Source organism: Mycobacterium sp. IS-2888, assembly GCF_001954215.1.
Lineage (GTDB): Bacteria > Actinomycetota > Actinomycetes > Mycobacteriales > Mycobacteriaceae > Mycobacterium.
This window is the reverse complement of the sequence record NZ_MBET01000011.1, coordinates 1-50340: the sequence shown is the minus strand read 5'-3', so window position 1 is coordinate 50340 and position 50340 is coordinate 1. Positions and strand designations below refer to the sequence as shown.

The window sequence follows — 50340 nt, the reverse complement described above, 5'->3', positions numbered from 1 at the left end:
GGGCCCCCAACGCACACCCCAACCTGGGGGCCGGGGGTGTGTTCGGCCTACCCGGGGGGGGCGCGGGGGGGGGAACCCCGCCCCCCCCGCTCCGGGTTTGCGCCGCCAAGACTTATGATGCAGCCGTGTCGATTCCGGCCGAGTTGGAGCGCGCACGCCAGCTGGCGTTCGCCGCCGACGAGGGCGCGGCGCGGGATCTGCTGCTGTCGTTGATGCCCCGCATCGCGCAAGAGGATCGCGACGATCTGGCGCTCGAGGCGTTCGCGCAGCTCGGCGAGATCTACCTGGCGCGCGGAGCGAATGATGGCGTCCGCGAGTCGATTCGGCGCATCCGCGACTGTCTGGCCGCCTATGCCGCCCAAGCGGGCGCACCCGCCGCCGAGGTGGCCCACATGATCCGTCAGTACTCGCGGCGAGCCCAATTCCTGCAGACGGGCCTGACCGCGGCGCTCGGCGATCACGAAGGCGCCGCGAAGGAGTTGGCGGCGTTGGACGACTCGAACACCGATTTCACCGACCTCGCCGACGAACACGCCTACCTGCTCACCTATGCGCAACTGCTGTGCGCGACCGCGCTCTGCGACGACGACCTGCACGTCGAATCGCTTCCGCTGTGGCAGCACGTGCTCGGCGCCATCGCCGATCCGGATCACCTGGGCGGCGACAGCGAGGCCGGGGACCATCTCCGGATCGATGCGGCTACCGGATACGGCAGGTTCTGCGTGGAAACCGGGCGGTTGTCCGAGGCGCAGCCGTGGCTGCGTCGAGCGGGAGCCCGCGCGCAGGCGCGTGGATGGGAATTGGCCACGGCCAGAACGCAATTGGAGCGTGCCGCGGCATGCTGGTCGGCGGCCGACCACGCCACGACCGAACAGCTGGTCTCGGAGGCCCAGCCCGTCCTCGCGCGATATGCCCGAGCGCACGACGAGGCGCGGTGCTGGCTGTACCTGGGACTCACCCGGCTGGCCTCCGGCGCATTGGAAGCGGCCGACCAGTGCTGGGAACACGCCGAGAGCCGGTGGCGTGAACTGGGCAAGCCACTGTATCTGCACCGTATTCTGTTGCAGCGCAGCTGGATAGCGATCTTCTGGGGCCGCTTCCCGGACGCGGTCGAGCTGATCGCCCAGGCTCGCGAGCTGCTCGACTCGTCGCCGCGCAGCAGTTGGCTGCAGTACGCCCAGCTCGACAACCACCTCGGAACCGTTTGGCGCGCTGACGCATTGACGGACCTGGGCTTCGACAGCTCGGGGGACCCCGACGAGACGCTGCAGGAAACCGAGGCGCGGCAGGCCGAAGGACTCGGCATCCTCCACGGCGAAGTGGGCACGCCAGAGTACTGGCGTGGTATGACCAAGCTCGAACAGGCCGCGGAGCTCAAGGTGCCGGCCGCGTTGGCGGTCGACTCGGTGCGGTACTCGATCGCCGACGCCGACGCGAGATCACGCTGGGCCGCCAACGTCTCGGCGCCGATCTTGGCCAGTGCGTTCGCCGTTGCCTGGGAATGGGAGAACACCGAGTTGATCAGCGAGCTGGTCGAATACCACAGCGCGCGAGGGACTTTCAATGCCGAACCGCAGGCGGCCAAAGTCGGCGAATGGGCGTCCGCGGCCGCCCCTTCCCTGCTGATCGACGCCGATGAAGCGCTGGCAGCCGCCGGCCCGCCGGCGCGCGGCGGCGCTTCGCTGACGCGGCTGGGCCCGCTGCCGCCGCTACAGATGCAGCCGGACGCCGCCCCGATCCTGAGTCACTACCGTGCGCTGGCGCTGCAGCGATACGGCCGTGCGGTCACCGCCGACGAACCCGCCTGGTCCACCTGGCCATGAGTGAGACAGACCGGCCGACTCTGGTCCTGCGCTTCGCGGATCTCGGGATCGTCACGTACGCCAGTTTGCGTATCGTCGGGCAGCCGTCCCGAACCGTCAATTGGGTGGTGGAGGAACCGATCCTGCTGGCGGCGCTGCAGGAGCTGGCCGACGCGTTGCCGGAGCCGCGCGACGGTCAAAGCCGTCGAGACGCCATCGAGCGGGCGCTGACCAGCGGCCCGTTCGCGACCCCGCCGGCCGAGCTGACGCTCGCCTACATCCTGGGCGTGCTGCTCATTGCCGAACCCGGGTGGCGGCTGTTGACGGAATGCGTGGCAAGCCCGCGGCCCGTGCTGTTCGTCTCGCCCACCGCGCGCCTGGCTCGCGTCCCGTGGGGCCTGCTGGCGTTGCCGAAGTCGGGGCCGAGCAAGGAAGAACTCGTCCGCGCCCGCCAGGACGCCATCACCGCCAGCGGCAGGGTTGCCGCCCGAATCCCTTGGCAGCTGGCCGATATCGGCGAGCACACCGATGGGTACCGGCTGATGGAGATGGTCGACGTGCTGATGGCGGTGCCGCAGAACATCGTGCACTCGCCGCGGTCACCGGCCGCGTGGGACGCCCGCCGAGATGGGCCGCCGATGCTGGTTCTCGACCCCCGGGTGCCCGGTCAGCGCCCGGACTCCGCGCTCGGGTCGGTGCTTGGCAGGCCGTCCGCCGACATGGCGTTGGCGCGGCACTACACCGGGCTGATGGAACGCCGCGCGGTGCTGCCGACGGTCGACGCGGCGGTGGAACTGTTCCGCCGCCAGGACGCCGACCGCCGCTGGCTCGCCGAACTGTTGGCGCAGACCCCGAGCAGGCTGATGTACGTCGGCCACGCGAGTTCACCGGATGGCCATGCCGCCCAGGCCGATCGGGCCGCCCTGCACCTGGCCTGCACCGCGGGCATTCCCGGGGACGCCGACGCCGTCGGCGACCACCGCCCGCTGACCGCGTCGGATCTGATGGCGTTGCGGCTGCCGATGCCACCCCGGGTGGCGCTCCTGGCCTGCGCATCCGGCGGTGACTATCAGTTCGACGAGGCGACGGGCCTGGTGGCCGCCGTAATCCTGGGTGGCGCACAGTTGGTGACCGCCACGCTGTGGTCGCTGCCGACCACACCGGCCTACCGGCGGTTCGCGGGCGATGATCGGGCCGATCCGATGTCCGACGCGGTGATCGCCGTCGACGACGCGCACGAGGCTGTCGACGCGGGGTGCGCGGTGAATCGGTGGCAGCGTGAGCAGATGCGGCGCTGGCGCGACGGCGACGCCACGGCCAGCCCGCTCTACTGGGCCGCGCTCGTCAGTTTCGCCGTCGACGGCGCTCGCTGACAGTGGACGGCCAAGACGTCGTCGGGCAGCGAAAGGTCTTCGCGGGCAGCGGGATCGAACGCCACCAGCACGACGAGGCCCGGGCGCAGTATCGAGGCGTCCGAGCCGTCACTGCATGCCAATTTGCCGACGAACGTCTCCCCGGACACCGCCACCACCTCGACGAAAACCTGGGGCCCGACCGCGCGCACGGTGCCGACCCCGACGGTGCGTTCATGGGACTTTCGCTGCCGGGCGACGACGAGCCCGCGAAAAGCGGTGTACAGCAGCATTGTCAGCGTCTTCATGTGACCAGGTTGGCGGTACGGACCGGCTACCGAACCCAACTTTTTCGCTGCCGCTATCTTCGGAAAGCCCCTATCCTGTCCTGATGAGTGCGGATTCGCAGGTGGCGACTGCCACCGCGGTCGGCCACCCGCGCAGGTCGGTGATCGACCGGGCGTGGCGCGCGATCGGTCCCGGCGTGGAGGTGCTCAGCAGCGACGACGGCGGCCCGTTGAGCCGCACCGTCAAACGCATCGTGGACCCGTTGGTGCTGCGGCTCCGGTCCAACCCCCAGTATTCGAATCCCGTCGTCGATCCCGAGACGGCCGCCGCCATGCACCAGCTGATCGTCGGAAGCGCTGCCCAATTGCGTTCCGCCGCGGCATGGTTCGACGCTCTCAAACTCGAGCGCCGCCGGCAGCGGATCCGCACGGGAAACGCCCAGGAGCTGTACTTCCCGGTATGCTTCGAGCTCGCGGTGACGAAAGGCCCACCCGCACCGGAGGATCAGGAGACGGTGGCCGCGATACTCAGCGAAATCCACCTCGGCCGGGACCGCACCGCGATCGAGGTGTTGCGCCAATACGTGGCAAGCCCGGACGTCGTCGCCACGCTCACCGGACAGCTCGATCGCAGCTGGGGCGACGTGCGGGCCTCGGCCGCGGTCCCGTCGACCGCCGGTCGGTTCCGGGACGAGCTCGGCACCGCGCTCGGCCGTGCGGCCGGCCACAGCGCCGCGGCCGCGCGTCAACGCGCGTGGTCGACCGTGATCGCCGACCCGACGCCGTACAACCTGGGCGCCCTGGCCCGAGCCGAAACGGCCGAGCTACCGTGGTCGATCGTCAAGCTTGGCTTGAGTTCGGTTGCACCGCAACGGAAGCCGCAGATATCCGCCGGCTCCGACAGCGATCGCCCGCTGGACCGCAGCGTGGTGGACCGGGTGCGCGCCACGTTGCGGCGCGCCCTGGACCGCGACGCGTTGCCCGACATCCCGCTGCTCTGCGAAGAGGAGGTCGACCGCGCCAGCGCGCCATGGGGGTTGCTGTCGGAGGACAAACAGGCCACGTTGTTGGCCGGCATCGAGGTCGCGGTCGAGCTGGCGCCGCTGGATCCCACCGTCATGAGCCACTACGGGCTGGCCGCGCAGATCCAGGCGCGGCTGCGCAAGGAGGCATACGTCTTGCACGCCAGGCGCTATCTCGCCGAGGGCGGCGCGATCCATCCGCGGCAACGGCAGGTCGTCGACGATCTCGCCGACTACGCGCAGCCGTACCTGAGCCGGCTCTGGGCCCGCCTGCACGGGCGCGATGTCTGGCAGGAACCCTGCGACGACATCGACGAGGTGCGGTCCCTGCTGGAGGGGGTCGCGCGGTCGGTGAGCCTGGATCACCGGCAACGAATCAAGGCGATGCTGGAATTGCAGGTGGCCGGATGAGATTGGTTGCCGATTCCGGTCTTTGGGGAACCGGCCCCGCCACCGCACAGACGCCGCTGACCGCGGTGCTGGAAGTCAGTGGCGCCGTGCTGTCCTGGACGGTCGACGATCCCACCGGCGCCGCCCAGATCACCTTCACCGATCTGGCGCGCGCCGACTGGCTTTGGCGCGTCCTCGGCGAATCCGGACACGTCGCGCTGGCATCCGCCTTAGGCGCCGAAGGCGCCACCGACCAAGCACACAGCGTCGAGCTGACCGGTGTCGACATCGTGCCCGGATCGGTCGACCCCCTGCGGCGGCTGGCCCTCGGCCACTGGCTGCGGCGCTGGTGGCCCGCCAGCCGCCGGGACGGCATCGCCGGGCTGGACCGCGCCCTCCTCGACGTCGAGGTCGCCCTGCTCACCGTCGGGGCGCAGGGCTTCTTCACCGATGACACCCTGGACTCGGACGTCACGCAGCTGCTGGCGCCGCACGCCGCGGCCCTGCTCATGCACGCCCGAAGTGACGATCCGCGGGTGCTCGACCTGGTTCGGGCCGGTGCCGGGGTAGCCGACGAAGCCGGCGTCGACGGCATCGGGTGGCCGGAATTGCATGCCGCCCTTGATGATTCGAGCGCCCTACCCTCGATGCCCGGCAGACATCAGGACGACTATGCGCTGGCCGCCGCTGGGGACGCGGGCACGCGGGGCGCCACGGCGGTCGCCGGCGGCGTCGCGTCGATCAACTGGAGCGCGGTTCCGCCCGCGATATTCGACGCGGCCGAGGACACCGTCGAGTGGAGCGTCGAGGCGGCCGGCGCAGCGCCGATCGCCGTCGTGCGCGCGGCCGTCATCGGGCCGGACCCGGCCATCGGCATAGAGGTGCGACTGCGGTCGGGGGCCATCGGTGGCGCCGGTGTCCTGGACGCCGCCGGCCGGGCCACCCTTCCGTTGGTCAACGACCGGCAGCCCATGACGGAATCGGCGGCCTGGGATCACGACTGGACGGCGACCTCGGTGACCGTCGGCGCCGACGCCTCGGCGGAGACGCGCGAAACGCGGGAGCGGGTGCGTCGCTGGGCGCGCACGCGGCTGGACCGCCCCGGCGACGACGCCTTCCTGGCCGAGATCCTCGCCGCCGAATCCGCCTACTAAGGCCTACTAAGATTCGGGTCGATTCCCTATGCTGAGCGAGTGCCAAACACCTATCGCGTCGTTCAGTGGAACACCGGAAACGTCGGCAAGAGCTCGCTGAAATCCATCGCCGATAACCCCACCCTTGAACTGGTGGGGTGTTATGCCTGGTCAAAGGACAAGGTCGGCCGCGACGCCGGCGAATTGGTCGGCATTCCGCCACTCGGGATCGCGGCGACCAACGATGTCGACGCGCTGCTCGCCCTGAAACCGGACTGCGTGGTCTACAACCCGATGTGGTTCGACGTCGCCGAGCTGGTCCGCATCCTGTCGGTCGGCGTGAACGTCGTCACGACGGCGTCCTTCATCACCGGGCGCAACCTCGGCGACGGCCGCGACCGGCTGGTGGAGGCCTGCGAGAAGGGCGGTTCGACGCTCTTCGGGTCGGGCGTCAGTCCGGGCTTCGCCGAACTGTTGGCCATCGTGTCGGCGATGGTGTGCAACCGGATCGACAAGGTCACCGTCAACGAGGCCGCCGACACGACGTTCTACGACTCGCCCGACACCGAGAAGCCGGTGGGCTTCGGCCAGCCGATCGACCATCCCGAGCTGCAGCAGATGGCCGCCAAGGGGACGGCGATTTTCGGCGAGGCGGTCCAGCTGGTAGGCGACGCGCTCGGCGTCGAGCTCGACGAGGTCCGCTGCGTGGCCGAATTCGCCCAGACCACAGCGGATCTCGAAATGGCGTCCTGGACCATCGAAGCGGGATGCGTGGCGGGCGTCTACATCAGCTGGCAGGGAATCGTCGACGGCAAGACGGTGATCGACCTCAATGTCCGGTGGCGCAAGGGCCAGACGCTCGAACCCGACTGGAAGATCGAACAGGACGGCTGGGTCGTACAGATCGACGGTCAGCCCACCGTCACCACCAAGGTCGGTTTCCTGCCGCCGCCGTATTTCCAGGCGGAGACGATCGCCGACTTCATGGACCTCGGGCACATCATGACGGCGGTGCCCGCGATCAACGCGATCCCCGCCGTCGTCGCCGCGGCACCGGGCATCGTCACCTACGCCGATCTTCCGCTGACGCTCCCGCGCGGCTTCGTCAAGACCTAGCGCCGAAAAGCTACGCGCTCCCCGACGCGGCCGCATCCGCTCGTCGCCGGGTGGGTTTGGTGTAGGTCGCGCCCAGCTGCGGCACCTCGAGCGGACCCTGATGGCGGGCTGCCTCGATCGCGCTGCGCAGCGGACGCGCCAGCCCCGCGAACGATCCCATGTCGAACAGCCGTTGCGTCAGCAGCCGGTTGTGGACGTATGCGAACGCGCTGCCGGTCTCCGGATCGGCCCATCCCAGCGTTCCGCCCAGCCCGACGTGACCAAAACCCTTGAGCAGTCCGGGAACCGGTGATTCGTGGTAGCCGAGGTGAAAAGGCATGGGCACCACCATGTTCGCGTCCGGCCACTTGAACCGCGACTGACCCGCCAGGCCGCGCGCCAACTCCTTGGACAGGTACCGTTTGCCGTCGATGCGGCCGTCGTTGGCGAGCACCGCGAACATCTTGGCCAGGCCGCGCCCGGTCACCACGCCGTTGGCCGCGGGCACCTCGCCGTCCAGGAACGCGGTGTCGCCTTTGACCAGCGATATGACCCCGGGGAAATACATCGCGCCGAGGGCCCCGGAGAGCGGCAGACCGGCCACCCGCGGTGCGACGAACTTGAGCACCGGCATGCGCCACTTGCCCTGCGGCATCAAAATCTGCGCCGCCCTGGTGGGCGAAGCGGCAGGCGGACGGCCGAGGTGCACGCCGTCGGTGTTGAGCGGGCGCGCGATCTCCTGGCGGATCAACTCCCGCATGCCTTTGCCGGTGACCGCGCGGGCCAGACCGGACAACAGCCAGCCATAGGTCAGCGCGTGATACGCCTGCACGCCCCGCAGGTGATCGAGGGGCGCCTCGGCCAGGCGCTGCTCCATGAGGAGGTGGTCCATCAACTCCGTCTTGGTGACGCCCCTCAGATGCGACAACCCGGATCGATGCCGCAAGACATCGCGAACCGTGATCTCGGCTTTCCCGTTCGCCGCGAACTCGGGCCAATATTCGGCGACGGGCTCGTCATACGACAACAGGCCACGATCGGCTAACCGGTGAATCACCGTCGAGGCAACACCCTTGGTCGCCGAGAACACCATCGCGCCGGTGTCCGCGGTCCACGGCTCGGTGCCCGCCCGGTCCGACCACCCCGTCCAGACGTCGACGACGGGCCGGCCGTCGATGTAGACACAGAGGGCTCCCCCACCCAACCGCCGCCCGGGAAAGCGCTGAGCGAACGACTTGACGACGTTCGCGAAATGCGGATCGGCGGCGCCGCACACATGGGGCGGCAGGCCGTCGTCGGTGACCAGCAGAGTCGACATTGAGAATGAAGCTAGCAGTGGGGTTCGTCAGGGGGTTCGCGCACGTCGGCGCCCGGGGCCACATCGGGCGGCGCTTCCCTCAAAAACTTCCTCAGCCGAAGAAGCTGATTGACGACCATGCTGATACCCAGCAGCATCAGCGTCGCCACTATTGCCACCACGATTGCGGTGCTCACAAACTCCATGGTGACAGCGGTTGGCATGTCTGGCCGGGGCATCGCCGTACGGGTTTCAACTTCGCGTGCTGCGGGGTAGCCGAAACAAATGAGCACCACAGACAAAATCAAGAACAAGATCGATGACGTGGGCGGCCGGGCCAAGGAAGCCATCGGCCGGGCCACGGGCGATGACGAGACCCGGGCCGAAGGCCGGGCGGATCAGGCCAAGTCCAGCCTGAAGGATGCCGGCGAGAAGGTGAAGGACGCTTTCCGAAAATAGCCACCCCATAGACCAGCAGGTTTACTCGAGAAAGTGGGTAAGCCTGCTGGTCGCCTTGTCACGGGGGCATTGGGTGCGCGGCGCGGTTGAAAATTGAGCCTTCTGGCAATCCCTACCGCAATTAGCGTCGAATACCAAGGGGCTCGGATGATGCGAGGCGGTAGGGCGAAGATGGACGTCTTGGTGTTGATCAACAAACGCGTGCGCCCGATCATGACGGTCGCCGGTGCGGGTGTAGTGCTGGTCGCGTCCGCACTGCTGTGCCCGCCCGCCCCCTCGGCGTCGGCCGACCCGTGTCCCGACGTCGAGGTCGTGTTCGCGCGCGGCACCGGCGAGCCACCCGGCGTCGGCAACATCGGGCAGCAATTCGTCGACGCTCTGCGCGGGCGCGTCGGCGCGAGGTCATTCGGGGTGTATCCGGTCAACTACGAGGCCAGCACCGATTTCAGCAATCCTAATTTCCCGTTGACCGTGATCGACGGGATTCGCGACGCCGGCTCTCACATCCAATCCATGGCGGCGAACTGCCCCAAGACCCGCGAGGTCCTCGGCGGATACTCGCAGGGCGCGGCCGTGGCCGGCTACACCACCTCGGCCGCCGTACCGCCGGGGGTGCCCGCTGATTTGGTGCCGAAGCCGATGTCGCCGGACATCGCGAACCACGTGGCCGCGGTGACACTGTTCGGGAAGCCTTCCGACCAATGGCTGGCGCAGTATGGCGCGCCGCCGATCGCCATCGGCCCGCTGTACAAGCCCAAGACCGTCGAATTGTGCGCGCAGGGCGACCCCATTTGCGGTACCGGCAACGACAACGCCGCGCACGTCATGTACGGGGTGAACGGCATGACGGACCAAGCCGCGGACTTCGCCGCCGGTCATCTGTAACACCCCTGGCGCCTGGGGGCGGGCGGTCGTTGCGAGAATCGCACGATGCACGTTCTGATCACGGGCGGGACCGGATTCGTGGGCGGCTGGACCGCCAAGCTGATCTCTGACGCCGGACATTCCATCCGGTTCCTGGTGCGAAATCCCGATCGGCTGCAGACCTCGGTCGCCAAGCTGGGCGTCGACGTGTCGGACTTCGCCGTCGGGGACATCACGGATCGCGTCTCGGTGCGCGACGCGTTGCGCGGCTGCGACGCCGTCGTGCACAGCGCCGCCCTGGTGGCAACCGACCCGCGTCAGACCAACGAGATGCTGACCACGAACATGCAGGGAGCCCAGAACGTCCTGGGTCAGTCCGTCGAGCTCGGCCTGGATCCGATCGTCCACGTGTCGAGCTTCACCGCGCTGTTTCATCCCGGCCTCGAGACGTTGACGGCAGACCTGCCGGTGGTCGGCGGGGCGGACGGATACGGGACGTCCAAGGCGCAAGTCGAGATCTATGCGCGCGGCCTGCAGGACGCGGGTGCCCCGGTGAACATCACCTATCCCGGCATGGTTCTCGGTCCGCCGGTGGGTGACCAATTCGGCGAGGCGGGCGAGGGCGTCAAGGCGGCGTTGCAGATGCATGCGATCCCGGGGCGAAGCGCGGCATGGCTGGTCGTCGACGTTCGCGATCTCGCGGCGTTGCACGCGGCGCTTTTGGAGCCGGGCCGCGGGCCTCGCCGTTACACCGCGGGCGGTCATCGGGTTCCGGCGGCCGAGTTGGCGACCATGCTCGGCCAAATCGCCGGCACGCCAATGGTTGCCGTCCCGATTCCCGACACCGCGCTGCGGGTAGCGGGTGCGGTGCTGGATCGGGCGGGCCGGTATCTGCCCTTCGACACCCCGTTCACCTCGGCAGGGATGCAGTACTACACGCAGATGCCGGCCTCCGACGATTCGCCGAGCGAGCGCGAACTCGGCATCACCTACCGCGATCCAACCGAAACCGTCGCCGACACCTTCGAAGCGCTGCGCAGCGCCGCCGGCTAGGCACGTCAGGTGTTGCGACCACCGTTGACGCCGAGGATCTGCCCGGTGATGTAACCGGCTTCCTCGGAGACGAAGAACGCGCACGCCGCGGCGATGTCCTCGGGCTTGCCCACCCGGCGCACCGGCGTGCGATTGATGTGATCCTCCACGGTGCCGCCGAGCAGGTGCCGGCTCTCGGCGCTGCGCAGCATCGGTGTGTCGATGAATCCCGGCGGCACGGCGTTGACGGTGATTCCGCTCGGTCCGTATTCCAGCGCCAGCGATTTGGTAAGCCCGTTCACCGCGGACTTCGCCGCCACATAGTGGGCCATGAACGGCTGTCCGGAGTGCGTGCTGGACGACGAGATGTTGACGATGCGTCCCCAGCCGGCCTCGACCATGTCGGGCAGCACGGCCTGGATGGTGTGGAAGACACCGTTGAGGTTGACGTCGATCACCCTCGACCATTCCTGAAAAGACATGGTCAAGAATTTCTTGAAGCCCTCCACCCCGGCGGCGTTGACCAGCACCAGGATTGGGCCGAGCTCGTCGCGGATCGCCGATACCGCCGCATCGACCTGCGTGCGGTCGGTGACGTCGGCGACGTGTCCGGTCCCGTCGTCGGTGGGCGACAGATCGATGACGGCCACCCGAAATCCGTCGCGGCGCAACCGTTCCGCGACGGCACGGCCAATCCCCGACGCACCGCCGGTCACGACCGCTGTCTTCTGGCTCAAGTCCCCACCTTCCACGAAAGCTGAGCGATCGCTCAGGCCAGTTGGCCTCATCTGCCTATCACCCACGCGCACCACGGTCAAGTACGATTTGGGCAATCGCTCAACGAAGGTAGGTGAATGACCGCATCACGACGCCCCAAGACGCGGGACTCCACCACTCGCGACATGCTGATCGACGCGACGAGTCGGATCATGGTCGACGAGGGCTACGCCGCGGCCACCTCGCGGCGGGTCGCGGCGGAAGCCGGCGTGAAACCGGCGTTGGTGCACTACTACTTCCCAACGATGGACGAGCTATACCTGGACGTGTTCCGCCGCGGCGCCGCCGCGTACCTCGAGCGGCAAAAGAAGGCGCTGGCCTCTGACCGTCCCCTACACGCATTGTGGGACACCCTGATCGGGCCCAAGGACACCCGGCTGCTGCTGGAATTCATGGGCCTGGCCAACCACCGCAAGGAGATCCGGGCCGAGATCGCGGCGTGGCAGGAGCGGTGGCGTGAAATGCAGATCACCGCACTGAACTTCGTTGTCCGCGAACATGGGCTTGACACAAGGGAATTCCCGCCGGCGGGCATCGCCGTCGTCATTGCGTCGATCGGCCGCATGCTCATCTTGGAGCAGGCGCTCGGCACCTCGGGGGGCCACGACGAGGCCGTCGCGCTTGTCAACCGCCTGCTGGACCGGTACGAGATGCCGACACCGAAGCCGCGTCGCGGCTGACCTCAGGGCAGCACCACCCGCAGCCGCTCCCAGCCGCGAACCGTGGACGTCGGCGCCAATTTCGCTGTGTCGTAGTCGATGTCCCATTCGGGCCAGCGGTTGAGCATCTCGTCGAGCGCGACTCGCCCCTCCAGCCGGGCCAGGTTGGCGCCCAGGCAGTAGTGCACTCCCTTGCCGAAGGTAATGTGCGAGATGTTGTCGCGGTGGATGTTGAACGTGTCCGGATCGGTGTAGCGGCGGGGATCGCGATTGGCGGCACCGAAGAGCAGCAGCATGGCGCTCCCGGCCGGAACGGTGGTGCCGTATATTTCGAAATCCCTTGCCATCCAACGCGCTACGTGGGGGCCGGTGGGTTCGAACCGCAGCGTCTCGTCGACGGTGCGGTTCAGCAGCGACCGATCCTCGTAGATCTCCCGACGTTGGTCGGGATGCTCGGCGAGCACCTTGGCCAGCCAGCCGATCAGCCGGCCCGTCGTCTCGTTACCCGCGCCCGCGACCACCTGCGTGTAGTGCAGGACCTCCTTGCGGGTGAGCTTGCGGTGCACGCCCTGGTCGTCGTCGAACTCGACGTTGAGCAGCTGCGTCATCAGGTCGTCGGACGGGTTCTTCGATCGCCACTCGACGTAGTCGGCGTAGATCCGGCCGTCGGCGATCGAGTCGGCGTCGGCGACCTTGAGCGGGGCGCCCGGCTTGGTCCGCAGGTTGGCATCGTTGGCGTCCCGGACCGAGATCTGCTCGGACTCGGGAATTCCCAACAGCATGCCAATCACCCGCATCGGCATCATCGACGCGAGCTCGGCGATGATGTCGAATCCGTCCGATCCGACGAGCGGATCCAGGCACCGGACGCAGTAGGCGCGGATCTGGTCTTCGATTTCGGCCATCCGGCGCGGGGTGAATACCCGTGACATCAGCCCGCGCAGCGCCGTGTGCTCGGGCGGATCCTGGAACATCATGACGCCGCCGGGCATGTCGAACTTCGACTTGATCAGCTCGAGAATGTCGCCGCGTCGGTTGGAGAAGGTCTCCCAGTTGGCCAGTGCCCGTTCGACGTCGGAATGTCTTGATATCGCCCAGAAGTCGTAGCGCTCGTTGTAGTAGATCGGTGCCTCGTCGCGCAGCCGCGCGTAGGTCGGATACGGGTCGGCGTTGATGCCGGTGTCGTAGGGGTCGTAATAGACGTCCGTGTCGTTGGTGACGGTCACGATGCGTTCCTTACTTCAGGCTGCTGCCGGCATCCACGTTGAGCGCGACGCCGGTGATATAGCGCGCTTCGTCGGAGGCCAGGAACAGCACGGCGTTGCTGATGTCTTCGGGGGTCACCCAAGGGATCGGCAGGACGTGAAAGCTCTGGCACACCGGCGCGAGATCGTCGGGACCGGGGTTTTCCAGTTCGGGCCGAAATGCGCGGTAGGTCTGCTCGTTCATCAACAACGGCGAATTCACATGCGTCGGGAGCACGGCGTTGACCCTGATCATGCGCTGGCCCAATTCGACGGCGAACGATCGCATCAGGCCGATCACCCCGTGCTTGGCCGCCACGTAATGCCCGACGTGCGGGTAGGCCTTGAAACCGGCCACAGAGGACGTCAAGACGATCGAGCCGCCGCGATCGCCCCGCAGGATGTGCGGAACGCCGGCCTTCACCGTCTTCCAGACCCCGCTCAGATTGACGTCGATCATCTCCTGCCACAGCGCCTCGTCGGCCTTGTGCAGCTTTCCCGCCGTCGTACCGATACCGGCGTTGGCCACGATGACATCCAGACGACCCAGCTGCTCGACGCCGTCATCGACGACGGCGCTCAGGGCGTCGAAATCGCGCACGTCGACTTCGGCGGTGACGACACGGCCCCCGGCGTTCTTCACCATCCCCGCGGTCTCGTCGAGATCTTCCGGCGTCGCGCCGTCGGCGGGCGAAGCCTCGAATTTGCGGCAGATGTCCACGGCGATGATGTCGGCCCCCTCCCGCGCGAGCCGCACCGCGTGGCTTCTGCCCTGCCCGCGGGCCGCTCCCGTCACGAACGCGACCTTGCCGTCCATCCGGCCCATTGCACCCTCCGCTCCGGGCTGTTTTTGGGCGATCGCCCAATTTGTTGCGCAGGGCCATGTCTAGCAGCATCACGATTGCCTCGTCAAGAGCCCGCGACAATCTGTGAAGATTCATCACACGGGTGTGAAAGCTTCGTTAAGAACGTGGCCGATCGCGCCGCCAACCAGCATCGTTGACGTATGAAGGCGACGGTTGCGCGATTGCGCGTCACGGCCGGATACGCACTGTTGCTGATCGGGGTCTCTCTTACGCTGACCATGCTCGGTCCGCATGCGCGCGAGGCCGCCGTGAGCCGCATGAGCACCAACTTGCACAATTTGCGGCACGGCCACATGGGCACCCTGGTCGGCAGCGCCTTCGTCGACGGCAGTGATGCGGTCTATGTCTGGTTGCCGGGCTTGGTGTGCCTGCTGGCGCTTGGCGAACTAATTTGGCGCAGTAGGGGTTTGGTCCTCACGTTCACGGTCGGTCACATCGGCGCAACGCTGTTGGTCGCGATAGGTTTGGCCGCCGCGCTTAAGGCGGGATGGCTGCCTATGTCGGTGGCGCGGGCCAGCGACGTGGGGGTCAGCTACGGCGCGGTGTGTGTCCTGGGCGCGCTGACGGCGTCGATACCGTCGCGCTGGCGGGCGGCCTGGGTCGGTTGGTGGCTCGGCGTGGCGGTGATCGCGGCCCTGGGCGCCGACTTCACCGCCTTCGGTCACATCCTCGCGCTGCTGCTGGGCATTCGGCTGTCGTTCCGGCTGCCTTCAACCGCGCACTGGACGCCCCTGCGGGTGGCTTTACTCTCCGTTGGCGTCGCGTTCGGCTACTTCGTGCTCTCCGGGCCGTCGATGGTCACGCCGGTCGCGGGTGTGGCGGGCGCGCTCATCGCGGTTCTGGCCAGCCGCGCCCCGCTGTTCGAGGGGCAAGGTGAGCTGGAAGCGCGCACCCTGATCGTTGGGTAGGCAGACGAGATCGCCATCGTGAGCGCGCGCCAACGCTCTGGCGATCGGCAGTCCCAGCCCGGCGCCACCGTGGTCACGGTCGCGGGCAACGTCGAGGCGGACTAGTCGATCGAAGATCCGCTCACGGTCGGAGTCGCCGATCCCGGGGCCCGAATCGGTGACGGTCAACTCGGCATGCGGCCCGGCCCTGCGCACGTCGATCACGATGCGCCCGCCGGGCGGGGTGTATCGGCGGGCGTTGTCGACGAGATTCGACACAATCTGGGCGACCCGGGTCCGGTCGGCGCGCACCGGCACGCCCGGCTCGCCGGTGCGGGTGATGGTGATGTCCGGGGAGAGGACGGCCGCTCGCTCGCATTCGGCTTCGGCGATCTCGACGAGGTCGGCATCGGAGAGGTCCAGGGCGACCCCGGCATCGATGCGGCTCAGGTCCAGCATGTCGGCGACCAGTCGACCGGCCCGGCGGGATTCGGCCAAAAGCATTGCCGCGCGGCGGTATTGGCCCTTCGCAACCGCGTCGTCACCGCGTTGGGCCGCAGCCGTCATCAGTTGTTCCGCGGCGGCGCCAATACCGGCGATGGGTGTGCGCAGTTCGTGGGCGGCATCGGCGAGGAATTGCCGAGTGCGCCGTTCGGAGGCTTCCAGCGCGTCGAGCATGCCGTCGAAAGCCGCTGCCGCGCGGCCGAGTTCGGTTCCGACGCGGTCGGGTCGGAGCCGCCTGCCGCGGTCGCCGCCGGTAATCGATCGCGCCAGGGACGTCAGCCGATCCAGAGGTCGCAGGGCGGCGCGCGTCACGGCGGTGACCAGCAGACCAGCCACGAGCAGGGTGATCAGGCCGCCGGCCACCAGAACTTCGCGCAGCCGCCGGATCAACGCGGTGGTTTGGGTCGTGTCAGCGACCAGGATCACCCGCCCGCCCGACTTCAGCGGGTGCACCACGACGGTGGCGGTGGCATCCGGTGGCCCGCCGGGCGGCGGTGGGGGCGGTGGCCAGCCCGGCGGCAGCGGCGGAGGCGGAGGCCAACCCGGCGGCGGTGGTGGCCAGCCCGGTGGTAGCGGCGGGGGCGGAGGCGGCGCAGGCGGGGGTTCTGTGGGCCCGCTGGTCGTGTCGGGCCGGATGGAGTGGTCGCCGTACGTGGTTCCGTCCGCGGCGACGAGCAACGCGCGGATTCCTCCGCCCTCGAGCTGTGCCACCAGGCGATCGGGCGCGACGTTGGCGGCGGCCAGCGCGTCGGCGCGGGCGGCGGTGGCCATCAGCCGATCGTGGAGGTCGCGGCGGGTCTGCGCGCCGAGCAGCAGGTCGATGGTGAGGCCCAGCACCACCAACAGCACGCCGAGCACACCGAGCACCATCAGGGCGACCCGGCGGTGCAACGAGGGCGTGCGGGTAGGCGCCGCCGCGCGTTGCTCGCTCATTCGCGGATCGGTTGCAGGCGGTAGCCGATGCCGCGCACCGTCTGCAGGATGCGGGGTCCGTGGGCCTCGAGTTTGCGGCGCAGGCCGCTGACGTGGACATGCACCAGGTTGGCGTCGTAGGCGTCATAGCCCCAGACCGCGCTCAGGATCTGCCCGGTGCTCACAATGCGGCCGCGCTGCTCGATCAGGAACCCGAGCAGCCGCAGTTCGGTGGCGGTCAGGTCCAGCGGTGATCCAGCCCGCGCGGCCACCGAGGCGTCGAGATCCAACGTCAGGTCGCCGCATTGCACGACGGCGGGTAGCCGGCCGCGGCGGCGCAGCACCGCGCCGACGCGCGAGATCAGCTCGGCGAGCTCGAAGGGTTTGACGACGTAATCGTCGGCGCCGCCGTCGAGCCCGCGCAGCCGGTCGGGCAGGCCGTCACGGGCGGTGAGCAACACGATCCCGGCCTGGCCCCAGTCGCGGACGACATCGATCAACTCGAACCCGTCGCGGCCGGGCATCATCACATCCAGGACCACCAGGTCGGGACGAAATCCTTCCAGAACGTCTTCCAGGCCCGCGCCGTCTGGTCGGGCCGCGGTGAGATACCCGACGTCGGTCAGCGCCTCGCACACCATTTCGCGGATCGTCTCTGAGTCCTCGACGACCAGAACGCGCGCCCCGGCGCGCCGCGGCGGACGGTGGGAGCCGAAACGATCGCTCATGCCCTCATTCTCGGCCGCTTCCTGAAATCAACCTGAAGAAACCAGGCCCTTGCGCGATGTCTTCAGGTTGGCTTCAGATTCGCTTCCTAGCTTCGCCGGCATCGCAACGTACACACAACCTGGAGGGGCCATGACCGACGAGCAACCATCACAGCGCACGAGCGAGGCACCATCTGTCGTGCAACGGCACCCGGTCGGCGTCGCGGTCGGCGCCGGCGCCGCCGGCCTGATCGTGGGCGCGATCCTGACCGCGCTGTTGCTTCCGTTGGCGTGGGGACCGCCACCCGGACCCTTCGGCATGCCACCACCACCGCCGCCGCCACCGGCCTGGGCGATCCCACCGGGCTGGGGCCCGCCGCCACCCGGGCCCGGCTTCGCACCGCCGCCGCAACCGGGGCACGCGTCGCTCCCCGAACCCGGCGGTCCGCCTTCGGCCCCAGCGCCCGGCACGCCCGCGCCCGGCACGGGGAGGTAGGCCAAGCATGAAGATCAAACGGTTCATCGCTGGTTCCCTGCTCGCGGGTGTTCTCGGGATCTCGGGCTTCGGTGCCGCTGTCGCGAGCGCCGATCCCCCGCCGCCGCCCCCGTGGCCCGGGCAACCCGGGCCGCCGCCGCCCGGGCCGGGTGGTCCGGATCGGCCGTTCGGGCCGCCATCGCCGCCTGGCCCGCCGGGACCGCCTGGCCCGGTTGGACCGCGGCCCGGCGCGCCGTATCCGCCGGGCTAGGGGCCGCGCCCGGTGCGGGCGGCGTCTTCGAGCAGATCGGCAGCGGCGGTGACGCTTTCGGCGGGTGTGGTCATCTGGGCGGCGATCTCGCGGGTCCGACTGATGCACTGCGTGGTGAGGATGGACCGCAGATCTGCGACCAACGACTTCTGGGTGGTCTCGAAGAAGGGGCGCGCGGTCCCGGCTTCCAGTCGGCTGACCGCGGCCCCCCACATCGGCTGATCGACCGAAACCCAGAGGATCAGGGTCGGGACTCCGGCCCGGATGCCCGCGAACGTGGTGCCGGGGCCCCCGTGGTGAACGACCGCGCGGCAAGCGGGAAAGACGGCCGAGTGGTTCACCGCGTCCACAATCTTGACGTGCTCGGGTTGCGAGATGTCGGTGAAATCGCTTGCGCCACTGCAAATCAACGCCCGCTCACCTAGCTCCGCGCAGGCCGCGCTGATCATCGCGACCGCGTCATCGGGAGACGCGACTCGGACGCTGCCGAAGCCGAAGTAGATCGGCGGTGTGCCCGCGGCAATCCACGACGCGACCTCGTCGTCGACATCCATCGGCAACTCCAGCGTCAGCCCGCCAACGAAGGGCCGCCGAAGGCCGCGCTTCGCCCATTCGGCGGCCAGCCCGGGAAAGAACAGCTCGTCGTAGGCCTGGATCTCCAGCCATTGCGAGGGTCCCGTTTCCTCCGGCAGGCCCAGTTCCCGCCGGTGGGCGTCCTCCGCGTCTTTGGTTATGCCCGGACCACCGGCCTCGATCGGGTAAAAGTGCAGCGTCGCCAGCGGAATGTCGTAGTACTCCCCAACATTGGCGGCCAGCCCCTGTTGGCTCGGGTCGGCCAGTAGCAGATCGGCCCCGTCCGCCAGCGACGTCAGGGCCGTACCCACCTCCGGCCAGTATTGGGTGACATCCCGCAAGATTTCCCACATCATGCTGATCGGATTCGGCATCGGCGCGAATTTGCGGACCAAGTTCGCGCCGTGGGGAACCGCGGCAAGCCCGGCCGATTCGACAAACCCGAGATAGGCGGGCGGGACCGCCATGCGTACTTCGTGACCTCGACGCTGCAGCTCCCGACCGACGGCTGCGTACGGCTCGGCATCGCCTCGACTTCCCAAGGTTGCCAGCGCAAACTTCATCGCGGCAAATGTAACGCAACGATGCCCTTCGCCCCAAAAGATCGCTGCGAGAACCTGTTTCAGTGCGCAGCGCCGAGTTGTACGCTTGCATCAATGCTGAAGCTCGAGACCGCCGCACGATATGCGCGCGCGTCCGCACAAATTCCCGGCTTCTTCTACCCCGCCGACTTCATGCTGTTCGACTTCATCCTGGGCCACCAGCTGGACGGCGGGGTCGAGGGACACATGCTCGAGATCGGGGTTTACCAGGGTAAATCAGCCATTTTGATGGGTTGCGGCCTGCGCCCCGACGAGCGCCTCATCGCGTGCGATCTGTTCGAAGAGGTGATGTCGCAGGAAGACATTCCCATCGAGGACCGGGAACCCTATGGCGGTCTGGACGTCGAGACGTTCTGCCGCAACTGGGATCAGTTTCACAGTCGACGACAACTCGACGTCAGAATCTGTGACTCAGCGAAATTGACCGACCTCCCGTCGTTGCGTTTCATGCACATCGACGGGGGCCACAGCTATGAGCGCGCCCGGGGGGACATCAAGCTCGTCGCCAAGCACGCCGGCCCGCGTGGCGTGATCAGCCTGGACGACTACCGGATAACAGAAAAACCGGGCGTCGCGACGGCAATCGCCGAAGCCGTCGCGGCCGGCGAGCTTTTTCCGTTCTGCGCGTCGGACATGAAGCTCTATGCCGCCACCAACAACGACGATCAGGCACATTGGGCTGACGTCTTGAAAACGATGCCTGGTGCAGGCGTGTCCACGTTTCCGGACTACGAGGTGGTGACTGTGGCCATGCAGGTGAGCCAGCCCGTCGTGTTCGCAAATCTGTTGTTTTGCATGTCCGGCCGTCACGGCGGCGAGGTATGACGGCGCACGCCTGCGATTAGACTTCGCATCGGTGGCAATGCGCGCACGAACCATCGCTCGCGTCCTGTGTGCGGCGGTGGTAATCACATGGACGCCGTTGAGCGCGTTCATCGATACCCGTTACGCTTTGGCCGCCCCGTGTCCCGACGTCGAGGTGGTATTCGCTCGCGGCACCAACGAACCTCCCGGCGTCGGAGGGGTCGGCCAGGCATTCGTGGACTCCCTTAGGTCGCGTGTTGGGGGCCGGTCCGTCGGCGTATATGCGGTCAACTACCCCGCCACCGACGATTTCGTGCGGAGTTCGTTGGCCGGGGCCGGCGATGCGGGCGGTCATGTCCAGGCAACGGTTGCGAACTGTCCCAACACCAGAATCGTGCTCGGCGGGTACTCGCAAGGCGCGGGCGTGATCGATATGACCACCGACAACCTGCCGCCCCAGGCAGCGAGTCATGTCGCCGCGGTCGCCGTCTTCGGCAATCCAGAAAGTAACTTCGCGAGAACGCTTGGGGGCGGCCGGCTTCCGACGATCAGCCCGCTCTACCGCCCCAAGACGATTGACCTGTGCGTTCCCGACGACCCGATCTGCTCCGAAGGCAGAAACCCGACCGCACACGTTTTGTATGTTCAGTCCGGGATGACCAACCAGGCCGCGGCATTTGCAGCCGATCGGCTCTAGTTTCACTTGTCCTTGAGGTCCGTGTCGCGGCTCGGCTGAACGCGTTTCGGTTCGCCGGGCATTTTCGGGTAGTTCGGCGGGTAGGGCATGTCGCCAAGGCCGCGCCGTTCGTCGGCCTCGACCATTTCCAGCAGCGGCGCAATAGACTGAGCAACGGAATCCATTGTGGCCCAAGGGTCGTCGCGGCCGGCCACGAGATCGGGCACGGTCGCCATCGTGTAGTCGTCGGGCTGGGCGCCGGCCAGCTCGTCCCATGTGAGCGGTGTCGACACGGTGGCGATCGGGGTGCGCCGCACCGAATAGGCCGACGCCATGGTGCGGTCGCGGGCGTTCTGGTTGAAGTCGATGAAGATGCGCTCGCCGCGCTCCTCCTTCCACCACGAGGTGGTGACCGAGTCCGGTGCGCGACGCTCGACCTCACGGGCCAGCGCGATGCCCGCCCGGCGCACTTGAATGAAGTCCCAGTCGGTGGCGATCCGTAGGAACACGTGGATCCCGCGGCCCCCGGACGTCTTGGGATAACCGATCAGACCGAGTTCATCGAGCAGGGGCCGCAGCACGTCGACCGCCACCGTGCGGGCCTGCTCGAAGGCGACGCCGGGCTGCGGGTCCAGATCGATGCGCAGCTCGTCGGGGTGTTCGGTGTCGGGGCAGCGCACCTGCCACGGGTGCAGCGTGACGGTACCCATCTGCGCGGCCCACACGATCGCCGCCGGGTGGGTCACCTTCAACGCGTCGGCGGTGCGCCCCGACGGAAACGTCACCCGGCAGGTCTCCAGATAATCGGGATGATGCTGCGGCACCCGCTTCTGATAGATCTCCTCGCCGTCGAGGCCGTCCGGAAAGCGCTGCAGGTGGGTGGGCCGGTTCCGCAGCGTGTGCAGCATCGGCCCGCCCGCCACGGCGCGGTAGTACTCGACGAGCCGCCGCTTGGTGCCGTTCGACCCGAGTTGGGGGAAATACACCTTGTCCGGATTGGTCAGCCGAACCGCGATGCCGTCGACGTCGACCTCTTCTGCTGGTGCGGCCACACCACGATTCCAACATGTCGCACGCCACAATGAACCAATGGACTTGCCCGTGATGCCGCCGATCTCGCCGATGCTGGCCAAGTCGGTGCGGTCGATCCCGCCCGATGCGTCGTATGAGCCGAAGTGGGACGGGTTCAGGTCCATTTGTTTCCGCGACCACGATCAAGTGGAGCTGGGCAGCCGGAACGAGCGGCCGATGACCCGGTACTTCCCCGAGCTGGTCGCGGCGGCGCAGGCCGAGCTGCCGCGGCGCTGTGTGATCGACGGCGAGATCGTCATCGCCACCGACCACGGCCTGGACTTCGAGGCGCTGCAGCAGCGCATCCACCCGGCCGATTCACGGGTGCGAATGCTCGCCGAGAAGACACCGGCGTCCTTCATCGCGTTCGATCTGCTCGCCGTCGGCGATGACGACTACACGCAGCGGCCATTCGAAGAGCGGCGCGCGGCCCTCGTCGAGGCGTTGGCCGATTCCGGGCCCGCGTTCCATGTCACGCCGGCCACCACCGATCTGACGACGGCGCAGCAGTGGTTCGAGGAATTCGAGGGAGCGGGGTTGGACGGCGTCGTCGCCAAGCCGCTGGCGATCACCTATCAGCCGGACAAGCGGGTCATGTTCAAGGTCAAGCACGAGCGGACCGCGGACTGCGTGGTCGCCGGGTACCGAGTCCACAAGTCCGGTGGCGACGCCATCGGCTCGCTACTGCTCGGGTTGTATCAGGACGATGGCCAGCTGGCGTCGGTCGGAGTCATCGGGGCCTTCCCGATGGCCGAGCGGCGGCGGCTGTTTTCCGAGCTGCAGCCGCTGGTCACCGACTTCGACGACCATCCCTGGAATTGGGCGGCCCACGAAGCCGGCGAGCGCACGCCGCGCAAGAACGAGTTCTCCCGCTGGAACGCCGGCAAGGATCTGTCATTCGTCCCGCTGCGGCCCGAGCGGGTCGTCGAGGTGCGCTACGACCACATGGAAGGCCGGCGCTTCCGCCACACCGCCCAATTCAATCGATGGCGCCCCGACCGCGATCCACGGTCATGCACCTACGAACAACTCGAACAGCCGGTCACCTTCAGCCTGGGCGACATCGTTCCGGGCCTGGGGCATTGAGTGCACGCTCGGAGTCGATGCGCCGCCTGAGGCCGCCGCAAGAATCGCACAAGGATTACGCAAGGCGGCTGCCAGACTCTTTCCACGAATGGCCGTCACATGCGGCAACAGCTAACGACCCGCGCCTGGCACTGCACATCCAGGAGCTACCCAGAAGGGACATTCCATGGCGAAAATTACTGCCCGTTCGATCGTGGCGCTCACCGCAGCAGCGGCCGCCCTCATTACGGGTGCCTCGGTCGCCAACGCCGATCCGGCGGTCAACTCGCCGATGCAGACGGCGCGCGGCGACTACGTCGGAGCCTGGCAGAGACACCTGAGCATGATGACGATCGCGCCGGACGGCACCGGGACGATCGTGGTCGGGTCCAGCGCGCGCGACGGCGAGAGGTGGACGATGCGCTGGACGCAGGGCGACGGCCCCGGTCTCGCGATCAGGTTGGAGCAGCGCATCGGTGCCTGGGGCGACGGAATGGGCGGCTACATCAACGAGCAGACCGCGTGGAAGGCCGAGCTCGTCGTGGCCCCAGACGGCCCCACCGTCCTCCACTTGGCCCAGAACGACGCCGAACTCACCGATGCGAACGCAGGTGACATCTGGTGCTCGCAGAAGTATGGCCACAGCCACTTCTGTGGCGCCTAACGAGCGTTGCCGGCCCGAAATCTCTTCAGCAAATGACGCCCACCTGTGGATGAAGCGCCAACTGTGGATAACACAGCAAGCCCGCGTTTAGCCCAGCGGCGCGGCGGGCACGCGACCTACATGTCTGTAACAGCGTTCAAGGATCTGCCGCTGGCCGACCGCGACCGCAAGTGGGACGGCGGCGCCGCCGAAAAGCGGGTCCGGAAATGGGCCGGCGCGGAAGACAAACCGAACCAGAAGTACCGCGACGCCCACATCTGGTACGACAGCGACAACAAAGACAACTTCACCGCGTACAAGCTGCTCTTCGCCGACGTCATCGGCGGCAAGCTGCAAGCGGTACCGCGAGGGGTGATGATCGCCGGCGCGATAATGGACGGCGCGCGGGGCGGCATCGACTTGCCCAAGAGCGACATCGACCGGGTCCGGAGCCACTTGGCCAAGTACTACAAGAAGATGGACGAAACCGCGCCGTGGGAGCGCTGAAACCTGAAAAGCCCTAGCGGCGCAAGAATTCCACGATGTAGTTGGCGAGCTCTTCGCCGGCGTCCTCTTGCACGAAGTGTCCGGCGTCGCGAATCAGCGGATGGTCGATACCCTGCGCGCCGCGCATCGCATGCCGGAAGATCTCGCCCATCGGCCCGGTGATCGGGTCGCTGTCGCTGAAGGCGACCAGCATCGGCGTCGGGCTCACCGACAGCTTCGCCCACGCGGCCTTGTTAGCCGCGGACGCGGGATCGTCCGGTGCGGTCGGCACCAGACCGGGCATGGCGCGCGGTCCCGCGCAATACTCGTCGTCCGGAAACGGCGCGTCGTAGCCCGCGCGCACCTCGTCGCTCATCGGGCGGCGACAGCCGCTCTGGACGAACGCCCCTATGTTCAGCTCCGGCGCCGTCGTGATGGCTTCGCGAAAACGCCACCAGACCTCGGGCAGCGGCTGCTCGCCGTCGGGCAGGCCGGTGTTGGCGACGACCAGGCGGGAAAACCGTTCGGGATGCTCTGCGGCCAGCCGCAATCCGATCAGGCCGCCCCAATCCTGGCCGACCAGGGTCACGTTGCGCAGGTCGAGCACATCGAAGGCCAGCGCGCGCATCCACTCGACGTGGCGGGCGTAGCTGTGGTCAGCGCGTCGGGTCGGCTTGTCCGAACGGCCGAACCCGACCAGGTCGGGACACACGACGCGATGCCCGGCGGCAGCGAGTATCGGAATCATCTTGCGGTACAGGTAGGACCACGACGGCTCGCCGTGCAGCATGAGAACGGGGTCGGCGCTCTCCGGGCCATCTTCAACCCACGCGACCCGCAGCGTAGCGCCGTCGCCGTCGGGGATGTCGCAATACCTTGGGGCATAGGGGAATTCGGGTAGATTGTCGAATCGGTCGCCGGGGGTCCGTACAGTCTGCATTTCAGGTCCCTTCGTCCAAGCCCGCCAACTCGGGCAGGGTCATCAATCGATCCAGGAACGGCCGCTGCCCCTTGAGCAGCTTGGTGCGGGCCTGCGCCACCGAGAACCAGCCGACGCGATCGACCTCGGGAAACTCCCGCAACTTGCCCGAGCCCTTCGGCCATTCGAGTTCGAAGGTGTTGCTGCGCGTATCGGTGACGTCGAGATCGGCCCGCACGCCGAAGGCCGTAACCACCTTGCCGCTGGGCTGTTTGAGCGGACCGAACTCGACGCGCGGCCCCGCCGGTGCCGGTAGCCCGAGCTCCTCGGAGAACTCCCGTAGCGCCACTGCCCAGGGATCCTCGCCGTCGGCGTACTCGCCCTTCGGGATCGACCACGCCGCGTCGTCCTTGCGTGCCCAAAACGGGCCGCCAGGATGCACGATCAGAACTTCGACGACGCCGTCGCTAACCCGGTACAACAGCACACCGGCGCTGAGTTTGGGCATCGAGTTACTCAGACCCCGACGGCGCGTTCCAGGTCTTTAAGCGACGACTCCAGGTGGGCGAGCAGGCGCTGCAGGTGCGGCACGCTGCGCCTGCATCCGGTCAAACCGAAATCGAGATTGGCGCCGTTGCTGACGAGGGTGATGTTCAGCGCCTGGCCGTCCACGATCGCCGATAGCGGATAGCTGCCGTCCAGCCGCGCGCCCCCGTAATACAGCTGTTCGTGCGGCCCCGGCACGTTCGATATGACCAGATTGAACGGCGGCGACGTCGACGACACCCAACCCGGAACCGCTGCCAGCGCCAGCGCACCCATGTTCATCGCGGACAGCGCCAGCGCCTGGAACCGGGGCAGTTCGGAGAACACCTTCTTGTTGTTGCGCATCGACTCGCTGACGATCTCCAGCCGCCTGGCCGGATCCTCGATGTCGGTGGCCAGGTTGCACAGGATGGCGCCGACGAGGTTGCCGCCGGCGTCGGCCTCGTGTTCCTTACGCAGGCTCACCGGAACCATCGCGACCAGCGGGGTGTCCGGCAGCGCGTTCTGCTCGAGCAGGTAGTACCGCAGCGCCCCCGAGCACATCGTCAGGACCACATCGTTGAGAGTCACGCCCGCGGCCTTCTTGACGTTCTTGATCCGGTCCACCGACCACGACTGCGCCGCGCACCGCCGGGCGCCCCCGATCTTGACGTTCAACATGGTGCGCGGGGCTCCGAACGGCAGCGTCACCCGCTGCTCGAACAGCGCCGCGCGAGCCAGCGACAGCGTCGAAGGAGCCAGTGCGGCAACACCTCCCGCGGTCCGTTTTAGTGTGCTCAACGGCGACGACGGGACTGACTTGCGTTTGGGTTTACGCAGGCCCCAGGGCGCCCGGATCTCGCGATCGTCGGGATCGGGCGACAGCGAGCGTTGCATGAGCTTCAGGGCCGAGACGCCATCGATGAGCGCATGATGCATCTTGGTGTAGACCGCGAAGCGGCCGTCCTTGAGACCCTCGATCACGTACGCCTCCCAGAGCGGACGGTGGCGATCGAGCAGGCTGCTGTGCAGCAACGAGGTCAGTTCGAGCAGATCGCGAACCCGCCCCGGGGAAGGTAGCGCCGAGCGACGCACGTGGTAGTCGATGTCGAGGTCGTTGTCGTAGGACCACGCGAGATTCGCGATTCCACCGAAGAAGGTCGCGGGACGCTTGAGAAAGGTGGGCTGGAAATCCTGCTGGGCGACCAGCCGGTCGTAGAACTCGCGGACGAATCCCTGATCGGCGCCGGCCGGCGGCTCGTATAGCGCTAGGCCCCCGACGTGCATGGGGTGCTCACGGGATTCCCCCAGCAGAAACACCGAATCGGTGGGCATCATCAATTCCATCCACCAATTAGACCCCCACAGGGAAGCAACCCGCCAGCGCCTTAGGAGATCACGCCGAAGCGACCGACCACGCAGATGTCGCGACCAGGTCCCCTCGCTCCAAGCCCGCGGCGCGGTGTTCGTGGATCTTGGCGTACTCCTGAGTTGTCACCATGTCGATGAACGCCTGGGGCGACGGGTATTGGACGACGAGAATCGCGTCCCACCAAGGCCGTTCGCCGTCGCCGATGACCACCGTCGGCGCGCCGCCCGCGTAGAGCACCGTGGCGCCGACGCGTTCGAGGTGCGGTGTGACCTCACGGCCGTACTGTGCGTAGCGCTCGAGGCCGCCGTCGGCCTTGAACTTCAGCAGGTTGACCATCACCACCGGTTCGTCCGCCGGCCGCGCGGCCAGCGCGGCGAACTGTTCGGGCGTGGGTTGCAGGCTGCTCACGTGAATCTCCTTGTCCTGGGACGCATGTGACGTCACGCCGACCGCGACGAAGGCGTCCGCTACAACAGATCGGTGATGGTCTTCAGGCCAGCGTCGTAGAGCACGCCGGGCAGCATGCCGCCGTCGTGCTCGATCGTCGTGCCGTTGACGAAGTCGGCGTCGCCGCTCGCGAGAAAGACACACACGCGGCCCACCTCCGCCGGTTCCCCCGCGCGGCGCAGGGGTACGGCGGCGAAGTACTTTTCGCCGGTCGGATCGTCTTTGGGTAGCACAAACGACCGGAAGTTCTCCGTCATCGTCGGGCCCAGCGCGACGCAGTTGACACGCACCTTCGGTCCCCACTCCTCGGCCAGCGACCGCGTGAGGTGGTTGAGCCCGCTCTTGGCCGCGCCATAGGAGACCAGGGTCGGTGATCCCGCCGGATGCCCGGCGCCGCTGGAAATGTTGATGATGCAGCCGGTGCCGTCCTGGGTCGTCATCTGCCGGTACACCCGGATGGCGAACCACAACGGGCTGATGAGGTTCATCTGCACCGCGTACGCGTGAAACAGTGCCGTGCGCGCGAAGTCGTCGTCGTTTGGCGGCGCGCCCTGAATGCGTTGGACGAGTTCGGGAATGCTCTCCACATGCGGCGCCGGGACGGTGCCGCCGGCGTTGTTCACCAGGATGTCGATTCGGCCGTGGGTCGCCACGACGTCGGCGACCAGGGCGTCGATCGAGTGGTAGTCACCTTGGTCGCAAACCTTCTGGAACGCACGGGCTGCCCATTCGGCATCGACGCCGGGAATGGTGTCCAGCGGCGAGCGTGAGCATCCGACGACCGTCGCGCCGGCGCGGAGCAGCTCATGCGCGATCCCGACGCCGACACCGCGGCTGGTCCCGGTGACGATCGCAACCTTGCCGTCAAGCGCTCCCACCGACCGACCTTCCTTATTGACAGTCACTGCCAGGTAGTCATACCGTGCCATCTCGTTGGTGCGATGTAAAGGCGTCGGGAGGTCAGCCATGAGCAAGCTTCGCGTCATCCAATGGGCGACCGGAGGTGTCGGCAAGGCCGCCATCGAATGCGTCATGAATCATCCGCAGCTCGAGCTGGTCGGGTGCTGGGTGCACAGCGCCGAAAAGGACGGCGTCGACGTCGGCCGGATCATCGGAACCGACGAGCTCGGCGTCACCGCCACCTCCAGCGCCGACGAGGTGCTGGCCCTCGACGCCGACTGCGTCGTGTACAGCCCGCTGATCCCCAACGACGACGAGGTCGTCGCGATTCTGCGGTCCGGCAAGAATGTCGTCGCGCCTGTCGGCTGGGTATATCCCGACCTCGACAACCCGGCCGTCAAAGCGATCGCCGACGCCGCGGTCGAGGGCGGGGTGACCCTGCACGGGTCCGGCATCCATCCCGGCGGCATCACGGAGCGATTCCCGCTGATGCTGTCCGGACTGTCCTCAGCGGTCACCCATGTGCGCGCCGAGGAGTTCTCCGACATCCGCACTTACAACGCACCGGACGTGGTGCGCCACATCATGGGCTTCGGCGGCACCCCCGAGGAAGCCATGCAAGGACCCATGGCCACCCTGCTCGAAGCGGGCTTCAAGATGTCCGTGCGAATGGTGGCCGAGCACATGGGTTTTCGCATCGATCCCAACATCAGGACCGTCCAGGAGATCGCCGTCGCGACCGCCGACATCGACTACGACCCCTTCCCGATCACCGCGGGAACCGTGGCCGCACGCCGATTCCGCTGGCAGGCGATCGCCGACGGCGAACCGGTCATCACCGCGGCGGTCAACTGGCTGATGGGTGAAGACAACCTGGAACCGGACTGGAATTTCGGCGGGCTCGGCGAACGCTTCGAAGTCGAGATCACCGGCGACCCCACCGTGTCTCTGACCTTCAAGGGCCTGCAACCGCCATCCATCGCCGAAGGGCTCAAACGAAACCCCGGTGTCGTCGCCACGGCCAACCACTGCGTCAACGCCATTCCCGACGTCTGCGCCGCCGGCCCCGGCATCAAGACCTATCTCGACCTGCCGCTGTTCGCCGGACGCCCCGCCCCCAAACTTGCTGCGCCGCTATGACATACGGTGTCCTACACGATGTGTCGTTCTGCCACCTCGTCATCGGCGTGACCGATATGGACCGCTCGCTGGCGTTCTACCGCGACGTGATCGGCATGGAGGTCATCTTTGAGACCCTGATCTCCGGAGAACCCTTCGACGCGGTCCTGCATGCCAAGCGAAAGCAGGGGGGCCGGGTGGTGGGCGGCTTGCTGGGCGGGTTGATGGTCGAGCTGCTCTCTCTCGGCGCCAAGCCGTCCGCGGACCAGCCGGAGCGCCGACGCGTCACCGGCATCCACAACGTGTCGCTCTCCGTCCCGGACCTCGACGACACCCACCGTCGCATCACCGCGGCGGGCTGCACGCCCGACCAGGACCCATTCGAAATAGGCGGGGTGCGAATGTTTTTCGTCAAGGACCCGGACGGAACGCCGGTGGAGTTCATCGAGCTGCCCGGTGGCGCGCGCAGCACGTACGAGATGCACCGGGGCGTGCCGCTGCGGATGGGGCCCGCGACATGACCTACACCCATCCCGAGTCGATGCGCGGTCACGTCGCGATCGTGACCGGCGCCGCGCAGGGCGTGGGCAAGGGCATCGCCGCCGCGCTGCTCGAACGCGGTGCGGCGGTGCTGCTGGTCGACATCCAAGCCGATGTCCTGAGCACGACAACCGACGAGCTGCGGGCGACGGGCCGGGCCGAGAAGGTGGTCGCCAATCTGCGCGATCCCGACAGCGCCCAGCGGATCGTGGCGGCTGCCGTCGACTCCTTCGGTGCCGTGCATGGCCTGGTCAACAACGCCATCGCGACCAACGAGCCCAAGGCGTTCGTCGACATCACCACCGAGGACCTGGCGCTCGGCTACGACGTCGGGCCCCGGGCAACATTCCTGCTCATGCAGGCGGTGCACCCGGTGATGGTCGAGGCCGGCGGGGGGTCGATCGTGAACCTCGGGTCGGGGACGGGCACCGGGGGCGAACCCAGGTGGGGCGGATACGCCGCCGCCAAGGAGGGCATCCGGGGGCTGTCGAAGGTCGCCGCGTTGGAATGGGGGCGCGACAACATCCGCGTCAACGTCATCTGTCCCTTCGCCGAGTCCGATGGCGTCAAACTGTGGAAGCAATACGCGCCCGACGATTACGCGAAGGCGGTGAGACGCGTTCCGATGAAGCGCATCGGAGACGTGCGCACCGACGTGGGCGCGCTGGTGGCGTTCCTACTCAGCAGCGACGCGACGTTCATCACCGGCCAAACCATTCACGTCGACGGCGGTATCGGCAGCTTCCGATGAAGGAGTCGCTGCGCGACCGACAGCGCGCGCAAATCCGGGCCGACATCAGGCGCGCGGCGTTCCGGCTCTTCGTCGAGCGCGGCTACGACGCCGTAACGACGGAGGAAATCGCCACCGCCGCAGGCGTTTCGCCGCGCACCTTTTTCCGGCACGTGCCTACAAAAGAGGATCTGCTGCTCGCTCCCGTTCGCCATGGTGGCGCCGCGATCGTGAACCTGCTCGAACAGCGCCCGGCCGGAGAGGCGCCGGATGTCGCGCTGATCAACGCCATCATCGCGCGCATCCACTCGTTCGACCAGGCCGACATCGAGGAGTGGCGCGACGCATTGCTGGTTGCTCCAGGACTGCTCAGCAAGGCGACGATCCACACGCCCGTCGACAAGGAACGGGCCGCCAGGCTGATCGGCCAACGCATGGGCGCGGATCCCGACGACGATATCCGTCCCGGCCTACTGGTCCAACTGGCCTTTGCCGCAGCCGATTTCGCCTTTCAGCATTGGGTTCGCCAAGCCAGCACAAGTAGACCACTGGACCGCCGCGTTGCCGAAGCGTTGGAAGCGGTCAAGTCTGCCCGCTGGAAGCGCCGCTAGATATCGTGAAAGTCACCTATGCGTCAGCGGAGGTGCCACCGTCAATCGTCAGGACTGTGCCCGTCGTTCCGTCACGACTTCTCGTCTTCGATGCCAAAAGTGTTGACCGCGATGGCCAGCAGGTAGTACCCACCGATCGTGAACACCAGGTCCATGCATTGGGGGTCGGTGAAGTGGCGTCGCAAGTCGTCCCACACAGCGGTCGAGACGGTGCCATGATCGAGGAGGTCATCGACGGCGTCCAGCACCGTTCGGTCGGCGTCATCGGTGACTTTGCCGTAACGAATCGCGTCGATCTCTTGATCGGTCAATCCCGCTCGGCGCGCGATCGGGAGGTGATGAGACCACAGGTAGTCGCAGTCGCGGCGGTACACGACTCGAAGTAGCGCCACCTCGCGTATCCGCGGCGGCAGCGTGGAGCGGTTGAGCAGATAGGCGTTGAACGGCAGATAAGCCCGAGTGAGATCGGGGTGGCGCACGAGGGTCGACAAAACATTGCCAGCGCCATCGGGATTGGCCCGCTCAGCGGGTATCAGTGAAGCCAGAGCCGCACGGCTGCGATCGTCGCACTCATCGGCGGGCAACGGGGTTAGCCGGAGAGGGTGGCGGTCGGTCACGACAGCGGTTGCGATCAGCGAGCCAGCTCGTTGACCAGGCTCAAATAGCGCATCACCGGCGGCGGGTCTGTTTGGACCGCCACGGGTTTGGACATGCGCCCCTCCGCCATTGCCGCTCGCAGACTCGTGCGGGCGGTGTCGACATCGGTGTCGATCTCGTAGAGGGTGACGAAGGATTCGCCGTCGGTCTGCCAACGGCGAGCCGACACGAAGCCGTCGATCGCCAGCATCTCGGGCACGTGCACCTGATCGTGCCAACGGTGGTATTCCTCAACGAGTTCCGGCGAGGCGGGCTTGCTCTCGACGAACAGCAGTGACTTGCCCATTTGCGGTCTCCCTACTGGATCGGCTCGTCGCCGAGCACGGTGGTGCGCAACATTTCACGCGAAGAGCTGGGATCGTAGGGGGCCGCTCGGTGCAGTACCCCGCGATTGTCCCAGATAACGGTGTCGCCGACCGACCAGTCGTGGCTATAGACGTTTTCGGGCACGGTGGCGCGGTCGAGGAGTTCGGCAAGCAAGGCGCGTCCCGCGTCGAGATCCATGCCAACCACGTAGTCGGCCGAGGCACCGAGCACCAGCGACTTGCGGCCGCTGCGGTGCGTCCAGACCAGGGGATGTTCGTGAGTGCGCCGGGATCGCCAGCGCGCCACCTGTTCTGGCGTGGGGTCAGGGGTGATGCGCCGCTGGGAGGCCTCCAGCGAATGCACGACACGCAGGGCCCCGAAACGGTCCTTTTCCCCATCGCTCAGCGCATCGTAGGCGGCGTAGGAGTTGGCGAATTCGGTTTCGCCGCCCCATTCGGCGACCCGCACGGCGGAAAGGACGGTGGCCTTCTGTGGGCAGTCGTCCCCGATGGGCGTGCAGCCGTCGATGTGCCAGTCGAATGTCGCCTTCAGGTAGGCCGCCGAGGAGTTCTTCGATGTGTCCAGAGTGATCGGATAAATTCCAGGCACGGGGTGGTGGCCGTCGGAGGAGTGGTCGACCTCACCGAGGCGGCGGCAGAAAGCAACCTGGGTCTCGGGGTCAAGCCGCAGCCCGCGGAAGACCAGAACTCCGTTGTCCTCCAACGCATCCAGGATGGTTTCGCCGACTGAGTCATCGGAGGCAAGGTGGGCCGGGTCCAGCCCGGTGACTTCGGCGCCGACCGAATCGCTGAGCTTGGTGATGGTGAGCAGACTCATGCTCAGACCTTTCTGGCGGACATCATGGGAACGGCTCGCCGGTGCGGATCATGACCGCGTCGGCGGCATCGGTCGGGACAGTCTGGTGCATGACCTCCACCGCCATGGCGACCATGATCAGCGAATAGATCAGGTGCAGCAGGTTCAGCGCATCCTCGGGCAGTTCGTCGAGCGGGAACTTGTCGCAGTACTCGACGGCCTCTTCAAGGCGTGGGAAGAATGCATCGTAGAACTCGTGCATTTCGGGCATCGTGCTGGCCATCCGCGCGTTCCAGCGTTCGGTTTCGGTGGCCAGGCACCAGACCCGCGCGTAGTTCTCCAGCTCGGCGAATGCACTGGGCAGCAAGGCATCTGGCATGGGTCACACTCCCGCCGGTGCCGCGGTGTTTTCGCGCTGGTATGCGTCGACCCAATCGACGATGACCTTGTGCAGGTGGCGCACCAGGATTTCCTGGTCGTTGAGCGGGAACCCGTCGACGATGCCGTACTCCAGCGCCGCCTGCGTGCCACCGAGCATGCCGGCGTCCTGCAGGGCGAACTCCTTGAGCACCACCGCGGCGACTTCGTGTTCGATGCGCTCCCGCACCGTGCGGGCCGGGTGAAAGTACGTGTAGGCCTCAAACCGGTGGGTGTTGTAGGAGGTGGGCCAGTACCGATACAGCAGATACCAGCCGCCGTAGATCAATATCTCGGTATTCGGGAATATCTGAAAATTGCTGATTCCCCACGGCTCAATGCCACCGGGATTCAGCCCGGCCGGCAGCTCGCCGATGTCCGGGGTGCGCCACGGGCCGACGAGCCCGCTTTGGGTGGCCCGCTCGATCGGATACATGCACTCGGGCGGCAGCAGCCAGCGACGCCGTCCCGCGGTCGACACCAGCCGGTGGGGGCCGTCGAGTTGGAAGTGCCCGCAGGTGAATCCGGCGTTCGGGTCGCGCACCGCTGAGGGCACCTGCTGCGGGTGCAGCGAGGGCACGTGGTAGTACTCCTGGAACGCGTCGGCGAAGATTTTCCAGTTGCTGTTGTTGTGCGCGACCCACTCGTAACGTTCGGTCAGCTTCCCGAACGGGTAGTCGTCCAGGCCGGTGATCATCGGGCCGAGGAACTCGCGCAGGCTCTGGCGCGGCTCGGCATCAAAGTTGATGAAAATGAACCCATTCCACACGTCGCAGTGCACCGGCTTCAGTCCGTAGTCGGTCGTGTCGAGGTCGAAGAACTCCGAGGGCTGCTGCACGAACGTCAGCGCACCGTCAAGGCCGTAGCGCCAGCCGTGATACTTGCAGGTGAATTGGCGGCACGTCCCCTGGACTGCCTCGCCGGGAAAGTCGTTCCACACCAGCTTATTTCCGCGATGGCGGCAGACGTTGTAGAAGGCGCGAATGCGTTCGTCGCGACCTTTGACGAGGATGACCGAAACCCGGGCGACCTCGATCTCCTTGGTGACATAACTGCCGACGCGAGGCAGTTCCTCGATACGGGCTACGTTCAGCCACGCCCGTTTGAATACCGCTTCACGTTCCAGCTCGAAGAACTCCGGCGACGTCGAATCGCGGAACGATACGGGGCCGGTCCCGAGTTCGGGATAGTGCTCGGTCCAGGAGCCCTCCGAGGGCCTACCGGATCGCGTCATCGTGAACCTCCTTGTCGCACAGTCACATCACCGCTCCGCCGTTGACACCCAGCACCTGGCCGGTGATGAAGCCCGCCTCGTCCGAACACAGGAAACCGACCGCCGCGGCGATGTCGGCACCGGTGCCCAGATGCCCCACCGGGATGTTCCGGGCGATCTCCTCGTTGGACTTCACAAGTCCCGCGGCCTGCGCCTGGTGCTGCATTGGTGTCTCGATGCCCGATGGCGGGATGTTGTTGACGGTGATCCCGTGGGCCGCGTACTCGCGGGCCAGCGACTTGGTGAGGGTGATGACCGCGCCCTTGGACGCCGCGTAGTGGGCGGCGAACGGCGATCCGCGCTGGGCGCTGGACGATGAGATCATCACGATCCGGCCCCATTTCGCGGCGACCATGTCCGGGATCGCGACCTGGCAGCAGTGGAAGGTGCCCGTCAGGTTGACGTCGATGATTTTCGACCAGGATTCGGGGGTGATGTCGGTGAACGGCGAATGCCCGAACATTCCCGCGCTGGTCACCAGCACCGAGATCGGACCCAGTTCGCTGCGCACCTTCGCGAACGCCTGCTCAACGGCGGCTCGGTCGGTGACGTCGGCGCCGACGCCGACGGCGGTGATCCCCTCCGCGCGAAGATCTTCGGTGACGCGTTGGGCCGCCTGCTCGTTGACGTCTAGGACCCCGATCTTGCGGCCCCGCCGGCCCAGTTCGTGACAGGTCGCCTCGCCCATGCCCGAGGCGCCGCCGGTCACCACCGCAACCCTGTTCATTCGTACACCACCCGTACGGTGCGACTGGTTGGTAGAGCCTGACAAGTCAGCACCCACCCCTCGTCTAGCTCGTCGTCCTCAAGTGCGTCGTTGTTGATCATCCGGGCGCTGCCCTCGGTCAAGCGGGCCATACATGTTCCGCAGGAACCGATCTCACATGATGACGGTGGGCTCAGACCCGCCATGCGGGCCGTCTGCAGCAAGGTGTCCCCGGGTGAGTAATGCGCCTTGGTGGTGCGCCGATCAAGCTCGATGGTCACCTCTTCGGTGACGACATCGTCAGCAAGTGTCGGAGCGGGATCATTCATCCGGGAAAGAGTATCAACTACTTGCGATTGATCTCAAGTACTAGATATACCGGATCAGTTTTCGATGTGGTCTTTGAAGAGCTCGTGGCCGGTGCCCTTTTCGACCACACGGCTCAGCAGTTCACGCAAAGTCTCTTGTTCCTCGACGTTGAGGACGCCGAACACCTTCTCGTGAGCGGCCATGGCGTCGCTGAGCACGATGGCCACGACGTCACGCCCCGCGTCGGTGAGGTAAGCCTGCAGAATTCGCTTGTGCTCTGGGTCTTGCTTTCGCTCAACCAGGCCGCGGCGTTCGAGCGTGGTGAGCGCCAGCTGAACACCCTGGGGGCTGATCAGCAGACGCCGGGCGAGTTCGGCGCCGGACAGGCCGGGTTCGTTGGAGAGTTGGCGCAGCACGCCGATCTGAGCCGTGCTGACTCCGTGGCTACTGATCGCGTCATTCACGCTGGTGAGCGAGAAGTAAAAGGCTTGCTTGAGCAGCCAAAGGATGTTTTCGGTGAGTTCCATTCTCTTCTCCTCGCCCGGTCAGGCCGACAGCGACTTGTAGATGTGTCCATCCTTCATGACGAACGAGACCTCGAGTGTGGTGGCGATGTCGCGGGAGGGGTCCCCGGGCACGGCGATGATGTCGGCGAGGTAGCCGGGTTTGAGGCGGCCCAACTCGTGATCGGCCTCGACAAGTTCGGCGGCCACCACCGTAGCCGCGCGGATTGCCTGCATGGGCGTCATGCCGCGCGCCACTAGCGCCTCCAGCTCCCTGGCGTTGTCGCCGTGCGGGATAGCCGGTGCGTCGGTGCCACATGCGATACGCACCCCGGCGGCGATCGCCTTGGGCAACATTGACTTTGCGCGAGGGAACACCTCCTCCGCCTTCCTGCGCAGTTCAGGCGCGATCCGGTCGATGGCCATCGCCTCGGTGAGATAGGTGGTGGAAACCAGGAAGGTGCCGTTATCGACCATCATCTGGATTGTCTCGTCGGTGGCCAGAAACCCGTGCTCGATGCAGTCGATCCCGGCGCGAATGCACGCTTGGATCGCGGAGTCGCCGACGGCGTGCGCGGCCACCCGGACGCCGGCGCGGTGGGCCTCGTCGGCGATCGCGGCGAACTCCGCATCGGAATACTGCTGGGCGCCGGGAGCGGTGCTGTGCGACATGACACCGCCCGATGCCGAGACCTTAATGAGCTTGGCGCCGTGGCGAATCTGGTAACGCACGCATGCGATGACGTCGGGTACACCGTTGGCGATGCCCTCCGCGACCGACAGCGGCATGATTCCCGGCGCCAGCCGCTGAAACACTGTGGGGTCCAGGTGGCCCCCGTAGGGGGTGACGGCATGGCCCGCGGGAAAGATACGAGGGCCCGCGTGCCAGCCCTGGTCGATGGCCCGTTGTAGCGCGACGTCGAGCAGGTAGCCCCCGGTCTTGACCATGAGCCCGAGGTTGCGCACGGTGGTGAATCCGGCCTCAAGTGTGGTGCGCGCGTTGACCGCGCCGCGCAGTGTGCGATAGGCCGGGTCGTCCTGAACTCCGTGCATCGGCGCCGGCAGGCCCTCGGGCCCGCCAGGCCCACCGATGAGCAGATTGAGTTCCATGTCCATCAGGCCCGGCAGCAGCGTGACGTCGCCGAGGTCGACGACCGTAGCCGAATCCGGCAGCGGCCCTTCGGGATTGACCGCGGCAATGCGCTGCCCGTCGACCACCACAACGGCCGGTGAGCAAACCTGTCCGGCGTCGACGTCGGCCCAGCGGGCCGCCCGCAGGACGGTCACACCGGTCACGGCACGGGCTCGGATACGCAGTCCAGGGTGGAAGCACCGGAATCGGGTACGCGAGGCTGCTTCCAGCACTCCACCGGAAACGACACCATAATCATCGAATACAGCAGGTGCATCAGATTCAGCACGTCCTCGGGCAGGTCGTCGAGGGGAAACTTGTCGCAGTAGGCGAGGGCCTCCTCGGCTCGCGGGGTGATCGCGTCGTAAAAGGCCTTCATTTCGATCATCGTGCTCGCCAGCCGCTTGGCGTAGCGTTCCGGTTCGGTGGCCAGGCACCACTCGGTGAAGGGCTCGAGGTCGGCGAATTCGGTTGGCAGCAAAGCGCGCATCGTATTCATGCTCCCGCCTTGACCGTGCGGCGGTACTCGTCGATCCAGGCCGCGGTCTCCTTGTGCAAATGGCGCAGCAGGATTTCCTGGTCGTTGAGTAGGAACTTGTCGATTGCGCGCGACTCGATCATGCTCTGGGTCGCCTCCAGAGTGTTGGCGTCCTGCAGCCCGTATTCCTTGAACGTCACCGCTGCGAGTTCCTGAGCCACGCGGTCGCGCGGGGTGCGCGGCTCGGGGAAATACAGTGTGCCCTCGAAGACATGGCTGTTGTAGGAAGTCGGCCAATAGTGGTAGGTCAGATACCAGCCCTGGCCCCAGAACAGCACGACGAAGTTGGGGAACAACTGGAACGAATCCAGGCCCCACGGATCACATTTCGCGGGATTCAGGCCCACGGGCATCTCCCCCAAATCCGGCTTCTCCCAAGGCCCGAACAGTCCGCTCTGGCAGATGTCCTCGATCGGCTTGCGCATCTCCTCAGACATCTCCCAGGCCCGCACCCCCGACGTGCTGACCAACCGGTGGGGGCCGTCCAGGCGATAATGCGGGGCCTCAAAACCAGCCTCGGCGGCCGCCTTCGAATAGGCCGTAGGCGACTGGTTCGCATGCAGCACCGGGGCGTGATAGAACTCCTGGAACGCGTCCATGTACAGCTTCCAGTTCGCTTTCACCCGCGAGCGATAGCACCAGCGCGAGGTCAGCTTGCCGAACGGGTAGCCCTCGAGATCCGTCACCATCGGCCCCAGAAACTCGCGCAGCGACTGGTCGGGTTTCTTGGCGAAGTTGACGAAGATAAATCCTTCCCAGACATCGCAGTGCACCGACACCAGCCCGTAGCGGCTCTTGTCGAGATCGAAAAACTCCTCCTCCTGTTGCACGAAGGTCAGGTTGCCGTCGAGGTCGTAACGCCAGGCGTGGTACTTGCAAGTGAACTGGCGGCACACGCCGCTGGTCTCCTCCAGTGGCATGTCGTTCCACACCAGTTTGTTGCCGCGATGCCGGCAGACGTTGTGATAGGCCTTGACCTCTCCAGATGCGGTGCGCACCAAGATGATCGAGGTGTTGGCCACCTTGAGCTCCTTGGTGAAGTAGCTGCCCTTACGGGGAAGCTGTTCGACCCGGCCCACATTCAGCCAGGCGCGTTTGAAGATCGCCTCGCGCTCCAGTTCGTATATCTCGGGGTTGATGGAGTCCTCGTAGGACACCGGCCCAGTGCCCAACTCCGGGTAATGCTGCGTCCAGCTGCCTTCCGAGGGCTTGGGGAATCGAGCCATAACCGCTCCTGTCCTAAGTCCGTCGGGCCGACGGTATATGCTCGAGACTCGAATCGCAAGTAGTTGATATTGCGCATACAAGGGAGGCGCACAATGCGGTCGCAGGCGGAGGCTTTGGAAGTCATCTCACCGCACACTGAACAACCCATCGCCGAGGTCGCAGCGGCGGGGCCGGACGAAGTCGACGCCGCCGTCGATGCCGCCCGGTCGGCCTTTGACTCTGGTCCCTGGGGCCGCTCCGAGCCTGCGGAGCGCGTCGCCGCGATCCGCAGGCTCGGCGACGTCTACGACCAGCGCCGCACCGAAATGGCCAACACCATCACCGCGGAGATTGGCGCCCCCATCACCTTTGCGAAGCGCGCCCAAGTCGGCCTGCCCGCAATGATGATGCGCGCGTTCTGCGACCTCGCCGATCGATACCGCTGGCAGGAGGCCCGGCCCGGCTTCTTCGGCGCCGATGTGCAGGTCCGCAAGGAGCCCGTTGGCGTCGTCGCCGCGATTGTCCCTTGGAACATGCCCCAATTCCTCATCGTCGCCAAACTGGTGCCGGCACTCCTCGCCGGCTGCACCGTCGTGCTCAAGCCCGCCCCCGAATCTCCCTTGGATGCACTGCTTTTGGCTGAGATGATCGACCAAATCGACCTGCCGCAGGGCGTCGTCACCGTGCTGCCGGGTGGCGCCGCGGTCGGTGAAGCCCTCGTCTCCCACGCAAAAGTCGACAAGGTCTCGTTCACCGGCTCTACGTCGGCGGGCCGGGCGGTCGCCGCGGCTTGTGCGGCCAACCTGACCAAGGTAAGCCTCGAACTCGGCGGCAAGTCGGCCGCGATCGTCCTCAATGACGCCGCACCCGAGAAGGTCGCCGCCGGAGTGCGATCGGCCAGCCTGTCCAACAGCGGCCAGATCTGCAACGCGTTGACCCGCGTTCTGGTACCCGCCCCACGACATGATGAGTATGTCGATGCGCTTGCATCCGAAATGGCCGGCTTGCGGGTCGGCGATCCGAGCGATCCCGACACCCAGCTCGGCCCGCTGGTTTCGCACCGCCAGCAGCAGCGTGTCCGCGACTACATCAAGATAGGTCAACGCGAAGGCGCGCGACTCGTAATCGGCGGCACCGACATGCCCGACGGCCTCGAGCGCGGCTGGTACGTCCAACCCACCCTCTTCGCCGACGCAGAGAACACTATGCGCATTGCGCAAGAGGAGATCTTCGGGCCGGTGATCACCGTCATCCCATATCGCGACGAGGACGATGCGGTGGCCATTGCCAACGACTCCGACTACGGCCTTGCCGGTTCGGTGTGGACTGCTGACACCGATCGAGCCCTGGGCATCGCCACGCGCATCCGCACCGGCACCTTCGGAATCAATGCGGGCTACACCATGGATCCCTTTGCGCCATTCGGCGGCGTCAAAGCCAGCGGTTACGGTCGCGAACTGGGTCCGGAAGGCCTTGACGCCTATCTCGATGCCAAATCCATCGCGGTCTCACCTGGAGCGTGACAGCACCGATTGACAGGTTTCACGGAGCGCGGGTTGAGCGTCCTGGCAGCAGTCGGACCAACCAGCCTTAGAACCAGACCTTTCGGCCGGCCACCGGGCGCCCAACCGCGCCGAGGATCCACAAGATCACACCGATGACCACCAGGATTGCGCCGATCGTGTACAGGATTGACAGGCTCGTGAAGTAACCGATGATCAAGAGAATGATGCCCAAGATGATCACAGCACACTCCTCTCCATTACGCGCACGTTGAATTAGCCCGAAATGCCCGAGTACCCGCCCCGGAGGGCTTCAATCGCGAGGAAGACTCAGCCGAGCGCGGGCAGGACCACGTCGGTGAGGAGCTGGACCGACTTCCATGCTTCGTCGACAGGCATGCCGCCGACCAGCGGATGCATCACCAACGGCCCGTAATGCTCGGTCTCGCGGACTTCGGCGATGAGCTGCTCGGGAGTCAGGAATCGGTATCGTCCCGATGCCTTCACCTCGTCCAGCGTCCGGACTCCCGGCAGGTGCATGAGTGAACGATGGTCGGTTGCCCATTCGCCGTAAGTGACTGCCTCCCAGAGGATGTGCTCACCGAGTTCCGCCCACGCCCGGTCCGGATCCTCGTGCAGGTAGATCATGCCGCGATTGATCGGCCCGGGCATGATGACGAATGGCGTAAGGCCGACCTCGGAACACAGCTCGCGGTAGTAGGCGGCGATGTCGGGCAGGTGGTCGGCCAGACTGAGCGGCAGCCGGAAACGCGCGGCCCGCCGCGCGGTGGCACGCGCGCCCCCACCGACATACAGCGGTGGGTGCGGCCGGGTCCACGTGCCAATATCAGCCCATACCGACAGCATTCGCTCGATCAGGCCGTCCATCAGCTCGCCCCGCCGACCGAAATCCACCGCCAGCGCGTCGTATTCGACGGTCCGGTAGCCCAATCCCACCGTGGTGTGCAGCCGTCCTCGGCTCATGTTGTCGACCAGCGCGATGTCCTCGGCCAGCCGGACCGGGTTCCACAGCGGGCCGAGCGCGCAGTCAACGCTGGCGATCAGGGTCGTCGTTCGCGCCAAGAACATCGCCGCCGCCATGATCGGATTGCAGCTCCACCCGTGGCCGGTCGCGTGGTGCTCGTCGACGCTGACCGTGGTGATGCCGTGGGATTCGCCCCACTGCGCCAGTTCGAGCGCGGCGGACAAGATCTTGCTCTGCGTCTTCGGTTCGCCCTGCGGCGCGGCGAAGTTGAAGCGCAGCACGGTCAGCACCATGTTTCGACCCTCAGCCCTGGACCGGCGCCACCGCCGACTGCAGGAACGCGGCGAAGTCGGGAAAGAGTGCGCGGTCGACGATTTCGATGCGGGTACCGAAGGCGTCGACGTAGTACGCGAACAGCGCCAGGCTCGGGGGTGAGACGTCGGCGGTGGCTTCGAAGGTGAAGCCGTTGGCCTCCAGCATCTCGGCGCTGCCGGCGAGGTCGTCGGTGAAGTAGCCGAGGTGATGAGCGGAGTTGCCGGGCGCCGCCTTCCACGGGCTATTGGGGACCTCTTGGATGAGTTCGAGGTGCGGGCTCTGCAGGGAGTAGACGAATGTCGAGGTGAGTTCCCGTGTTTCGGTCGCGGTGCGGAAGGGCAGCGTGTAGGTGAGCGGCGTGATCCATCGGTAGCCGGCCAGCGCGCTGAGCCGGGCCATCGCGGCTTCGAGGTCGGGCACGACGATGCCGGTGTGGTAGAAGTCCTCGGGTCGAAGCGCGAGTGCCATGGTCTTGTCCTTAATCTCAGACGCAGTCCGACGCGCCGTCGACGACGAAGACTGCGCCGCTGGTGTAGCTGCTCTGCTCGGTGCACAGAAATGCGATCGTGGGAGCGATCTCCGTGACGGACCCGAAGCGGCGCAACGGGATATGAGCCAGCTCGGAATCCACGATGTCCGCCGCGGCGTGCATGGGCGCGGTCATCGGCGTGTCGATGGTTCCCGGTGCCACGGCATTCACCCGGATTCCCTTGGTGGCCCACTTGACCGCGAGGTTCCTGGTGATATCGACGATCCCGGCCTTCGCGGCGCCGTAGCCGGGCACCAAGGGAACCGCCCGCAGCGCAGACATCGATGCCAGATTGACCACGCTGGCGCCTCCCGCCGCCGTCGATGCCCTCAAGGCACGGTACAGCCCCACCGTAAGCCGGTACGGCCCAACGAGGTTGAGGCTCACCGACGCCTCGAAACCCTCCGGCTTCGATTCGTCCAGGCCGCCTGGGAAATTCGCGCCGGCGTTGTTGACCAGAACGTCGAGCCTGCTGAAGCTGCCGGCCAGCGCGTCCACGGAATCATGGTCGGTGATCTGTAGCGGGCGGTAGGCCATGCCGGCCAGGTCGGCGTCATAGTCCGCCGCCGCCGCTTTGGTGCCGGTGATGGTGACCTCGGCTCCGGCATCCCGGAACAGCACCGCGGTGGCGTGCCCGATCCCGCTGGTGCCGCCGGTGATCAACGCGGTCGTGCCGGTGAAGTCGAAGCCCACACGGGCCGTCATGAGTTCCTCGCTATTTGTTCGGAGAGCCAGGCTCGTTCCCAGAAATTGGTGCTGTCCGCGAGCAGGAGTTCGTGTGCCTCCCGCAGTACCGCCCGGGCCGCGGGATCATTCGACGAGACGAGCTCGGCGAGATGGATGGCGTGCAGGGGGCGGCTCGCGGCAAGATGCTCCCGGGCGTGATCCACGAGGGCCTTGGCGCCGGCCAGTTCGACCACGTCGGCGGCCACGGCATCGAAGCCGACCGGGTAGAGCTCGGTGGTCGAGCGGTGATGGAACCAGCCCGAGTAGTTCTCCCAGATCGCCCGGACATCCCAGGCGACCTTGCCATAGCCTTGTCCCACTTCGTATTCCGCGGGCAGCATGATCTCGCGCATCAGGGTCTGGACGTCCTTGCCGGCGTTCATCCCGGCCACAGTCGCGTCGTGCACGTACCGGATGGCGTCGCGCAGCCGGGTGAGCTCGGCTTCGATCAGATCGGCGCCCGCGATCGGTGCGAAGTGACCGGTAACCAGCAGCTCGGGCCGCAGGTCGCGCACTCGCTCGACCGATGCGATGGCGGTCAGGGCGTCGCGGTAGCGGTCGCCTCGCATGGTGACCAGGTTGGGGATGTGCCCGAAGACCGGACCGAAGGTGTTTCCGCACAAGCAAATTCGCTCGTCGGGCAACCACACCACCAGCGAGTCGGTGGTCTCGCCGCCGGGCACCGAGATGAGCTCCAGCCGCCGCCCGCCCACCTCGAGGGTGAGGGTGTCATCGAAGTCGAGGTCGACGGTGGGAACACTCTGGCCGGGCAGGTGCTTGGTTCCGAGGCGCCGTTGTATCGCCCGGATGCCGGACGCCAGCGTGTCTTTGAAGGCGAACGCGCTGCGGCTGGCGCGGTAGGGGATCAGCCGTTCGTTGTCGTCCCGCCAGGCGGTCCAATTGGCTTGGGCGACAACCGTTGTGTCCTCGTCACGGACGCTGTCCAGGCCGCCAACGTGGTCCACATGGCCCTGGGTGAAGATGATGTAGCGCACCGGCGAGGAGTCCACGGCGTCGAAGTTCGCGCGGTGCACCGGCCCCTCGAAGCCCATCCCGGTGTTGACGATCACCCGGCCGTCGGCCGTGGTCAGCAAGTACGCATTGGACAGACCCGGCGAGCACCAGAGCCCCGGGGCGAGCTGCTCGGCTTGTTCGGCTGACGCCGGGCGCATGGCCTCGGCACCGGGCCTGTTGCGATAGACCGGTCCGGGCATCGCTGTTGGCTCCTTCATTCGGGGCGGACGTCGAATCTATCGAAATAGAAGTTGAACCGCCCACGGAGTTCGTCGGCCGAGATTCCGAAGTGGCGTTGCAGGTCGTAGCGGATGCGGCCGTGCTTTCCGCGCGGATTGGCGTCCAGGTAGCGCTGGAATCGTTCGCGCACCTTCGGGGTCAATTCCACGTTGCCGCGGCGGTAAAGCTCGTCGAGCAGCGGCATTTCGTTGCCGTTGAGATGGTGGAAGCTGATGTCGAGGCTGCGATCGGCGGGCACCAGGTCGCGGTCGCGCACGCACGCGCTGAGCAGCCGGTGCACGCGGTCGCTCCAGTAGTCCAGTAGCCAGCCCGGGTCGATGCTGTTCCGGCGCAATCGGTCGGAGTAGGCCATCATCGTGATCGCCGATTGGATCACCGCGACGGGATCGCGGTGCGTGAACGCCACCGTCGCGTCGGGAAATGTCGCCATCAGCGGACCGAGCTGCTCGCAGTGCTGCGGGCTTTTGAGGATCCATGTCCGGGGGCCGCGCAGGAAGGTCAACGACTGCAACACTTTCTTCATGTAGGCGTAGTGCCGCGTCTGGTCGAGCGCCAGGTAGTAGTCGCGCCAATCGGGAACGCGCGCATGCCATTCCAGTACATACGCGGCCAGATCGAGGTCGAGGAGCTCGACCTCCTCCTCGATCGCCTCGGGAAACCGGTCGTGCATGGCGGCCACCACCGGGGCGCTGGCCATGAGTGCGTCGTGTTCGGACTTGGCCCGCGCGTAGCGCGGGTCGACCCCGAAAATGTCGGGTCCTTCGCCGCGCGCGGGTATCGGCTCCTGGCTTTCCCAATACGGCAGCGCGCGTCGGCGCGGGTCGGCCGCAACGAGATTGACCAGATGCGTGGTGCCCGATCGCGGCATCCCGACGACGATGAACGGTTTCTCGATCGGGATCGTCTCGATCTCGGGATAACGCTTGAGGAGTTCGGTCAACGACAGCCGGTTGCGCAGCAGGCGAACGACCCGTTGGCGCAGTGAGGAACGCGTCAGCTCGCGCAGGCCCTCGTCGGCTTCGATCGCGGCCACGTGTGCGCGCAGGCGGTCACCGAAGCCGTCCGTGTCGTCCAGGTCGCCGACACCGGCCCGCTCGACGGCCTCGGCCCGCATCCGCTCGATGTCGAAGTCGACGCGCTTGGCCTCGGTGAATTCCAGAATCTGGCGCTGCACATCGGTGAGCCTGGGCGCCGTCAGGTCGTCGAAGTCGATATCCGCGATGTCGGGGCCCGCAAAGCCCATGCGAGCGCCTCCTAGCGGGCTCTACAAGTTAGCCAGGTCGTCGGGAACGTCGACTTTGTGTTCCTTCAGCGCCTCGAGAGGCACGACCTCCAGTGTGCGCTCGTGAGTCGACGCCAAGACCACGGGGGCGGCGCAACCGTCTTGATGGGCCCGAAGCCAGTTCAGGGCAGTGACGCACCAGCGATCGCCGGGCAGCAGGCCGGGGAACCGGTACTCGGGCACCGGCGTCAACAAGTCATTGCCGATGGAACGCTGATGCTCCAGGAATTCGGCAGTCATCACGGCACAGATAGTGTGCCGGCCCCGGTCTTCGGGCCCGGACGAGCAGCAACCGTCGCGATAGAAACCAGTCAGTGGGTCGGTACCGCACGGTTCCAGCGGCCCGCCCAGCACATTGCGATCAGGCACTTGCTCAGTATCGCGCTCCCGGGCGCGAAGTTTGCGGGAAATGCGCCATCCACGCCGCGAAAAACTGCCCGCCGGATCGCGCCGATCAGGCTTGCGGCAGTTGCCGCCGCGACCGCTGAGCCCGGCTGCGCACACTGTGGCCAGCTTCGGCCGTTTGCCGGAGCTGACGACGGCCTGCGTGGGCTATGTTCTTGGGATGGCGAGCCCGAACCCACCCGGAAACCCCTCCGACGAGCCACCCCAGGGGTGGCAGCCGCAGGGCTATGGTCCGCAGCAGAATCCCCAAATCCCTCCGCCGCCCGGATATCCGGGCCAACCGGGGTACCAACCGGGCTATCCGCAGCCGCAGCCGTACCCGCCCCCCTACCCCGGCTACGCGGGGAACGTCGATCCCCAGGCGCCGTTTGGTCGTGACCCCGCCACCGGGGTCCCGCTGTCGGACAAGTCCGCCACCACGGCCGGTCTCCTGCAGTTGTTCCTGGGGGTGTTCGGGGTCGGCCGGTTCTATATCGACTCGACTCAGATCGCGATCGCTCAGTTGTGTTTGGGCATCTTCGGATTCGTCTTCACGCTGTTCTGCCTTTTCGGCTTCCCGGTCCTACTCGCTTCGGGCATCTGGGCCCTCGTCGACGCGATCATGATGTTCACCGGAAGCGTCAGAGACAACTACGGCCGCAAGCTCCGCTAGAGGATGTCATCGACTGGACAAGCCCGCTCAACACCGCTTGATGACAATGAAATAACGATTTTCAGCAAAACGTATCGCGACGCGCTAAGTAAATACCGGGGACGGGGCCCCGACCCACTTATCGTCAATTCGTGTATCGCCGTACGGTGTTGAAGCTTCCGCTGATGTTGGCAGCAGGCAGTGCACTGGCCCACGCACCCCGCGTTTCCGCGGAACCAGCGCCCCGCTCTTCCGGGGAGATAACCCGGTGGTCGGCCGAACGCGCCAATCGCTGGTACCAGGCCCAAGGTTGGCTTGTCGGAGCGAATTTCATCACCTCGAACGCCATCAACCAGCTCGAGATGTTTCAACCCGGCACCTACGATCCCCGGCGCATCGACACCGAACTCGGCTGGGCCCGCGCGGCCGGACTCAACAGTGTGCGGGTCTTCCTCCACGATCAGCTCTGGGCGCAGGACGCCCGCGGCTTCCTGATGCGTCTGGCGCAGTTCGTCAATATCGCGGCGCGCCACCGCATTAAGCCGTTATTCGTCTTCTTCGACTCGTGCTGGGATCCGTTGCCCCGAGTTGGTCCGCAACACGCGCCGCGGCCCGGTGTGCACAACTCCGGATGGGTGCAGAGTCCGGGAGCCGAGCGCCTCGGCGATCCCGGGTACGCCCGGGTCCTGCGTGACTACGTCACCGGGGTGCTGACCCAATTCCGCACCGACGACCGGGTTTTGGGCTGGGACCTGTGGAACGAGCCCGACAATCCGGCGAAGGTGTACAGCAAGGTCGAGCGCCCGGACAAGCTGGACCGCGTGGCAGAGCTGCTCCCCCAGGTGTTCCTGTGGGCACGTGCGGTCGATCCGAGCCAACCGCTGACGAGCGGTGTGTGGCGCGGTGACTGGGGCGAGCCGGCGGGGCGCAGCGCGATCAGCGCCACGCAACTGGACAACGCCGACGTGATCACGTTCCACTCGTATGCCGAGCCCGCGGGCTTCGAGTCCCGGATCAACGAGCTTGCACCCCTGGGGCGGCCGATCATTTGCACCGAGTACATGGCACGGCCCCAGGGCAGCACCATTGAGTCGATATTGCCCGTGGCGAAACGCCACAACGTCGGCGCGTTCAACTGGGGCCTGGTCGCCGGAAAGACCCAGACCTACTTTCCGTGGGACTCGTGGGATCACCCGTACACGGCACCGCCGAAGGTGTGGTTCCACGACTTGGTGCTGCCCGATGGACGGCCGTACCGGGACAGCGAGATTCAGGCAGTTCGCGGGCTGACCGGCGCCCAGGGCTAGTGCTGCCGAACGGGTTTCGAAGCCGGCGTCGATGACGACGGGGCGCTTCCGTACAGCCCCAACCCCCGGGCGGCCGCTGTGGCCACTTCGCCGCGCAGATCCGAGATCGGTGGGCTACCGCGCACATGGATCGAGTTCGAGAGCAGGATGACGTAGGTATCCGATTCCGGATCCAGCCACAGCGTGGTTCCGGTGAACCCCGTATTGCCAAAGCTGCCAACGGGAAAGATCGAGCCGCGCGGTCTGGAAAAGGGAGTGTCGATGTCCCAGCCGAAGCCGAATAGGTTCTGTCCGTTGATCGCGGGATAGCTCGGAGCGATGGCCCTGCGGGCCGCATCGTTCGCCACTTGAAGTTGTCGGGCGCTATGCCCGGGCTGCTGTGGCGTCGTCATCATCTCGAGCGTCGCTTGCTGCAGCGGAAAGCTGCTGGGGCGGCCCGCAAGTCGATCAAGCAGGGCCTGCGCGTAGATCGCGACGTCGTGCGCCGTCGCGAAGACGCCGGCGTTCCCGGCCACTCCGCCCATGCGCCGCGCCGTCGGGTCGTGCACGGTGCCGCGAAGCAGGTGACCGTAATCGGGATTCTTGCTCGGATCGGCCCTGTTTTCCTCGTCGAGCGCCGTCGGTGCGATGCGCGGCAAGAGACTGGCCGGCGGAAGGTAGCGGGTGTCCTCCATGCCCAGCGCCGCGAATACGTTTTGCTCTACGTAGACGTCTTCCGCCTGGCCTGAGACCTTTTCGAGCAGAGCGCCGAGCAGGAGGAAGTTGATGTCGGAGTAGCGGAACACGTCACCGGGACCCGACTGGAGCGGCGTGGTGAGCGCACGACGAATGCCCTCCGTCTTGTCGGGGCGGTCCAGTCCCCACGGATCGCCTAGGTTTACATCTATCGGTTCGCCCGACGTGTTCGTCAGCAACATGCGAAGCGTCACCTTGGCACGCTGTGGGTCGTTGGCCGCGTTGAATTCGGGCAAATAGTTCTGGACCGGATCGTCGAACCCGACCTTGCCTTGTTCGTAGAGCTGCATGACGGCGACGGCCGTCGCGAGGCACTTTGTCAACGACGCCAAGTCGAAGATCGTGTCCTCGGTCATCGGCTCTGCGGGTGCGGGCGATCCGTCGAGTCCGTGTTCTCCCGCAAGCTTGCGCGAGCCAAAAGCCTGATGGAAGACGACCCGTCCGCCGTGCCCGATAATCACCACGGCGCCCGGCAGCCTGTTCGCGGCAACCGCATCGTTCATCAGCTTGGTGACGGCTGCGAAGTCCCCCGCGGGCGTCGCATCCGGCGGCGGCACGGCTTGCGGTGGCTCCGTCGCCTGCGTCGGTTGCGGCGGCTGCGTCGCCTGCGTTGGCTGCGTCGCCCGCGTTGGCTGTGTGGCCTGCGCGTCCTCGCCTACCGCTAGGCGCGCCATGTAGCCGCGCGAGGAGGGCACAGCCAGTATCAAGATGAGAATTCCGGCAACAATGGCCGTTCGCACCGATGCCTTGCCGGGCATATGGCCAAGCGTAGGTCGTCGGCTTGGAAGTCGGGAGAGCGAACAACGATGCGGCAGACTTGCAAGCGTGAGGACTCATCCCAGTTGACGTCTCACAGGCGGCGGATTGCCGTGCTGGTGAGCGCGATGGCGGCCGGTGTCATGCCGTTGCCGTGCGGCGCGGCCCCGCCGGCACACGCCGATGCGACGGTCCAGCCGGTGACTGCCGCGGAACTCGGTGCGAGCTGGCGGCCGGGTTGTCCGGTCGAACCCGCGCGGCTGCGGCGGGTCGGCGTCGCCCATATCGGTTTCGACGGCCAGACCCACCGCGGCGAGCTGATCGTGCACGAAGACCTGGTGCCACAGGTCATCGCGATCTTCGAGCAGCTTTACCGCCTGCGCCTTCCCATAGAGAAAATCCGCACCGTCGACCACTATCCGGGCGCCGACGACGAGCTATCCATGGAGGACGACAACACTTCGGCATTCAACTGCCGAGGCATCCCGGGATCCAGCGAATGGTCTCAACACGCCTACGGCCGGGCCATCGACGTCAATCCGCTTCTCAATCCGTGCGTCTACGCGAGCGGCGCATTCGAACCGCGGAATGCGGCGCCGTATCTGGATCGCGGCCGCACCGACCCGGGGCTCTTACACGACGGCGACTCGGCCGTACGCGTCTTCACGGACCGTGGCTGGAGCTGGGGCGGCCATTGGTCGAGTCCCCTCGACTACCAGCACTTCGAGCTGCCTTCAGGATGAATTACGCCGGCTCAGATACCGGCGCAGATAGATACAAACGGTATGGGCGCGCAGATGCCGATCGAGACGTATGGTCGCGGGCCGTAATAGGCGGGCGGGGGGGGGGGGGGCGGCGGCGCGGGAGGTGGGGGTGGTGAAACTGCATGCGGGGGTCGAAGAGCTGGCGGGGGGCGTGCGTGTGCGAGCACG

Annotated in this window: 56 protein-coding genes and 2 pseudogenes; 24 read left to right on the top strand and 34 right to left on the bottom strand. The window is 66.5% G+C overall.

Annotated features, from left to right (window positions below):
* The first annotated feature begins 125 nt into the window (after positions 1 to 125).
* Together A5745_RS01980 and A5745_RS01975 are read left to right on the top strand one after the other, a co-directional pair.
* A complete protein-coding gene (locus tag A5745_RS01980; RefSeq protein ID WP_076114916.1) occupies positions 126 to 1823 on the top strand; it encodes a hypothetical protein in 1698 nt (565 codons plus the stop codon).
* A complete protein-coding gene (locus A5745_RS01975) occupies positions 1820 to 3175 on the top strand; it encodes a CHAT domain-containing protein (protein ID WP_076114915.1) in 1356 nt (451 codons plus the stop codon). Before A5745_RS01980 ends, A5745_RS01975 begins: the two co-directional genes overlap by 4 nt.
* On the opposite strand, the gene A5745_RS01970 is transcribed toward A5745_RS01975, so the two are convergent.
* Positions 3130 to 3501: a hypothetical protein gene (locus A5745_RS01970; RefSeq protein WP_076114914.1), complete on the bottom strand. Its 372-nt coding sequence runs from the start codon at positions 3499 to 3501 to the stop codon at positions 3130 to 3132. The genes A5745_RS01975 and A5745_RS01970 overlap by 46 nt on opposite strands.
* 44 nt (positions 3502 to 3545) lie before the next feature.
* On the opposite strand from A5745_RS01970, the gene A5745_RS01965 reads away from it, so the two are divergent.
* Genes A5745_RS01965 through A5745_RS01955 form a run of 3 tightly spaced genes read left to right on the top strand, consistent with a single transcriptional unit; the run spans position 3546 to position 7102 of the window.
* Entirely contained in the window at positions 3546 to 4874 is a 1329-nt protein-coding gene (locus tag A5745_RS01965; RefSeq protein WP_076114913.1) for a hypothetical protein, read from the top strand.
* Complete coding sequence (locus A5745_RS01960) at positions 4871 to 6007, top strand: hypothetical protein (RefSeq protein ID WP_076114912.1); 1137 nt, start codon at positions 4871 to 4873, stop codon at positions 6005 to 6007. Before A5745_RS01965 ends, A5745_RS01960 begins: the two co-directional genes overlap by 4 nt.
* 39 nt (positions 6008 to 6046) lie before the next feature.
* Positions 6047 to 7102: a dihydrodipicolinate reductase gene (locus A5745_RS01955; RefSeq protein ID WP_076114911.1), complete on the top strand. Its 1056-nt coding sequence runs from the start codon at positions 6047 to 6049 to the stop codon at positions 7100 to 7102.
* A 10-nt stretch (positions 7103 to 7112) separates the two neighbouring features.
* On the opposite strand, the gene A5745_RS01950 is transcribed toward A5745_RS01955, so the two are convergent.
* Both A5745_RS01950 and A5745_RS01945 read right to left on the bottom strand, forming a co-directional pair.
* Positions 7113 to 8399, bottom strand: a complete 1287-nt coding sequence (locus A5745_RS01950; RefSeq protein WP_076114910.1) for a serine hydrolase domain-containing protein — start codon at positions 8397 to 8399, stop codon at positions 7113 to 7115.
* 11 nt (positions 8400 to 8410) lie between these two features.
* Positions 8411 to 8575, bottom strand: coding sequence for a hypothetical protein (locus A5745_RS01945; RefSeq protein ID WP_170874438.1), 165 nt, complete (start codon positions 8573 to 8575; stop codon positions 8411 to 8413).
* Positions 8576 to 8663: 88 nt separating this feature from the next.
* Here A5745_RS01945 and A5745_RS01940 point away from each other — a divergent pair, with 88 nt between their 5' ends.
* The 3 genes from A5745_RS01940 (at position 8664) to A5745_RS01930 (ending at position 10754) form a co-directional block, all read left to right on the top strand.
* The gene (locus tag A5745_RS01940) at positions 8664 to 8837 is read left to right on the top strand and encodes a CsbD family protein (RefSeq protein WP_076059447.1); all 174 of its coding nucleotides are present in this window, start codon (positions 8664 to 8666) and stop codon (positions 8835 to 8837) included.
* A 213-nt stretch (positions 8838 to 9050) separates the two neighbouring features.
* The gene (locus A5745_RS01935; protein ID WP_076114920.1) at positions 9051 to 9722 is read left to right on the top strand and encodes a cutinase family protein; all 672 of its coding nucleotides are present in this window, start codon (positions 9051 to 9053) and stop codon (positions 9720 to 9722) included.
* 45 nt (positions 9723 to 9767) lie between these two features.
* Positions 9768 to 10754: an NAD-dependent epimerase/dehydratase family protein gene (locus A5745_RS01930; RefSeq protein WP_076114909.1), complete on the top strand. Its 987-nt coding sequence runs from the start codon at positions 9768 to 9770 to the stop codon at positions 10752 to 10754.
* A gap of 5 nt (positions 10755 to 10759) precedes the next feature.
* Here A5745_RS01930 and A5745_RS01925 read toward each other — a convergent pair whose 3' ends face one another.
* Positions 10760 to 11521: an SDR family NAD(P)-dependent oxidoreductase gene (locus A5745_RS01925; protein ID WP_076114908.1), complete on the bottom strand. Its 762-nt coding sequence runs from the start codon at positions 11519 to 11521 to the stop codon at positions 10760 to 10762.
* A 66-nt stretch (positions 11522 to 11587) separates the two neighbouring features.
* Here A5745_RS01925 and A5745_RS01920 point away from each other — a divergent pair, with 66 nt between their 5' ends.
* Entirely contained in the window at positions 11588 to 12190 is a 603-nt protein-coding gene (locus A5745_RS01920; protein WP_076059441.1) for a TetR/AcrR family transcriptional regulator, read from the top strand.
* 2 nt (positions 12191 to 12192) lie between these two features.
* Here A5745_RS01920 and A5745_RS01915 read toward each other — a convergent pair whose 3' ends face one another.
* Together A5745_RS01915 and A5745_RS01910 are read right to left on the bottom strand one after the other, a co-directional pair.
* Positions 12193 to 13395, bottom strand: a complete 1203-nt coding sequence (locus tag A5745_RS01915; protein WP_076114907.1) for a cytochrome P450 — start codon at positions 13393 to 13395, stop codon at positions 12193 to 12195.
* 10 nt (positions 13396 to 13405) lie between these two features.
* A complete protein-coding gene (locus tag A5745_RS01910; protein WP_076059438.1) occupies positions 13406 to 14239 on the bottom strand; it encodes a mycofactocin-coupled SDR family oxidoreductase in 834 nt (277 codons plus the stop codon).
* Positions 14240 to 14419: 180 nt separating this feature from the next.
* Here A5745_RS01910 and A5745_RS25265 point away from each other — a divergent pair.
* A pseudogene (locus A5745_RS25265) lies at positions 14420 to 14908 on the top strand (rhomboid-like protein); the annotation flags it as partial.
* 114 nt (positions 14909 to 15022) lie between these two features.
* On the opposite strand, the gene A5745_RS01900 reads toward A5745_RS25265, so the two are convergent.
* Both A5745_RS01900 and A5745_RS01895 read right to left on the bottom strand, forming a co-directional pair.
* Positions 15023 to 16603, bottom strand: coding sequence for a cell wall metabolism sensor histidine kinase WalK (locus tag A5745_RS01900; protein WP_076114906.1), 1581 nt, complete (start codon positions 16601 to 16603; stop codon positions 15023 to 15025).
* Positions 16600 to 17310, bottom strand: a complete 711-nt coding sequence (locus A5745_RS01895; protein ID WP_076114905.1) for a response regulator transcription factor — start codon at positions 17308 to 17310, stop codon at positions 16600 to 16602. Before A5745_RS01895 ends, A5745_RS01900 begins: the two co-directional genes overlap by 4 nt.
* A 130-nt stretch (positions 17311 to 17440) precedes the next feature.
* On the opposite strand from A5745_RS01895, the gene A5745_RS01890 reads away from it, so the two are divergent.
* On the top strand, positions 17441 to 17785 hold the full coding sequence (locus A5745_RS01890; RefSeq protein WP_076114904.1) for a hypothetical protein: 345 nt from the start codon (positions 17441 to 17443) through the stop codon (positions 17783 to 17785).
* 246 nt (positions 17786 to 18031) lie between these two features.
* Here the strand turns inward: A5745_RS01890 and A5745_RS01880 are convergent, their stop codons facing one another.
* A complete protein-coding gene (locus A5745_RS01880) occupies positions 18032 to 19171 on the bottom strand; it encodes a glycosyltransferase (RefSeq protein WP_076114902.1) in 1140 nt (379 codons plus the stop codon).
* 93 nt (positions 19172 to 19264) lie between these two features.
* Here A5745_RS01880 and A5745_RS01875 point away from each other — a divergent pair, with 93 nt between their 5' ends.
* On the top strand, positions 19265 to 20035 hold the full coding sequence (locus tag A5745_RS01875) for a class I SAM-dependent methyltransferase (RefSeq protein ID WP_076114901.1): 771 nt from the start codon (positions 19265 to 19267) through the stop codon (positions 20033 to 20035).
* Positions 20036 to 20072: 37 nt separating this feature from the next.
* Positions 20073 to 20711 carry a cutinase family protein gene (locus A5745_RS01870; RefSeq protein ID WP_076114900.1) on the top strand — a complete coding sequence of 213 codons (639 nt, stop codon included), beginning with the start codon at positions 20073 to 20075 and terminating at the stop codon, positions 20709 to 20711.
* A gap of 2 nt (positions 20712 to 20713) precedes the next feature.
* Here the strand turns inward: A5745_RS01870 and ligD are convergent, their stop codons facing one another.
* Positions 20714 to 21742 (bottom strand): non-homologous end-joining DNA ligase, encoded by a 1029-nt coding sequence (gene ligD, locus A5745_RS01865; protein ID WP_076114919.1) that lies wholly within the window; start codon positions 21740 to 21742, stop codon positions 20714 to 20716.
* Positions 21743 to 21779: 37 nt separating this feature from the next.
* On the opposite strand from ligD, the gene A5745_RS01860 reads away from it, so the two are divergent.
* The 3 genes from A5745_RS01860 (at position 21780) to A5745_RS01850 (ending at position 23976) form a co-directional block, all read left to right on the top strand.
* A complete protein-coding gene (locus tag A5745_RS01860; RefSeq protein ID WP_076114899.1) occupies positions 21780 to 22847 on the top strand; it encodes an ATP-dependent DNA ligase in 1068 nt (355 codons plus the stop codon).
* 166 nt (positions 22848 to 23013) lie between these two features.
* A complete protein-coding gene (locus A5745_RS01855) occupies positions 23014 to 23490 on the top strand; it encodes a hypothetical protein (RefSeq protein WP_139329397.1) in 477 nt (158 codons plus the stop codon).
* A 120-nt stretch (positions 23491 to 23610) separates the two neighbouring features.
* A complete protein-coding gene (locus A5745_RS01850; RefSeq protein WP_076114897.1) occupies positions 23611 to 23976 on the top strand; it encodes a hypothetical protein in 366 nt (121 codons plus the stop codon).
* Between the two features lie 13 nt (positions 23977 to 23989).
* Here the strand turns inward: A5745_RS01850 and A5745_RS01845 are convergent, their stop codons facing one another.
* Genes A5745_RS01845 through A5745_RS01825 form a run of 5 tightly spaced genes read right to left on the bottom strand, consistent with a single transcriptional unit; the run spans position 23990 to position 28096 of the window.
* Positions 23990 to 24895, bottom strand: coding sequence for a haloalkane dehalogenase (locus A5745_RS01845; RefSeq protein WP_076114896.1), 906 nt, complete (start codon positions 24893 to 24895; stop codon positions 23990 to 23992).
* Between the two features lies 1 nt (position 24896).
* Positions 24897 to 25382, bottom strand: coding sequence for an NUDIX domain-containing protein (locus tag A5745_RS01840; RefSeq protein WP_076114895.1), 486 nt, complete (start codon positions 25380 to 25382; stop codon positions 24897 to 24899).
* 8 nt (positions 25383 to 25390) lie between these two features.
* A complete protein-coding gene (locus A5745_RS01835) occupies positions 25391 to 26746 on the bottom strand; it encodes a wax ester/triacylglycerol synthase family O-acyltransferase (RefSeq protein ID WP_076114894.1) in 1356 nt (451 codons plus the stop codon).
* A 49-nt stretch (positions 26747 to 26795) separates the two neighbouring features.
* Positions 26796 to 27179 (bottom strand): DUF1330 domain-containing protein, encoded by a 384-nt coding sequence (locus A5745_RS01830; RefSeq protein ID WP_076059541.1) that lies wholly within the window; start codon positions 27177 to 27179, stop codon positions 26796 to 26798.
* A gap of 59 nt (positions 27180 to 27238) precedes the next feature.
* Positions 27239 to 28096, bottom strand: coding sequence for an SDR family NAD(P)-dependent oxidoreductase (locus tag A5745_RS01825; protein ID WP_139329396.1), 858 nt, complete (start codon positions 28094 to 28096; stop codon positions 27239 to 27241).
* A gap of 88 nt (positions 28097 to 28184) precedes the next feature.
* On the opposite strand from A5745_RS01825, the gene A5745_RS01820 reads away from it, so the two are divergent.
* The 4 genes from A5745_RS01820 to A5745_RS01805 are packed head-to-tail and all read left to right on the top strand — an operon-like array spanning position 28185 to position 31118.
* Positions 28185 to 29258: a dihydrodipicolinate reductase gene (locus tag A5745_RS01820; RefSeq protein WP_076114893.1), complete on the top strand. Its 1074-nt coding sequence runs from the start codon at positions 28185 to 28187 to the stop codon at positions 29256 to 29258.
* The gene (locus A5745_RS01815) at positions 29255 to 29758 is read left to right on the top strand and encodes a VOC family protein (RefSeq protein WP_076114892.1); all 504 of its coding nucleotides are present in this window, start codon (positions 29255 to 29257) and stop codon (positions 29756 to 29758) included. The genes A5745_RS01820 and A5745_RS01815 overlap by 4 nt, the downstream gene beginning before the upstream one ends.
* Positions 29755 to 30528: an SDR family NAD(P)-dependent oxidoreductase gene (locus tag A5745_RS01810; RefSeq protein WP_076114891.1), complete on the top strand. Its 774-nt coding sequence runs from the start codon at positions 29755 to 29757 to the stop codon at positions 30526 to 30528. Before A5745_RS01815 ends, A5745_RS01810 begins: the two co-directional genes overlap by 4 nt.
* Positions 30525 to 31118: a TetR/AcrR family transcriptional regulator gene (locus tag A5745_RS01805; RefSeq protein ID WP_076114890.1), complete on the top strand. Its 594-nt coding sequence runs from the start codon at positions 30525 to 30527 to the stop codon at positions 31116 to 31118. The genes A5745_RS01810 and A5745_RS01805 overlap by 4 nt, the downstream gene beginning before the upstream one ends.
* A 71-nt stretch (positions 31119 to 31189) precedes the next feature.
* Here A5745_RS01805 and A5745_RS01800 read toward each other — a convergent pair whose 3' ends face one another.
* From A5745_RS01800 to A5745_RS01750, 11 genes and pseudogenes are all read right to left on the bottom strand, one after another.
* The gene (locus tag A5745_RS01800) at positions 31190 to 31735 is read right to left on the bottom strand and encodes a carboxymuconolactone decarboxylase family protein (RefSeq protein ID WP_083662647.1); all 546 of its coding nucleotides are present in this window, start codon (positions 31733 to 31735) and stop codon (positions 31190 to 31192) included.
* Between the two features lie 14 nt (positions 31736 to 31749).
* Entirely contained in the window at positions 31750 to 32061 is a 312-nt protein-coding gene (locus A5745_RS01795; RefSeq protein WP_076059406.1) for a hypothetical protein, read from the bottom strand.
* An 11-nt stretch (positions 32062 to 32072) separates the two neighbouring features.
* Entirely contained in the window at positions 32073 to 32918 is an 846-nt protein-coding gene (locus A5745_RS01790) for a TauD/TfdA family dioxygenase (RefSeq protein ID WP_076114889.1), read from the bottom strand.
* A 22-nt stretch (positions 32919 to 32940) separates the two neighbouring features.
* A complete protein-coding gene (locus tag A5745_RS01785; protein WP_076114888.1) occupies positions 32941 to 33276 on the bottom strand; it encodes a hypothetical protein in 336 nt (111 codons plus the stop codon).
* 3 nt (positions 33277 to 33279) lie between these two features.
* A complete protein-coding gene (locus tag A5745_RS01780; protein WP_076114887.1) occupies positions 33280 to 34548 on the bottom strand; it encodes an aromatic ring-hydroxylating dioxygenase subunit alpha in 1269 nt (422 codons plus the stop codon).
* A 22-nt stretch (positions 34549 to 34570) separates the two neighbouring features.
* Positions 34571 to 35314 (bottom strand): SDR family NAD(P)-dependent oxidoreductase, encoded by a 744-nt coding sequence (locus tag A5745_RS01775; protein WP_076114886.1) that lies wholly within the window; start codon positions 35312 to 35314, stop codon positions 34571 to 34573.
* Positions 35311 to 35577 (bottom strand): annotated as a pseudogene (locus A5745_RS01770) (2Fe-2S iron-sulfur cluster-binding protein); the annotation flags it as partial. The gene A5745_RS01775 and the pseudogene A5745_RS01770, both read right to left, overlap by 4 nt.
* Positions 35578 to 35676: 99 nt before the next feature.
* Positions 35677 to 36129: a MarR family winged helix-turn-helix transcriptional regulator gene (locus A5745_RS01765; RefSeq protein ID WP_076059395.1), complete on the bottom strand. Its 453-nt coding sequence runs from the start codon at positions 36127 to 36129 to the stop codon at positions 35677 to 35679.
* Positions 36130 to 36147: 18 nt separating this feature from the next.
* The gene (locus A5745_RS01760; RefSeq protein ID WP_076114885.1) at positions 36148 to 37401 is read right to left on the bottom strand and encodes an amidohydrolase family protein; all 1254 of its coding nucleotides are present in this window, start codon (positions 37399 to 37401) and stop codon (positions 36148 to 36150) included.
* Positions 37398 to 37736, bottom strand: a complete 339-nt coding sequence (locus A5745_RS01755; protein ID WP_139329395.1) for a hypothetical protein — start codon at positions 37734 to 37736, stop codon at positions 37398 to 37400. The genes A5745_RS01760 and A5745_RS01755 overlap by 4 nt, the downstream gene beginning before the upstream one ends.
* Positions 37733 to 39001 (bottom strand): aromatic ring-hydroxylating dioxygenase subunit alpha, encoded by a 1269-nt coding sequence (locus A5745_RS01750; RefSeq protein WP_076114884.1) that lies wholly within the window; start codon positions 38999 to 39001, stop codon positions 37733 to 37735. The genes A5745_RS01755 and A5745_RS01750 overlap by 4 nt, the downstream gene beginning before the upstream one ends.
* A gap of 93 nt (positions 39002 to 39094) precedes the next feature.
* Between A5745_RS01750 and A5745_RS01745 the strand changes: the two genes are divergently transcribed.
* Positions 39095 to 40504, top strand: a complete 1410-nt coding sequence (locus A5745_RS01745) for an aldehyde dehydrogenase (protein ID WP_076114883.1) — start codon at positions 39095 to 39097, stop codon at positions 40502 to 40504.
* Positions 40505 to 40571: 67 nt separating this feature from the next.
* On the opposite strand, the gene A5745_RS24165 is transcribed toward A5745_RS01745, so the two are convergent.
* From A5745_RS24165 to A5745_RS01715, 7 genes are all read right to left on the bottom strand, one after another.
* Positions 40572 to 40727, bottom strand: coding sequence for a hypothetical protein (locus A5745_RS24165; protein ID WP_139329394.1), 156 nt, complete (start codon positions 40725 to 40727; stop codon positions 40572 to 40574).
* Positions 40728 to 40813: 86 nt separating this feature from the next.
* Positions 40814 to 41761 carry an LLM class flavin-dependent oxidoreductase gene (locus A5745_RS01740; RefSeq protein ID WP_076114882.1) on the bottom strand — a complete coding sequence of 316 codons (948 nt, stop codon included), beginning with the start codon at positions 41759 to 41761 and terminating at the stop codon, positions 40814 to 40816.
* 10 nt (positions 41762 to 41771) lie between these two features.
* Entirely contained in the window at positions 41772 to 42251 is a 480-nt protein-coding gene (locus tag A5745_RS01735; protein ID WP_076114881.1) for a VOC family protein, read from the bottom strand.
* Positions 42252 to 42267: 16 nt separating this feature from the next.
* A complete protein-coding gene (locus tag A5745_RS01730; protein WP_076059385.1) occupies positions 42268 to 43017 on the bottom strand; it encodes an SDR family NAD(P)-dependent oxidoreductase in 750 nt (249 codons plus the stop codon).
* On the bottom strand, positions 43014 to 44252 hold the full coding sequence (locus A5745_RS01725; RefSeq protein WP_076114880.1) for an MBL fold metallo-hydrolase: 1239 nt from the start codon (positions 44250 to 44252) through the stop codon (positions 43014 to 43016). Before A5745_RS01725 ends, A5745_RS01730 begins: the two co-directional genes overlap by 4 nt.
* 14 nt (positions 44253 to 44266) lie before the next feature.
* Positions 44267 to 45535: a sulfotransferase gene (locus A5745_RS01720; protein WP_076114879.1), complete on the bottom strand. Its 1269-nt coding sequence runs from the start codon at positions 45533 to 45535 to the stop codon at positions 44267 to 44269.
* A 21-nt stretch (positions 45536 to 45556) separates the two neighbouring features.
* Positions 45557 to 45943, bottom strand: a complete 387-nt coding sequence (locus A5745_RS01715; protein WP_076059379.1) for a DUF2237 family protein — start codon at positions 45941 to 45943, stop codon at positions 45557 to 45559.
* A gap of 196 nt (positions 45944 to 46139) precedes the next feature.
* On the opposite strand from A5745_RS01715, the gene A5745_RS01710 reads away from it, so the two are divergent.
* Both A5745_RS01710 and A5745_RS01705 read left to right on the top strand, forming a co-directional pair.
* A complete protein-coding gene (locus tag A5745_RS01710; RefSeq protein ID WP_076114917.1) occupies positions 46140 to 46631 on the top strand; it encodes a TM2 domain-containing protein in 492 nt (163 codons plus the stop codon).
* A 131-nt stretch (positions 46632 to 46762) separates the two neighbouring features.
* Complete coding sequence (locus A5745_RS01705; protein WP_076059377.1) at positions 46763 to 47917, top strand: 1,4-beta-xylanase; 1155 nt, start codon at positions 46763 to 46765, stop codon at positions 47915 to 47917.
* Here A5745_RS01705 and A5745_RS01700 read toward each other — a convergent pair.
* Positions 47914 to 49410 (bottom strand): serine hydrolase, encoded by a 1497-nt coding sequence (locus A5745_RS01700; protein ID WP_076114878.1) that lies wholly within the window; start codon positions 49408 to 49410, stop codon positions 47914 to 47916. The two genes, A5745_RS01705 and A5745_RS01700, sit on opposite strands and share 4 nt — an antisense overlap.
* Before the next feature lie 126 nt (positions 49411 to 49536).
* On the opposite strand from A5745_RS01700, the gene A5745_RS01695 reads away from it, so the two are divergent.
* Positions 49537 to 50151 carry a M15 family metallopeptidase gene (locus A5745_RS01695; RefSeq protein ID WP_139329400.1) on the top strand — a complete coding sequence of 205 codons (615 nt, stop codon included), beginning with the start codon at positions 49537 to 49539 and terminating at the stop codon, positions 50149 to 50151.
* The last annotated feature ends 189 nt before the right edge of the window (positions 50152 to 50340 follow it).

What these genes read in the sequence shown, in the direction of transcription:
- A5745_RS01975 (WP_076114915.1), top strand. Translation starts at nt 1,820, where the DNA reads ATGAGTGAGACAGACCGGCCGACTCTGGTCCTGCGCTTCGCGGATCTC.
- A5745_RS01965 (WP_076114913.1), top strand. Translation starts at nt 3,546, where the DNA reads ATGAGTGCGGATTCGCAGGTGGCGACTGCCACCGCGGTCGGCCACCCG.
- A5745_RS01960 (WP_076114912.1), top strand. Translation starts at nt 4,871, where the DNA reads ATGAGATTGGTTGCCGATTCCGGTCTTTGGGGAACCGGCCCCGCCACC.
- A5745_RS01950 (WP_076114910.1), bottom strand. Translation starts at nt 8,399, where the DNA reads ATGTCGACTCTGCTGGTCACCGACGACGGCCTGCCGCCCCATGTGTGC.
- A5745_RS01940 (WP_076059447.1), top strand. Translation starts at nt 8,664, where the DNA reads ATGAGCACCACAGACAAAATCAAGAACAAGATCGATGACGTGGGCGGC.
- A5745_RS01935 (WP_076114920.1), top strand. Translation starts at nt 9,051, where the DNA reads ATGACGGTCGCCGGTGCGGGTGTAGTGCTGGTCGCGTCCGCACTGCTG.
- A5745_RS01930 (WP_076114909.1), top strand. Translation starts at nt 9,768, where the DNA reads ATGCACGTTCTGATCACGGGCGGGACCGGATTCGTGGGCGGCTGGACC.
- A5745_RS01925 (WP_076114908.1), bottom strand. Translation starts at nt 11,521, where the DNA reads ATGAGGCCAACTGGCCTGAGCGATCGCTCAGCTTTCGTGGAAGGTGGG.
- A5745_RS01920 (WP_076059441.1), top strand. Translation starts at nt 11,588, where the DNA reads ATGACCGCATCACGACGCCCCAAGACGCGGGACTCCACCACTCGCGAC.
- A5745_RS01910 (WP_076059438.1), bottom strand. Translation starts at nt 14,239, where the DNA reads ATGGGCCGGATGGACGGCAAGGTCGCGTTCGTGACGGGAGCGGCCCGC.
- A5745_RS01900 (WP_076114906.1), bottom strand. Translation starts at nt 16,603, where the DNA reads ATGAGCGAGCAACGCGCGGCGGCGCCTACCCGCACGCCCTCGTTGCAC.
- A5745_RS01895 (WP_076114905.1), bottom strand. Translation starts at nt 17,310, where the DNA reads ATGAGCGATCGTTTCGGCTCCCACCGTCCGCCGCGGCGCGCCGGGGCG.
- A5745_RS01890 (WP_076114904.1), top strand. Translation starts at nt 17,441, where the DNA reads ATGACCGACGAGCAACCATCACAGCGCACGAGCGAGGCACCATCTGTC.
- A5745_RS01880 (WP_076114902.1), bottom strand. Translation starts at nt 19,171, where the DNA reads ATGAAGTTTGCGCTGGCAACCTTGGGAAGTCGAGGCGATGCCGAGCCG.
- A5745_RS01875 (WP_076114901.1), top strand. Translation starts at nt 19,265, where the DNA reads ATGCTGAAGCTCGAGACCGCCGCACGATATGCGCGCGCGTCCGCACAA.
- A5745_RS01870 (WP_076114900.1), top strand. Translation starts at nt 20,073, where the DNA reads ATGCGCGCACGAACCATCGCTCGCGTCCTGTGTGCGGCGGTGGTAATC.
- A5745_RS01860 (WP_076114899.1), top strand. Translation starts at nt 21,780, where the DNA reads ATGGACTTGCCCGTGATGCCGCCGATCTCGCCGATGCTGGCCAAGTCG.
- A5745_RS01855 (WP_139329397.1), top strand. Translation starts at nt 23,014, where the DNA reads ATGGCGAAAATTACTGCCCGTTCGATCGTGGCGCTCACCGCAGCAGCG.
- A5745_RS01850 (WP_076114897.1), top strand. Translation starts at nt 23,611, where the DNA reads ATGTCTGTAACAGCGTTCAAGGATCTGCCGCTGGCCGACCGCGACCGC.
- A5745_RS01845 (WP_076114896.1), bottom strand. Translation starts at nt 24,895, where the DNA reads ATGCAGACTGTACGGACCCCCGGCGACCGATTCGACAATCTACCCGAA.
- A5745_RS01840 (WP_076114895.1), bottom strand. Translation starts at nt 25,382, where the DNA reads ATGCCCAAACTCAGCGCCGGTGTGCTGTTGTACCGGGTTAGCGACGGC.
- A5745_RS01835 (WP_076114894.1), bottom strand. Translation starts at nt 26,746, where the DNA reads ATGGAATTGATGATGCCCACCGATTCGGTGTTTCTGCTGGGGGAATCC.
- A5745_RS01820 (WP_076114893.1), top strand. Translation starts at nt 28,185, where the DNA reads ATGAGCAAGCTTCGCGTCATCCAATGGGCGACCGGAGGTGTCGGCAAG.
- A5745_RS01815 (WP_076114892.1), top strand. Translation starts at nt 29,255, where the DNA reads ATGACATACGGTGTCCTACACGATGTGTCGTTCTGCCACCTCGTCATC.
- A5745_RS01810 (WP_076114891.1), top strand. Translation starts at nt 29,755, where the DNA reads ATGACCTACACCCATCCCGAGTCGATGCGCGGTCACGTCGCGATCGTG.
- A5745_RS01805 (WP_076114890.1), top strand. Translation starts at nt 30,525, where the DNA reads ATGAAGGAGTCGCTGCGCGACCGACAGCGCGCGCAAATCCGGGCCGAC.
- A5745_RS01795 (WP_076059406.1), bottom strand. Translation starts at nt 32,061, where the DNA reads ATGGGCAAGTCACTGCTGTTCGTCGAGAGCAAGCCCGCCTCGCCGGAA.
- A5745_RS01790 (WP_076114889.1), bottom strand. Translation starts at nt 32,918, where the DNA reads ATGAGTCTGCTCACCATCACCAAGCTCAGCGATTCGGTCGGCGCCGAA.
- A5745_RS01785 (WP_076114888.1), bottom strand. Translation starts at nt 33,276, where the DNA reads ATGCCAGATGCCTTGCTGCCCAGTGCATTCGCCGAGCTGGAGAACTAC.
- A5745_RS01780 (WP_076114887.1), bottom strand. Translation starts at nt 34,548, where the DNA reads ATGACGCGATCCGGTAGGCCCTCGGAGGGCTCCTGGACCGAGCACTAT.
- A5745_RS01775 (WP_076114886.1), bottom strand. Translation starts at nt 35,314, where the DNA reads ATGAACAGGGTTGCGGTGGTGACCGGCGGCGCCTCGGGCATGGGCGAG.
- A5745_RS01765 (WP_076059395.1), bottom strand. Translation starts at nt 36,129, where the DNA reads ATGGAACTCACCGAAAACATCCTTTGGCTGCTCAAGCAAGCCTTTTAC.
- A5745_RS01755 (WP_139329395.1), bottom strand. Translation starts at nt 37,736, where the DNA reads ATGAATACGATGCGCGCTTTGCTGCCAACCGAATTCGCCGACCTCGAG.
- A5745_RS01750 (WP_076114884.1), bottom strand. Translation starts at nt 39,001, where the DNA reads ATGGCTCGATTCCCCAAGCCCTCGGAAGGCAGCTGGACGCAGCATTAC.
- A5745_RS01745 (WP_076114883.1), top strand. Translation starts at nt 39,095, where the DNA reads ATGCGGTCGCAGGCGGAGGCTTTGGAAGTCATCTCACCGCACACTGAA.
- A5745_RS01740 (WP_076114882.1), bottom strand. Translation starts at nt 41,761, where the DNA reads ATGGTGCTGACCGTGCTGCGCTTCAACTTCGCCGCGCCGCAGGGCGAA.
- A5745_RS01735 (WP_076114881.1), bottom strand. Translation starts at nt 42,251, where the DNA reads ATGGCACTCGCGCTTCGACCCGAGGACTTCTACCACACCGGCATCGTC.
- A5745_RS01730 (WP_076059385.1), bottom strand. Translation starts at nt 43,017, where the DNA reads ATGACGGCCCGTGTGGGCTTCGACTTCACCGGCACGACCGCGTTGATC.
- A5745_RS01725 (WP_076114880.1), bottom strand. Translation starts at nt 44,252, where the DNA reads ATGCCCGGACCGGTCTATCGCAACAGGCCCGGTGCCGAGGCCATGCGC.
- A5745_RS01720 (WP_076114879.1), bottom strand. Translation starts at nt 45,535, where the DNA reads ATGGGCTTTGCGGGCCCCGACATCGCGGATATCGACTTCGACGACCTG.
- A5745_RS01710 (WP_076114917.1), top strand. Translation starts at nt 46,140, where the DNA reads ATGGCGAGCCCGAACCCACCCGGAAACCCCTCCGACGAGCCACCCCAG.
- A5745_RS01700 (WP_076114878.1), bottom strand. Translation starts at nt 49,410, where the DNA reads ATGCCCGGCAAGGCATCGGTGCGAACGGCCATTGTTGCCGGAATTCTC.
- A5745_RS01695 (WP_139329400.1), top strand. Translation starts at nt 49,537, where the DNA reads ATGGCGGCCGGTGTCATGCCGTTGCCGTGCGGCGCGGCCCCGCCGGCA.